General features: G+C 69.3%; 54 protein-coding genes and 1 pseudogene (1 of these 55 running past the window's edge). 13 read left to right on the top strand and 42 right to left on the bottom strand.

The genetic code is table 11. The features are described from left to right. The 5 genes in view from AB0E63_RS20610 to nthB are tightly spaced (each overlapping or abutting the next) and all read right to left on the bottom strand, a layout consistent with a single transcriptional unit that may run on beyond the window. Window positions 1–1,054: the 5' portion of an FAD-dependent oxidoreductase gene (locus AB0E63_RS20610; protein WP_360368277.1), read on the bottom strand. Its footprint begins 269 nt before the window's first position; the window shows 1,054 of its 1,323 coding nt (coding positions 1–1,054); it begins with the start codon at window positions 1,052–1,054; its stop codon lies off the left edge, out of view. After that, window positions 1,051–1,509, bottom strand: a complete 459-nt coding sequence (locus AB0E63_RS20605; protein ID WP_360368274.1) for an OsmC family protein — start codon at window positions 1,507–1,509, stop codon at window positions 1,051–1,053. Before AB0E63_RS20605 ends, AB0E63_RS20610 begins: the two co-directional genes overlap by 4 nt. After that, the gene (locus AB0E63_RS20600; protein WP_360368271.1) at window positions 1,490–1,840 is read right to left on the bottom strand and encodes a nitrile hydratase accessory protein; all 351 of its coding nucleotides are present in this window, start codon (window positions 1,838–1,840) and stop codon (window positions 1,490–1,492) included. Before AB0E63_RS20600 ends, AB0E63_RS20605 begins: the two co-directional genes overlap by 20 nt. Continuing rightward, a complete protein-coding gene (gene nthA / locus AB0E63_RS20595; RefSeq protein WP_360368268.1) occupies window positions 1,837–2,439 on the bottom strand; it encodes a nitrile hydratase subunit alpha in 603 nt (200 codons plus the stop codon). The genes AB0E63_RS20600 and nthA overlap by 4 nt, the downstream gene beginning before the upstream one ends. After that, entirely contained in the window at window positions 2,436–3,098 is a 663-nt protein-coding gene (gene nthB / locus AB0E63_RS20590) for a nitrile hydratase subunit beta (protein WP_360368265.1), read from the bottom strand. Before nthB ends, nthA begins: the two co-directional genes overlap by 4 nt. A 148-nt stretch (window positions 3,099–3,246) precedes the next feature. On the opposite strand from nthB, the gene AB0E63_RS20585 reads away from it, so the two are divergent. Further along, window positions 3,247–3,897: a helix-turn-helix domain-containing protein gene (locus AB0E63_RS20585; protein WP_360368262.1), complete on the top strand. Its 651-nt coding sequence runs from the start codon at window positions 3,247–3,249 to the stop codon at window positions 3,895–3,897. Here the strand turns inward: AB0E63_RS20585 and AB0E63_RS20580 are convergent, their stop codons facing one another. The 7 genes from AB0E63_RS20580 to AB0E63_RS20550 are packed head-to-tail and all read right to left on the bottom strand — an operon-like array spanning window position 3,898 to window position 10,932. Further along, window positions 3,898–4,968 carry a type I glyceraldehyde-3-phosphate dehydrogenase gene (locus AB0E63_RS20580; RefSeq protein ID WP_360368259.1) on the bottom strand — a complete coding sequence of 357 codons (1,071 nt, stop codon included), beginning with the start codon at window positions 4,966–4,968 and terminating at the stop codon, window positions 3,898–3,900. It lies immediately after the preceding gene. Between the two features lie 19 nt (window positions 4,969–4,987). Next, window positions 4,988–5,314, bottom strand: a complete 327-nt coding sequence (locus tag AB0E63_RS20575) for a hypothetical protein (protein ID WP_360368256.1) — start codon at window positions 5,312–5,314, stop codon at window positions 4,988–4,990. A gap of 55 nt (window positions 5,315–5,369) precedes the next feature. After that, window positions 5,370–6,896: a lyase family protein gene (locus AB0E63_RS20570; RefSeq protein WP_360368253.1), complete on the bottom strand. Its 1,527-nt coding sequence runs from the start codon at window positions 6,894–6,896 to the stop codon at window positions 5,370–5,372. Next, the gene (locus tag AB0E63_RS20565; protein ID WP_360368250.1) at window positions 6,893–7,846 is read right to left on the bottom strand and encodes a pyridoxal-phosphate dependent enzyme; all 954 of its coding nucleotides are present in this window, start codon (window positions 7,844–7,846) and stop codon (window positions 6,893–6,895) included. The genes AB0E63_RS20570 and AB0E63_RS20565 overlap by 4 nt, the downstream gene beginning before the upstream one ends. After that, window positions 7,834–9,186 (bottom strand): lyase family protein, encoded by a 1,353-nt coding sequence (locus AB0E63_RS20560; protein ID WP_360368247.1) that lies wholly within the window; start codon window positions 9,184–9,186, stop codon window positions 7,834–7,836. Before AB0E63_RS20560 ends, AB0E63_RS20565 begins: the two co-directional genes overlap by 13 nt. Then, window positions 9,171–10,100, bottom strand: a complete 930-nt coding sequence (locus AB0E63_RS20555; RefSeq protein ID WP_360368245.1) for a hypothetical protein — start codon at window positions 10,098–10,100, stop codon at window positions 9,171–9,173. The genes AB0E63_RS20560 and AB0E63_RS20555 overlap by 16 nt, the downstream gene beginning before the upstream one ends. Beyond that, on the bottom strand, window positions 10,090–10,932 hold the full coding sequence (locus AB0E63_RS20550) for a phosphosulfolactate synthase (RefSeq protein WP_360368242.1): 843 nt from the start codon (window positions 10,930–10,932) through the stop codon (window positions 10,090–10,092). Before AB0E63_RS20550 ends, AB0E63_RS20555 begins: the two co-directional genes overlap by 11 nt. Before the next feature lie 60 nt (window positions 10,933–10,992). On the opposite strand from AB0E63_RS20550, the gene AB0E63_RS20545 reads away from it, so the two are divergent. After that, complete coding sequence (locus AB0E63_RS20545) at window positions 10,993–14,172, top strand: AAA family ATPase (protein WP_360368239.1); 3,180 nt, start codon at window positions 10,993–10,995, stop codon at window positions 14,170–14,172. On the opposite strand, the gene AB0E63_RS20540 is transcribed toward AB0E63_RS20545, so the two are convergent. Both AB0E63_RS20540 and AB0E63_RS20535 read right to left on the bottom strand, forming a co-directional pair. Beyond that, window positions 14,123–14,929 carry a DUF2877 domain-containing protein gene (locus AB0E63_RS20540; protein ID WP_360368236.1) on the bottom strand — a complete coding sequence of 269 codons (807 nt, stop codon included), beginning with the start codon at window positions 14,927–14,929 and terminating at the stop codon, window positions 14,123–14,125. The two genes, AB0E63_RS20545 and AB0E63_RS20540, sit on opposite strands and share 50 nt — an antisense overlap. A 12-nt stretch (window positions 14,930–14,941) precedes the next feature. Continuing rightward, complete coding sequence (locus AB0E63_RS20535; protein WP_360368233.1) at window positions 14,942–16,360, bottom strand: DUF1116 domain-containing protein; 1,419 nt, start codon at window positions 16,358–16,360, stop codon at window positions 14,942–14,944. A 77-nt stretch (window positions 16,361–16,437) separates the two neighbouring features. Between AB0E63_RS20535 and AB0E63_RS20530 the strand changes: the two genes are divergently transcribed. Next, window positions 16,438–17,418 (top strand): AIR synthase related protein, encoded by a 981-nt coding sequence (locus tag AB0E63_RS20530; protein ID WP_360368230.1) that lies wholly within the window; start codon window positions 16,438–16,440, stop codon window positions 17,416–17,418. A gap of 1 nt (window position 17,419) precedes the next feature. Here the strand turns inward: AB0E63_RS20530 and AB0E63_RS20525 are convergent, their stop codons facing one another. The 3 genes from AB0E63_RS20525 to AB0E63_RS20515 are packed head-to-tail and all read right to left on the bottom strand — an operon-like array spanning window position 17,420 to window position 19,797. Continuing rightward, window positions 17,420–17,944 (bottom strand): MSMEG_0567/Sll0786 family nitrogen starvation N-acetyltransferase, encoded by a 525-nt coding sequence (locus tag AB0E63_RS20525; RefSeq protein WP_360368227.1) that lies wholly within the window; start codon window positions 17,942–17,944, stop codon window positions 17,420–17,422. Next, the gene (locus tag AB0E63_RS20520; RefSeq protein WP_360368224.1) at window positions 17,941–19,104 is read right to left on the bottom strand and encodes an MSMEG_0568 family radical SAM protein; all 1,164 of its coding nucleotides are present in this window, start codon (window positions 19,102–19,104) and stop codon (window positions 17,941–17,943) included. Before AB0E63_RS20520 ends, AB0E63_RS20525 begins: the two co-directional genes overlap by 4 nt. Before the next feature lie 36 nt (window positions 19,105–19,140). Next, a complete protein-coding gene (locus AB0E63_RS20515; protein WP_360368221.1) occupies window positions 19,141–19,797 on the bottom strand; it encodes a hypothetical protein in 657 nt (218 codons plus the stop codon). 117 nt (window positions 19,798–19,914) lie between these two features. Between AB0E63_RS20515 and AB0E63_RS20510 the strand changes: the two genes are divergently transcribed. Genes AB0E63_RS20510 through AB0E63_RS20490 form a run of 5 tightly spaced genes read left to right on the top strand, consistent with a single transcriptional unit; the run spans window position 19,915 to window position 24,593 of the window. Beyond that, window positions 19,915–20,925, top strand: a complete 1,011-nt coding sequence (locus AB0E63_RS20510) for a carbamate kinase (protein WP_360368218.1) — start codon at window positions 19,915–19,917, stop codon at window positions 20,923–20,925. Then, window positions 20,922–22,451 (top strand): hypothetical protein, encoded by a 1,530-nt coding sequence (locus AB0E63_RS20505; RefSeq protein ID WP_360368215.1) that lies wholly within the window; start codon window positions 20,922–20,924, stop codon window positions 22,449–22,451. The genes AB0E63_RS20510 and AB0E63_RS20505 overlap by 4 nt, the downstream gene beginning before the upstream one ends. A 3-nt stretch (window positions 22,452–22,454) precedes the next feature. Then, window positions 22,455–23,636 (top strand): MSMEG_0565 family glycosyltransferase, encoded by a 1,182-nt coding sequence (locus tag AB0E63_RS20500; protein ID WP_360368212.1) that lies wholly within the window; start codon window positions 22,455–22,457, stop codon window positions 23,634–23,636. Between the two features lie 3 nt (window positions 23,637–23,639). Further along, window positions 23,640–23,822, top strand: a complete 183-nt coding sequence (locus tag AB0E63_RS20495; protein ID WP_360368209.1) for a CbtB-domain containing protein — start codon at window positions 23,640–23,642, stop codon at window positions 23,820–23,822. Window positions 23,823–23,831: 9 nt separating this feature from the next. After that, the gene (locus AB0E63_RS20490; protein WP_360368206.1) at window positions 23,832–24,593 is read left to right on the top strand and encodes a CbtA family protein; all 762 of its coding nucleotides are present in this window, start codon (window positions 23,832–23,834) and stop codon (window positions 24,591–24,593) included. On the opposite strand, the gene AB0E63_RS20485 is transcribed toward AB0E63_RS20490, so the two are convergent. The 4 genes from AB0E63_RS20485 to AB0E63_RS20470 are packed head-to-tail and all read right to left on the bottom strand — an operon-like array spanning window position 24,569 to window position 28,819. After that, on the bottom strand, window positions 24,569–25,810 hold the full coding sequence (locus AB0E63_RS20485; protein WP_360368203.1) for a phosphoglycerate kinase: 1,242 nt from the start codon (window positions 25,808–25,810) through the stop codon (window positions 24,569–24,571). The genes AB0E63_RS20490 and AB0E63_RS20485 overlap by 25 nt on opposite strands. A gap of 4 nt (window positions 25,811–25,814) precedes the next feature. Then, window positions 25,815–26,822, bottom strand: a complete 1,008-nt coding sequence (gene gap, locus AB0E63_RS20480) for a type I glyceraldehyde-3-phosphate dehydrogenase (RefSeq protein WP_360368200.1) — start codon at window positions 26,820–26,822, stop codon at window positions 25,815–25,817. A gap of 33 nt (window positions 26,823–26,855) precedes the next feature. Further along, window positions 26,856–27,731: a phosphoribulokinase gene (locus AB0E63_RS20475; protein ID WP_360368197.1), complete on the bottom strand. Its 876-nt coding sequence runs from the start codon at window positions 27,729–27,731 to the stop codon at window positions 26,856–26,858. Window positions 27,732–27,742: 11 nt separating this feature from the next. Next, window positions 27,743–28,819 carry a class 1 fructose-bisphosphatase gene (locus tag AB0E63_RS20470; protein WP_360368195.1) on the bottom strand — a complete coding sequence of 359 codons (1,077 nt, stop codon included), beginning with the start codon at window positions 28,817–28,819 and terminating at the stop codon, window positions 27,743–27,745. 193 nt (window positions 28,820–29,012) lie between these two features. On the opposite strand from AB0E63_RS20470, the gene AB0E63_RS20465 reads away from it, so the two are divergent. Together AB0E63_RS20465 and AB0E63_RS20460 are read left to right on the top strand one after the other, a co-directional pair. Beyond that, window positions 29,013–29,900 carry a class I fructose-bisphosphate aldolase gene (locus AB0E63_RS20465; RefSeq protein WP_360368192.1) on the top strand — a complete coding sequence of 296 codons (888 nt, stop codon included), beginning with the start codon at window positions 29,013–29,015 and terminating at the stop codon, window positions 29,898–29,900. Next, window positions 29,897–30,898, top strand: a complete 1,002-nt coding sequence (locus AB0E63_RS20460; RefSeq protein WP_360368187.1) for an HAD-IIA family hydrolase — start codon at window positions 29,897–29,899, stop codon at window positions 30,896–30,898. Before AB0E63_RS20465 ends, AB0E63_RS20460 begins: the two co-directional genes overlap by 4 nt. Here AB0E63_RS20460 and AB0E63_RS20455 read toward each other — a convergent pair. The 4 genes and pseudogenes from AB0E63_RS20455 to AB0E63_RS20440 all read right to left on the bottom strand — a co-directional run bounded on the left by AB0E63_RS20455 (window position 30,887) and on the right by AB0E63_RS20440 (window position 33,668). After that, window positions 30,887–32,215, bottom strand: coding sequence for an amidase (locus tag AB0E63_RS20455; protein WP_360368184.1), 1,329 nt, complete (start codon window positions 32,213–32,215; stop codon window positions 30,887–30,889). The two genes, AB0E63_RS20460 and AB0E63_RS20455, sit on opposite strands and share 12 nt — an antisense overlap. Then, window positions 32,215–32,478, bottom strand: coding sequence for a hypothetical protein (locus AB0E63_RS20450; RefSeq protein WP_360368181.1), 264 nt, complete (start codon window positions 32,476–32,478; stop codon window positions 32,215–32,217). Before AB0E63_RS20450 ends, AB0E63_RS20455 begins: the two co-directional genes overlap by 1 nt. A 13-nt stretch (window positions 32,479–32,491) precedes the next feature. After that, window positions 32,492–32,725, bottom strand: coding sequence for a hypothetical protein (locus AB0E63_RS20445; protein ID WP_360368178.1), 234 nt, complete (start codon window positions 32,723–32,725; stop codon window positions 32,492–32,494). Between the two features lie 87 nt (window positions 32,726–32,812). After that, window positions 32,813–33,668, bottom strand: a pseudogene (locus AB0E63_RS20440) (sulfurtransferase). Window positions 33,669–33,730: 62 nt separating this feature from the next. Between AB0E63_RS20440 and AB0E63_RS20435 the strand changes: the two are divergent. Together AB0E63_RS20435 and AB0E63_RS20430 are read left to right on the top strand one after the other, a co-directional pair. Beyond that, complete coding sequence (locus AB0E63_RS20435; protein WP_360368176.1) at window positions 33,731–34,192, top strand: MarR family transcriptional regulator; 462 nt, start codon at window positions 33,731–33,733, stop codon at window positions 34,190–34,192. A gap of 14 nt (window positions 34,193–34,206) precedes the next feature. After that, a complete protein-coding gene (locus AB0E63_RS20430; RefSeq protein ID WP_360368173.1) occupies window positions 34,207–34,824 on the top strand; it encodes a hypothetical protein in 618 nt (205 codons plus the stop codon). 34 nt (window positions 34,825–34,858) lie between these two features. On the opposite strand, the gene AB0E63_RS20425 is transcribed toward AB0E63_RS20430, so the two are convergent. The 14 genes from AB0E63_RS20425 to AB0E63_RS20360 all read right to left on the bottom strand — a co-directional run bounded on the left by AB0E63_RS20425 (window position 34,859) and on the right by AB0E63_RS20360 (window position 51,562). Beyond that, window positions 34,859–37,642, bottom strand: a complete 2,784-nt coding sequence (locus tag AB0E63_RS20425; RefSeq protein ID WP_360368450.1) for a GH92 family glycosyl hydrolase — start codon at window positions 37,640–37,642, stop codon at window positions 34,859–34,861. Between the two features lie 47 nt (window positions 37,643–37,689). Next, on the bottom strand, window positions 37,690–38,340 hold the full coding sequence (locus AB0E63_RS20420; RefSeq protein ID WP_360368170.1) for an NUDIX hydrolase: 651 nt from the start codon (window positions 38,338–38,340) through the stop codon (window positions 37,690–37,692). Further along, a complete protein-coding gene (locus tag AB0E63_RS20415; RefSeq protein WP_360368167.1) occupies window positions 38,337–40,052 on the bottom strand; it encodes a CTP synthase in 1,716 nt (571 codons plus the stop codon). The genes AB0E63_RS20420 and AB0E63_RS20415 overlap by 4 nt, the downstream gene beginning before the upstream one ends. Before the next feature lie 21 nt (window positions 40,053–40,073). Then, window positions 40,074–41,099: a glycosyltransferase family 4 protein gene (locus AB0E63_RS20410; protein ID WP_360368165.1), complete on the bottom strand. Its 1,026-nt coding sequence runs from the start codon at window positions 41,097–41,099 to the stop codon at window positions 40,074–40,076. Then, the gene (locus tag AB0E63_RS20405; protein WP_360368162.1) at window positions 41,096–42,709 is read right to left on the bottom strand and encodes a lipid II flippase MurJ; all 1,614 of its coding nucleotides are present in this window, start codon (window positions 42,707–42,709) and stop codon (window positions 41,096–41,098) included. Before AB0E63_RS20405 ends, AB0E63_RS20410 begins: the two co-directional genes overlap by 4 nt. Then, entirely contained in the window at window positions 42,688–43,497 is an 810-nt protein-coding gene (locus tag AB0E63_RS20400) for a hypothetical protein (RefSeq protein WP_360368159.1), read from the bottom strand. Before AB0E63_RS20400 ends, AB0E63_RS20405 begins: the two co-directional genes overlap by 22 nt. Before the next feature lies 1 nt (window position 43,498). Beyond that, entirely contained in the window at window positions 43,499–44,446 is a 948-nt protein-coding gene (locus AB0E63_RS20395) for a copper transporter (protein ID WP_360368156.1), read from the bottom strand. Next, window positions 44,443–45,624 carry a putative cytokinetic ring protein SteA gene (gene steA, locus AB0E63_RS20390; RefSeq protein ID WP_360368153.1) on the bottom strand — a complete coding sequence of 394 codons (1,182 nt, stop codon included), beginning with the start codon at window positions 45,622–45,624 and terminating at the stop codon, window positions 44,443–44,445. Before steA ends, AB0E63_RS20395 begins: the two co-directional genes overlap by 4 nt. 125 nt (window positions 45,625–45,749) lie before the next feature. Beyond that, window positions 45,750–47,477 carry a DNA repair protein RecN gene (gene recN, locus AB0E63_RS20385; protein ID WP_360368150.1) on the bottom strand — a complete coding sequence of 576 codons (1,728 nt, stop codon included), beginning with the start codon at window positions 47,475–47,477 and terminating at the stop codon, window positions 45,750–45,752. A 3-nt stretch (window positions 47,478–47,480) separates the two neighbouring features. Further along, window positions 47,481–48,407, bottom strand: a complete 927-nt coding sequence (locus AB0E63_RS20380) for an NAD kinase (protein ID WP_360368147.1) — start codon at window positions 48,405–48,407, stop codon at window positions 47,481–47,483. A 12-nt stretch (window positions 48,408–48,419) separates the two neighbouring features. Then, the gene (locus AB0E63_RS20375) at window positions 48,420–49,235 is read right to left on the bottom strand and encodes a TlyA family RNA methyltransferase (RefSeq protein ID WP_360368144.1); all 816 of its coding nucleotides are present in this window, start codon (window positions 49,233–49,235) and stop codon (window positions 48,420–48,422) included. 6 nt (window positions 49,236–49,241) lie between these two features. Further along, entirely contained in the window at window positions 49,242–49,754 is a 513-nt protein-coding gene (locus AB0E63_RS20370) for a hypothetical protein (protein ID WP_360368141.1), read from the bottom strand. Between the two features lies 1 nt (window position 49,755). Continuing rightward, window positions 49,756–50,262 (bottom strand): polyhydroxyalkanoate synthesis protein PhaF, encoded by a 507-nt coding sequence (locus AB0E63_RS20365; protein ID WP_360368139.1) that lies wholly within the window; start codon window positions 50,260–50,262, stop codon window positions 49,756–49,758. A gap of 190 nt (window positions 50,263–50,452) precedes the next feature. After that, on the bottom strand, window positions 50,453–51,562 hold the full coding sequence (locus AB0E63_RS20360; RefSeq protein WP_360368136.1) for an HAD-IIA family hydrolase: 1,110 nt from the start codon (window positions 51,560–51,562) through the stop codon (window positions 50,453–50,455). Window positions 51,563–51,586: 24 nt separating this feature from the next. Between AB0E63_RS20360 and AB0E63_RS20355 the strand changes: the two genes are divergently transcribed. After that, entirely contained in the window at window positions 51,587–52,759 is a 1,173-nt protein-coding gene (locus AB0E63_RS20355; protein ID WP_360368133.1) for a DUF1015 domain-containing protein, read from the top strand. A 4-nt stretch (window positions 52,760–52,763) separates the two neighbouring features. Here the strand turns inward: AB0E63_RS20355 and AB0E63_RS20350 are convergent, their stop codons facing one another. The 3 genes from AB0E63_RS20350 to AB0E63_RS20340 all read right to left on the bottom strand — a co-directional run bounded on the left by AB0E63_RS20350 (window position 52,764) and on the right by AB0E63_RS20340 (window position 56,205). Further along, entirely contained in the window at window positions 52,764–53,642 is an 879-nt protein-coding gene (locus AB0E63_RS20350; RefSeq protein ID WP_360368130.1) for a CHAD domain-containing protein, read from the bottom strand. A gap of 53 nt (window positions 53,643–53,695) precedes the next feature. After that, window positions 53,696–54,772: a hypothetical protein gene (locus tag AB0E63_RS20345; protein WP_360368127.1), complete on the bottom strand. Its 1,077-nt coding sequence runs from the start codon at window positions 54,770–54,772 to the stop codon at window positions 53,696–53,698. A gap of 74 nt (window positions 54,773–54,846) precedes the next feature. After that, the gene (locus tag AB0E63_RS20340) at window positions 54,847–56,205 is read right to left on the bottom strand and encodes a hypothetical protein (protein WP_360368125.1); all 1,359 of its coding nucleotides are present in this window, start codon (window positions 56,203–56,205) and stop codon (window positions 54,847–54,849) included. Window positions 56,206–56,501: the final 296 nt, after the last annotated feature.

Genomic DNA, 56,501 nt, shown 5'->3' with positions numbered 1-56,501 from the left:
CGACCCCGGTCACGAACGGCAGGCCGAGCGCGGTGGCCAGGGTCTCGCCGAACGAGACACCGCCGATCATCCACTGCCCGGCGAGCATGCCCCACGGCACGTACACCGGGTTGTGCAGGCGGTTGCCGCCGGCCGCGTTGATGCCGGCGGTCTTGCCCTGCGCGTAGGCGTGGCTCCCCGACAGTCCCTGCAGCGGAACGTTCGAGACACCGTGCGGGATCTCGGCGCAGTCACCCGCGGCATAGACGTTCGGGTCGGACGTGCGCATGTGCGGGTCGACCGCGATGCCACCGGTGCTGCCCAGCTTGATGCCGGCGGATCCCGCCAGACCGGTGTTGGCCACCTTGTGGGTGCCGATCACGGCCAGTTGGGCCTCGACGTCGCCGAAGGTCGTGCTCACGTGGGTGAGCGTGCTGGTGCCCCGGAAGGCGGTCACGTGCTCACCGAACTTGAGCGTGACGCCCGAGTCCTCCCAGTCCTTGCGGATCGGTTCGACGATGTCGGGGTCGATCACGTCGGCCATCGGCCACGGGCCGGGATCGACCAGCGTGACCTTGATCCCGCGGTGCTGCAGGGCCGAGACCATCTCCATCGCGATCGGGCCGGACTCCACCACCACGGCCGACTCGACCGAGTCCAGGTACTTGTCCCACTCCATCGCGGCGCGGATGTTCTTGACGTGGTAGATCCCGCCGAGCTCCACGCCGGGGATATTCGGGGTGTCGTAGTTCCACCCGGTCGCGAGCACGAGCTTGTCGTAGCCCACCTCGCCCTCGCCGGCGACCTTGATGGTCCGCGACCGCGGGTCGATGCTCTCGACGGTGGTCTCGTAGTGCACGTCGATGCCCTGGGCAACGTACTGTTCCTTGGTCGCGAGGAACAGCTTCTCGAACGACTCGATCTCCTTGCCGTGCACGAAGGGGATCCCGCACGGGCTGTACGCCACGTCCTCGTACTCGGTGTACACGACGGTCTGCACCGATGGGTCCTGGCCCTTGGCGGCGCCGGCCACCCCCAACCCGGCGGCACCGCCGCCGATCACAACGATCTTCACGAGAACTCACTTCCGTCAGTAGGGACAGCGGTGGAACACACCGCCTGGGTGGTCAGCCGGAGGCCGGAGCGCAGGGTGTTGGTCACGTAGCAGACCCGTTCGGCCGCCTCGACCAGGCGCTCGAGCTCGGCCTCGGGTGCACCGATCCGGGCCTCGACGTGGACGGCGCCGAACTGCAACCCGTCGTACTCGCCGGTGACGCGGACGGACAGCTCGGTGAGGTCGATCGAGCGCTTCCGGGCCGCGTGGCTGATCGCCAGCGTGTAGCAGGAGGCGACGGAGGCGAGGAACAGGTCGGTCGGCTGCGGCCCGAGGTCGGTTCCGCCGACTTCCTCGGGCTCGTCGACCTCGATCGTGAAGGACCCGGCCGCGACGGAGCAGTGGTAGCCGCCGTGCCAGACACCTTCGACGGTGCGGCCGGCTACCACCTGACCGTCAGTGCGTGTGGTCGCCATGGTCCTCGTCGCGATGGTCATGACCGGCAGGGCGGTGGCAAAGCACGTCTGCGCGAACATCGATGTCGTCCACCGACACCACACCGCGCTCGGTCAGCAGCGCTTCGAGCGCGCCGAGCCACCGGTCGTAGTAGCTGTACTCCCCCGGTTCGTCCGCCCGCCGGGACACCTCGGCGATCAGGCCGGCCTGGAAGTCCTTCCAGGAGAACAGCCCCTGGTCGGCCAGGGCGGCGGCAATACCGAAGGCCCGGCTCTCCCACGGTTGCGCGAAGACGAGCTCGCCGTTCGAGCGAGGAATCCCGACGACGGTGTTCTCGAGCGTTTCCGTCATGCCGCCACCTCGACCCTGGCGACGCCGACCATGGCGTCGCGCGTCACCAGAGCGGCGAGCTCCTCCTCGGAGAGGCCTTCAGTGTTCTCCGGGCGCCGTGGGAGTACGAAGTACCGGTTCTCGGCGCTGGAGTCCCACACCCTGATGCCGACGTCGTCGGGAAGGTCCAGACCCATCTCCGCGAGCAGCGCCCGCGGATCCCGGACCGCCCGGGACCGGTAGGCCGGATCCTTGTACCAGTTCGGCGGCAGTCCGAGGACCGGCCACGGGTAGCAGGAGCAGAGCGTGCAGACGACGAGGTTGTGCACCTCGTCGGTGTTCTCCACGACCACGATGTGCTCGCCCTGGGGACCGCCGAAGCCCAGTTCCTTGATGGCGCCGGTGCCGTCCTGGAGAAGCCGCTCGCGGTACTCCGGGTCGACCCAGGCCTTGGCCACCACCTTGGCGCCGTTCAGCGGACCGACGTCGTTGACGTAGCGATTGATGAAGCCGTCGAGCACCTCGGTCTTCACCAGACCGCGCTCGGTGAGCAGTTCCTCGAGCGCCTCGGCGCGCAGCGCGGCCGGTGGCCGGTCGACGGAACGGGGATCGGAACTCACTGGCTCTCCTCCAGGTAACTCTCGAAGAGATCGATGAACAGGGTCGAGCGCTCGCAGTCCGGCCCCCACAGCTCGGTCGCCTCGAAGCGCACGGTGTAGACGTGCTGGGCGTCCTCGCCGGTGAAGTGCGCCGTGCTGTCCGGCAGCACCGCGGCGGGCCGTCGGGCCTCGACGACGCCGGTGCGGCCACGCACGTACGCCGGCATCCGGGTGTGGCCGGACTTGTACAACTCACGGACCCGGACCCGCTGACCGGCTTCGAAGGCCGGCTTGTCGTCGATCTGCCGCAGCGACCCAGGGCCACCGCGTTCGTACGACGGTTTGTGCACCTCGACGTCGGCCGGCTCGGTCACGTCCTCGCCGGCCAGCCGGCGCGCACGGGCCTCGACGGCACCCGGAGCGAGCACCCCGCTGTCGACCAGCAGCAGCTCGGCGGCGGCCAGCCAGCGCCCGTAGTACCCATCGGCGAGATAGTCGACCGGGTGCAGGCGCTCGAGCGCGTGCCGGAAGGCGTCCAGGTTGGTCCCGGACGCTCCCATCGAGGCAAGACCGAGCGCGAAGGTCCGGGCGTGCCAGTCCTCTTCGAAGACCGGCTCGTCGGGATCGATCGCGACCGTACCCCAGCCATGGGTGCCACCCATGTCGTGAATGCCGTCCACCAGCAACTCCTCGGGTCCGGGGGAATGACGGGAAATCTCTTATCCGATAAACTCGTACACTATGGGCGACACGAGCATCCGTCAACCATCGGATATACTGCGTCTACTAAACGCCGATGCGACTCGGCGGCGAACGAAGGAGCCCCGGGTGACACCTGCATCCCCACGATCCGCACGGATCCGCGACGACGCGCCGGCGCCGCACGGCCGAACGCTGTCGGAGTCCGACGTCTCCGCGGTCGTCTCCGGCATCGGCCCGCGGCTGCGCGTCCTGCGCGGCCGCCTCGGGCTCTCGCTGCAGCAGCTCGCCGAGCGGTCCGACGTCTCGCCGGCGGCGATCCACAAGGTGGAGCAGGGCACGATGGTCCCGACCATCACCACGCTGCTCAAGCTCGCGGCGGCCTTCCAGGTCCCGGTCGCGCACTTCATCGACGAGACCGACGCCCCGGCCACGCCGGTGAGCTTCACGCCGCGCAACCAGCGGCGGGTCCGTACGTCACCTGGCGGCGACGTTGTTACCGGCTCGATCTCCGCGGAGTCGGGGCCGTTCGAGCTGACCGCCAGCGTCACCGAGATCGGCGCGGGCGCGGAGTCGACCGACGAGGACCGGCGCCCGGCCGGCGAGGCGTTGGTCCACGTCCAGTCCGGGCAGCTGGAGCTGACGGTGGCCGAGCAGACCTACCGTCTCGGCGCGGGCGACTCCCTGCACTTCCGCACGGAGGAGAAGCACTCGTGGCGTAACACCTCGGCGCGAGTCACGAAGGTCATCTGGGTGTCCCTCCCGGAACGCCGCGGCTGACTACCGCACCAGGATGGATCTGGGCGTGCCGCTGTCGGTGGCGGTGCGTCTGACGTTGGTGCGCAGCGTGACCATCTCGACCAGGTCGAGCAAGCGGTTCGCGTAGCCCCACTCGTTGTCGTACCAGCCGAAGACGCGGACGGTGTTGCCGTGCGACTCGATGTCCTGCAGCGACACCACGCAGGACCGCGGGTCGCCGATCACGTCACTCGAGACCATCGGCATGTCGCTCACGCCGACGATGCCGGACCAGCGCTCGGACAATGAGGCCTGGATGAACGCATCCCGCACCTCCTCGGTCGTGGCGCGGCCGCGGAGCATGCCGACAACGTTGCTGAGCGAGCCGTCCGGCACGGGGACGCGTACCGCGACGCTGTGCACGCGGTCCTTCAATTGCGGCAGGACCCGGGCGAGCGCGGTGTCGGCACCCGTTCCGGTCGGGATGATGTTCTGACCCGCGGCCCGGGACCGGCGCAGGTCGTGGTGCGGCAGGTCGAGCAGTTGCTGGTCGTTGGTGTAGGCGTGGACCGTGTCGACCCAGCCACCTTCGACACCGAAGGCCTCGTCGAGGATCGCGAAGATCGGCGCGACGCAGTTGGTCGTGCACGAAGCGTTCGAGATGATCCGGTGCGCGTTCGGGTCCAGGCTCGACTCGTTGACACCGAGACAGATTGTCGCCTCCGCCGAGTCGGTCGGGGTGGAGATGATCACCCGTTTCGCGCCGGCCCGCAGATGCCCGCCGGCTCGGTCCCTGCTGGTGAAGTGCCCGCTGCACTCGGCGACCACATCGACGCCGAGCGACGACCAGGGCAGGTTCCCCGCATGGTTCGCGCGCAGCACCTTGATCCGGCGGTCGCCCACGATCAGCTCGTCGTCGTCGCCGACTGCCACCGGTACGCCGAGTCGGCCATGCACCGTGTCGTGCTGGAGCAGGTAGGCCAGCGTTGCCGCCGGGGTCAGGTCATGGACGGCGACGACGTCGACGAACGAGTCGCGGGCGATGACCGCCCGCAGCAGCGCACGTCCGATCCGGCCGAGGCCGTTGATCGCGATCCGGGGTACCTCGGTCATCGGGGGCTCCTCGCGCCGCTCACACCGACACCAGCATGCGAACGGGTTTCTCGACGGCGGTGGACTGCGCTCGTGGCACCAGGGAGGCCAATGCCACGAGCGCATCGAACACGCGGTTCGCATCGACCCACGCGTGCTCCGCGGCGAAATCGATCCATTCGCTCGGGGGGATCACCGGTTCGGTCTCGCCGTACTCGAGCTCGCCCCAGGTGGCGGCCATCTCGATGAGCTCCACGAGGGAGGTCATGGGCTGCGTCTCCAAGGCGAGGAGCCGACGATGGTGCGCCGGCGCGCTCTGCTCGAAGCGGCATCCACAGCAGTCAGCTTCAGCGTTGAACGTGTCCATGAACGGATACTGCCGGGCGCTGTTGCACAGGTGTTGCACGGCGTTGCAACGCCGGTCATGCACCCCGTCCAGCGGCGACCTGCTCGGCCTCTGCCAGCAGTCGCGCCTCGGTCGCGGCGTACCTCTCCAGCTCGTGGTTCGCCCGGTAGCCGAGATCCACGGCCTTCGCGAGGTACTCCTCGGTCATCGCGTCGACGGCCTCCGGGGCGGCGCCACCGAGGGCGCTGCGGGTGGCGACGATGGCGCGCGGATCGAGGACGGTCCGGATCTCCTCGGCGTCGAGCTCGAGGGCGCGCCCGACCACCGACGTGGCCGCGCGATCGAGGTCCGGCGAGGTGATGTCGACGCCACGCACCCCGCGCCGGCTGGCGTCGCGAACCACCTCGCCAACCACGAGGTACGCCGCCCGGTAGTCCAGGCCGCAGCGCAGCATGACGAACTCGGCCAGATCCGTGGCCTGGGTGTACCCCTCCTCCAGCCGCTGCCACATCCGTTCCTCGTTGACGCTCAGCGTGTCCACCACGCCCTCCATCAGCGCGGTGATCCGGGTCGCGAACTCGACCGCCTTCGGGATCTCGCCGTACGCGAAGATCAGGTTGTCGCTGCGGGCCGACGGGCTCTTCACGACGGCCAGGAAGCCCGTCAGGCGCCCGATCAGCACGCCGCCACCGCCACGGACGATCGACAACGCGTACGGGTTGCGCTTCTGCGGCATCAGCACCGACGCCCGCGTGTACGGTCCGGCGAGATCGACGTAGTCGAACTCCTGGCTCGACCAGATCTCCAGGTCCTCGGCGAGCTTGGACTGGTTGGACAGCAGGCTGACGCTCGTACTGAGGACGTCCACGAACGTGTCGGTCTGCCACATCGCGTCGCGGGTATGTGTGATGACGTCGCCGAACCCGAGCAGGTCCGCGATCACCCGGCGGTCGTCCAGCAACCGGCTGCCGTTGACACACCCCGCGCCGCCGGGGCTGGTGTTGACCTGGGCCAGGGCGTCCAGCAGGCGTTCGCAGTCCCGGATCGCCGGTGGCACGAACCCGAGCAGGTAGTGGCCGAACGTCGAGGGCTGCGCCTGCTGGAGATACGTCTGGTCCGGCATGTAGACCTCGCGGTAGCGAGCCGCCGTACGACAGGTGGTGGCGGCGAACTCGGACGCGGCCGCCGCGAGCCGAGCGGTCAGTCCGCGCAGCAGGATCCGGAGCGCGACCCGGGCCGCCTCCCGCCGGGGCCGGCCGGCGTGCAGCCAGCCGGCGTCGTCACCGATCGTGGCGACGAAATGCCGCTCGCGTGAGTTGTACGGCTCGCCGTACGCGGCGTCGTACGGGAAGTCCTCGGGCTTGGTGCGATGCGTCTCCAGCAGTACGCCGAGCAGCGCCGCAGCGGCGTGTTCCGGGATGATGCGGCGGTGGCGGAGGTCGAGGACGTGCGCGATGTCAGCCATGTTCAGCCCGTGGTGCAGCAGCGGTGCGTCGGCGATCTCCCAGGCGAACCCGGCGTCGACGAGTTGCTGCGCGGGGCCGTCCTTGGAAGGGCCTTCGACCCGGCGTCCAGAATTCAGACCTGGGTTCACCGCTGTCATGGCTTTGCCTCCGTGGTCAGTTCGTCGGCGGCGGCGAGTGCCCCACCGGTGCTCCAGTACAGGACGGGTCCAGGCAGCTCGTCGCGATGACCGTTCAGCCACAACAGCGCCTTCGCGTTGTAGACCGGGTCCGCGACGAAACCGCTGTGCTCCAGGAGTGCGCCCGCCAACGCGTCCGCCTCCGGCCAGCCCCCGCCGTACCCGGGTCCCCGTCCGTCGACCACCCGCCACCTGGGCAACGTTCCCGTGATGCCGAGCAGCCGGGCGCACTCCGTCGCACGCGTCGCGACCTGCGTTTCGATCTCCTCGACCGGCCGGGACACCGATACACCCACGACATCGATGCCGGAACCAGTCGCAGCGAGGCCGGCGAGCAGTCCGGCGATGCTGCCGCCGGAGCCGACCGGGATCACCACGGTGGCTTCGGTGACCTGCGAGACCAGCTCCACGCCGGCGACCGCGAACCCGCACGCGCCGACAGGTGTGGCGCCACCACGGGGTACGACGTACGGCCGCCGCCCGTCGGCCCGCATCGCACTCGCCAACTCCGCCGCGCGTTCGTCCATGCTGCTGCGATCCGCGGAGCCCGTGAACTCGACGCAGGCGCCGGCTCGCTTCGACAAGGCAAGCGCCGCCGCGCCACCACGCTCGTTGCCGTAGCAGACCTGTACGACAGCGATTCCCTGCCCAGCGGCGGCGACAGCCAGCAGGGCGGCGAAGTTGGAGGTGGGACCGCCCGCGACCACGATGGTGTCGGCCCGCACCGCGAGCGCGTCCCCGAGGACGTACTCGAGCGTCCGCACTTTGTTGCCACCCCAGGAGAACCCGGTCAAGTCGTCGCGTTTCACCAGGACGTCGCGCAGTCCCGGCGTACCCGCGAGATCGGCGACCGGATGCACCGGGGTCGGGAAGATCCCGAGCGGTACTCGGGGAAGGTTCACGAGCGCCATGTCGCACGCTCCCCCGCGCGGCGGCGGACGGCGCGTGCCACCACCTCGTCCGCCATCTCGGCCGCGGCGCCGGTGTCGAAGCGGTCGAGCTCGGCCAGCTCCGCGGGCTCGATCTGCCCTTCGAGCACTGCGGTGAGGGAACGGCCGGAGCCGATCGCGGAACGGTAGGCGTCCTGCAAGGTGGCCTGTGCGGTGTGCTTGCCGAGCCGCGCGGACATCACACTCAGCAGCCGCTCCGAGGATGCGGTCCCGGTCGCCTCCAGGTTTGCGAGCATCCGCGCGGGATCGACCTCGAGCTCGCGGACCAGGGACCGTGTCATGCCGGCCGCGGCGAGCGTGTAGTGCGCAAGCTCAGGCAACACGACCCACTCGGTCTTCCACGACCGTCCGTCGCGCTCGTGCTCGCCGATCAACGTCTCGCCTAGCACACCCGCCGAGGAGCGGACCATGCGGGCCAGCGTGACGACCTGCTCGGACACCTCCGGGTTTCGCTTGTGCGGCATCGAGATGCTGCCCACAGTGGTCGACGGCGTCGGCTCACGGACCTCGGCCAGCTCGGCGCGCGCGAGTACGTAGACCTCGTTCGCGATCCGGGCCATCGCACTGACCGCCGACGCCATCACCTGAGCGAACTCCGCAAGCCGGTCGCGAGTGGTCAGCCAGGAGACGGCCGGTTCGGCCAGACCGAGCCGATCGCAGTACGCCGCCCGCAGCGGCAACGCCTGCGCACCGAAGAACCCGAGTACGCCGACCGCCCCGCCCAACTCCCCCACCAGCCAGCGACCGCGTCCCTGGCGAAGGCGTTCCAGACTGCGACCGATCTCGTCGGCCCACGTCGCGGCCTTGAACCCGAAGGTGATCGGTGCCCCCGGCTGACCGTGGGTGCGACCAAGCATCGGCGTCTCGCGGTGCCGCCCGGCGAGCGCCAGCAGGTCGGCCTCGATCGCCCACAGGTCCCGCCAGACGAGACCGCCGACCTCGGCGAGCTCCAGCACCTGCGCGGTGTCCGAGATGTCCTGCACGGTCGTGCCGTAGTACACATGCTCGGCCGCCTCCGCGGGCAGCAACTGTTGCAGCACCTGGATCAGGCCGAGCGTCGAGTGCGAAGTGGTCCGCGTGCCTTCCGCGACGGCGGCGAGATCCAGCTCGACGCCGCGCAGTCGGGCGATGGCAGCCGCCGAGGAGGCCGGGATGATGCCGACGTCCGCCTGGGCCTCAGCGAGGGCGATGATCACGTCGAGCCACCGCGCGACCCGGGCGGACTCGGCGAAGAGCGCTCGACTCTCCGCCGTACTCCACTGGTGCCCGAAGATCGCGGAGTCAATCAGATGTGCGTCCATACGACCTCCGACCGATCGACGATCGTCTCGAGCGCGGCGCGGACCTCGGCCAGCGAGGCGCCCCATGGCACGACCGTTCCGGTTCGTTCGCTCTCGATGCCCTCCTGAAGCAGGCAGCACCGGGTCAGGGTCGACTGTCCGTCGGAGGTCAGCCACTGCCGGGGGCAGATGTCGACCCGTTCGGGTGTGCTGCCGTAGAACCAGTGATGGATCTGGTTGGAGCGTTCGCATCCGAGCAGCGTCCAGTCCCGCACGGGCGGTCGCTCGTCCAGGAACGACACCGTGCTGCCCGGGAAGTCCATCCCCGAACCCCGGCAGGGAATCAGCACGTCTCGCGGAGGTACGTCGTACGCCTCGGCAAGGAGCCGCCGACTGTCGAAGAGATCCGGTACGACGACCACCGGTGGTAGATCCTCGGCCGTGGCCAGCACCCGGCGCACCTGGTCGAGCAACTTGGCCGGCCCCGGCGGAACCACGTCGATCAACCTGACCCGGATCGGTGCGGGGTTGAGGATGAAGCTCACGTGGGAGTACGAGCCTTCGACCACGACACACTTCACGCCGGGGAAGGCCTCCGCGGCGGCAGCCAGCTGGGACGGGACCCCGGTGTCCACGCTCTCGTCGACCACGACCGCACAGTCGTCGGGTCCGGCCAGCACCCGGGCCGCGACGGTCAGCGTGAACAGGTCGTCCGTCGCCTTGCGATCCACCTCGACCAGAGCGACGCGGTCGTCGTACCGGGCCACGACGAACCGAGTCCGGAAGTACACCTCGCGGTCGGTGAAATGCTCGACCAGCCAGTCGGGATCGAGGCTTGGAACGGCGGCCACGGCGACCTGGCGGTAGCGCGACGGGATGACGTTCGGCGCAGCCGGGTCCGTCGGGCGGGTCGCGGCCCGTTCCTCAGTGCGCACGGGTCGAGGTCTCCAGCGCGACGCCGAGTCCGATCGTGTCGGAGCGGAGTCCGCGGCGCAGCGTCTCCAGGCCCAGCACGTCGTCGAGCGCGATGTTGCCGAGGTTCACCTCGGGGCCGAGCCGCCGGATCAGGTCCGCCTGCTGCGCGCGCTGCGGAGCCTCGTAGATGAGCAGGCCGGCGGCCGCAGACGAGGCGAGGGCGTCGAGCAGGTCCTCGCGGAGGTGGCCGCCCATGTCGTAGAGACCCACGGTGCCGCTCTCGCGACCCTCCGCCACCAGCCAGCCCGCGCCCGCGTCCAGATCCGCCTCGAGCTCGGCCGTCCACTGGGTCGCCGACACGATGTCCCCGGGGTTCTTGCTGCCGACCTCGGCGAAGACCTCGAACCCGAGCGACCGGGCCTGCCGGATGATCCGGTGCTTCTCGGCCAGGAGCATGTCGGTGCTCCCGCGGGACACCTCGACGGACTCGAAACCGGCCCAGGTGGCGAAGTCGAAGAACTCGTCCACCCGGTCCTGCAGCCAGGCGATCTCCAGCAGGGTGCCGCCGGTGCACGGCCTGACGTCGTGGTCGCGCAGCGCCCGGACCTTCTCGGCGAGCGCGGGCTCGATGTACGCCGTACCCCAGCCGAACTTCCAGACGTCGATCCAGCCGGAATACACCTTGAGCAAGGACTCGACGCGGTCCAGGGAATACCCTTTGTCCAACACATGGGTGAGCCCGGCCGACCGGGGCTTGGGCGGTCGCTCGGGCAGGACCAGGAAGCTCGGACCCGCACCAGCCATGACGCCCGCCTCTCCGACCGACTCGCCCGGGAGGATCACATCCTCCACTATCAGTGATGTATTTATATCATAGGAAATGCCGGCGGACCTGTGAGAGGAGCGTCACCGATGTCCAGCTCGACGGCGCCCTCGACCGTCTTCGTGCTCGGCCCGTTGGAGGTCACCGACGCCGACGGGCGCACGCTCGGCCCCGTCCCCGCGGGCCGGGCCGGGATTCTGCTGCGCCGGCTGGTGGCCGCGGGCGGTGCAGTGGTGGATATCGACGCCCTGGTGGACGCCCTTTGGGATGACGACGCTCCGCTCACCGCCGACCGGGTGATCGCGTCGCTGGTCAGCAGAGTGCGCCGCGCGATCGGACCGGATGTCATCACCGGACACTCGTCCACCGGCTACCGCTTCAACTGCGGCCGGGCCTGGACCAGTGACCTGGCCCTGCTGGAGGAGCTGACCAAGTCGGCCCACGCGCGCGCTGCGCTGAGCCCGGCCGTGACAGTCACCGCGGCGCGACGTGCCTTCGGACTGCTCACCCGCGGTCACCCCGAGCTTCCGCCGGCGGTCGCCCAACGAAGCTGGGCCGAGGACCAGCAGCGACACGTCGACGCACTGACCCGGCGACTGAACCGTGCCAGCTGGGAAGCCCAGGCCCAGCTCGGCATGTGGAGCGAGATCGCGAACCAGGCCGAGTCGGTGCTGTCCCACTCCCACCACGACGAGCAGGCCGGTCGCGCGCTGATGAATGCCCAGTGGCAGCTCGGCGATCGCGCTTCGGCACTGCGTACGTACGACGAACTCCGCCTCGAACTGCGCAAGGAACTGGAGGTCGAGCCCAGCCCGGAGACCGACGCCCTGTTCAGCGCGATCGTGAGTGGCGCCGACCCTGGACCGGTGCGCGCCCCGCGCCCGGGCGCTGTTGCCGGCTCCTCGACGTTGATCGGTCGGCAGGACGAGTACGCCGAGATGGTCGACCGCTGGCATGCCGCGGCCGCCGGTCAGGCCGGGGCGATCCTGGTCACCGGCAGTCCCGGCTCCGGATGCTCCTCGCTGGCCCAGGAGCTGGACGACTACGCGGATCGCAGCGGCGCCCGCGCGATCCGGGTCGACTGCTTCGAGGGCGAGCGGTCGTCGCCGCTCCAGCCACTTGTGACGGTGCTCAGCCGGATTCTGCTCTCAACCCCTCCCGACGTCCTGCCTGCCCTGGTCGGTTCGTGGACGGACACCGCGGTGGAGCTGGTGCCGGATCTGCGTGACGTCGTGGGAGTGACGGAGTACCAGCGGGCGAGTCCGGAGATCGAGCATCGACGGATCCTCAACACGCTGCGCCACGTGCTCGCGACAACGGCCGAAGACCAGCCGCTGCTGCTGTTCTTCGACGACCTGCACCTCGCCGGCGCGGCCACGGTGGAAGCGCTGCAATGGCTCCTGCACACCATCGACGAGGTGCCGCTCCTGGTCGTGGCGACCGTTCCGTCCGACCGGCTGGACTCCGAGCTGCGGGCCCTGGCGGACAACGGTCTGCTGGTCGAGCTCGGCCCGCTGACCGAGGCCGACGTGGCCCTGCTGGCCAAGCAGGCGGGCAACGCGCCGAAGGCCGCCTTCGTCTGGGAGCTGACGCAGGGCCAGCCGATGTTCGTCGTCGAGGTGCTCGCCGCCCTCGGCCGCGGCGAGGACGAGTCGGACATCCCCGGCACCCTGCGGTCGATGGTTCTCGACCGGGTACGGCGCAGCTGCCGCGACGTCGAGGAACTCCTGCAGTCGGCCTCGGTGATCGGCACCGCCTTCGACGTCGAGACCCTCGAACAGCTCGTCGGCCGCCCGGCCGTCGACCTGATGCCCACGCTACAGAAGGCGCTGGCGGCCGGACTGCTTGCCTCCCGCAACGAGTTGTTCGTCTCCTCGCCGCCGATCCTGGGCCAGGCGCTGTATGACAACCTGCCCGGACCGGTCCGCGTACTGCGGCACCGTCAGCTGGCGGAGATCTTCTTGGCCAGGCCCGAGCTGCGGGCCCATCATCAGCAACGCGCCGGACTGACCGTCGCCGCGGCGAGGTCCTGGTACGAGGCGGCCACCTTGGCGCGCCGATCCTTCGCGAACGCCGACGCCGTCCGCCTGTTCACCTCGGCACTGGACACTGCGCGCACCGCGGATGATCCAGAGCTCGAAGGGCTTGCGTTGATCGGCCGCGGCGCGTCGTACGAAGAGCTTGGCGAGTACGACGCGGCGACCGAGGACCATCAGGAAGCCGAGGCGCTGGCCCTGGCCCGAGGCGATCGCTCCCTCCGGGCCACCGCGGTCGAGCGGCTCGGCTGGACGGCGTACTACCGGCGCGATGTCGAGGAAGCCGTGGCACGCGCAGACGAAGCCTCCCGGATGCCTGGCGCGCGTCCGAGCGCCTGGAACCTCCTCGGCCGGACCAAGCACTGGGCCGGCGACTTCGACGCCGCGTATCGCGCGTACGAGCGTGCCCTCGACGAGAACGGGGACGAGGTCGGTGCCGTGAAGGCATCGGTGTCGAGTTGCCTCGGTGCCCTGCTCGCGCACGCCGACCGGTACGGCGAGGCCATCGAGGTGCTCGACGACGCAGTCTCGATCTCGAACAGCATCGGCGCGTTCCATCCGTTGCTCCGGGCATTGTTCTTCGCCGGGCTGGCGCGGGGCAATGCCGGCGATCTGTCGGGCGCCCTGACCGTGCTGCAGACCAAGGCCGCGATCCTCGAGCGGTACGACGTCTCGTTCTACCGGGCCCGGACGAACACGACCCTGGCCTGGGTGTGGCGTGAGCTGGGTGAGCGCAATCGGGCCCACGACCTGTCCGAGCTGGCGCTGAGCCAGTCCCGTGAGGTGGAGGCCGGCAGCCTGCAGATCGAGCAGGAGCTGCATGCCTTGTGTTCCCTCGCGGACAGCGAGCGTCTGGACGGTCAGCTCGATCGCGCCGCCGAGCGGCTGGAGACGGCCAGTCGGCTGATCGAGCACTGGCTGCCTTTCCGGTGGCGAGCGGACCTCCGCGTCCGCGAGGTGCGCTGCCGGATCGGTCTCGACGATCCGGAGGCGCTGCTGGAGGCGGCGAAGGCCGCCCGCTCTCTCAAGTACCAGGCACTGGCTTTCCACTTGCTGGGACGTGGCGAGGAGGCCGCAGCGCTTGCCCGGGAGACCGGCTCCCTGCTGTTGCTCGGCGAGGTCGGCGCACCGGACGAGGCACGTGACGCACTGCGTCGCCTGGAGGCAACGCTCCCCCGCCAGCTCAGGGCGTGCTTCGCGCAGGCGGGCCGGCTGCCGCGCGCGCAGTCGTGACCGAGCCGGTGGCGGTGAGCCCGATGCCCCAGAGCAGCGCGACGCCCGACGACCCACCGATCGACGACACGGTCGCAACAGCCTGATCGAAGCCAGGTTGATCGTGTGCCGCCGCGCGAGCCACCAGGTCGTGCACGGGCGCGAGGCTCTGACCACGAGCCGCCCAGGCCAGGAATGAGCGGCTCAGATTCGTCGTCGCCGCTGTCCGCGCGACGCGCAACAGCTGGTCCGGATCGGAACCACGCCAGGCGTGGACCAGCAGGACACCCGCGAGCACGTCGTCGCCGGTCGGTGTCAGACCGCCGCCCCTGCCTTCGAGCAGTTCCCTGGCGGTCGTGAGATCGTCGGCGGCCACGGCTCGCAGGACCGGTTCCCACGAGTTGCGCAGGTCGTCGGGGACGGCCAACCGATCTCGCATGGCCTGCAGCGCGGGACTCGCGTGCCGCAACTCCGCGAGGCCGGGCATCGGTGGCGCGAAGGCTGGTGCGCCGGCCAGGTCGATCTGCCATTCCGTCGACCGCAATCGGCCACCGTCGCGCCACACCGCGAGGCCTTCCGGCACGTGCGACGGAGCCGGCTCGACGATCAGGTGGATCGGGCCGGGTGCTACGGCCGACCCGGCGACGGCGTACATGTCGCCGTGGACCTGCACGTAGCAGCCGTGCCGGAACGTCCCGACGACGGTCCCGTAGGCACCGTCGGGATGAGCAGCCGCGACGCCCTGCCCGGCGACGATCGGCGCGAGGTGCGCTGTCACGCTGTCACGCGGTCAGGCGAGACGCCGGTCGAGATCGAGCAAGGCTTCGGTGAAGCACTCGATCGGGGCCCAGGCCACACCCGCACCGACCTGGCCGGTGCCGGCGGTCGCGTGGATGATGCCGGTGTTCACCGCGGGTGTGACGCCGAGCTCCACCACCTTGCGGACGTCGACGCCGACCGGCGTACCCACGTTGTCCAGGATCGGCAGCCGGAACCGCGGGCTCTCCCCCGCGCAGATCCGCTGCATGCTGCGGGTGGCAGCGATCGCGTCGGACATCCGGCCACCGAGGAAGCCGGCCACCGCGGGCGAGTTGGCCGCGGCCGGACCGCCCAGTCCGACGAGCTCGAGCACCGCGCTGTCACCGATGTCCGGTGCGCTGGTCTCCGGCCCGAAACCCGGGTAGTACAAGGCATCCTGGATCGGCGGCGAGGGCGCGAGGAACCAGTCGTCGCCGCCCCCGGCCAGCCGGACGCCGTACGTCGTACCGTTGCGCGCCATCGTGGTCACGATGCTCGACTCGCGCACCTCGCCGGCCCACTCCACCAGCGACTTCGCCGCGGCCATGGCCACGTTGAGGAACATCAGGTGGTTGCCGCTCAGGAAGGTCGCCACCTCGGCCGCGTTCGGGTGCGTGGCGCGGACCAGGTAGGGCAGCAGGTCGCGCAGGAAGAGGTTCGTCGTCGCCTGGACCCGCATGTGCACGTCGTCGCCCATCGGAACGCCTTGCGCGGCCAGTGCGAACACGTCGAAGGGTCCGTGGCTCGCCAGGGCTTCGGCCAGCACTGGTCCCAGCTTGTCCCGGACGAAGCGGATCCGGGCGATCGCGTCGTCACTGTCGACGCCGAACCACTGCACCGCGCCGGATCCCTGGTTGATGCTCGAGTACGCCGTGGTGCCGCCGAGCTCGTTCTGGACGACGTACACCGGTGCCGACGGGCCGATCGACGTCGCCATCGGAACGACGGTCCGATGTTCGTTGGCCGGCTTGAGGCGCACCTCGCCCGATTCGACCAACCGGCCCGCTGCGGCGACGTCAGGAGCCCAGTCCTCCGCGACCACGGCCGCCCGCACCGAGCGCTGGAGTGGGTCCGGCATCTCTGCCCAGGCGATCGCCGGGCCGCAGTGCAGGATGTCGCGTTCACCCATGCCCTCGATGACGGCACCCGCGCGGTCGATGCCGACCAGCAAAGGCACGCCCTCGTTGAGCCGGCGGATCACCTCCGCGTTGGCCTGATCGATCCTTGCGGCCTGCGGTCCGAGGACGCGGGCCAGCGCAGCCACGGTACGAGCGTCACCGCCGCCCGGGATCCGCCAGTCCACACCGATGACCGGCCGGCCCTGGTCGCGCAACGCGCTTTCGAACAGGGGGAGCCCGATGTTGACCACGTCAACGGCGGCCGGCAGGTCGACGACGGGAGCTTCACTCATCACGGGGACCTTTCGCGGGGGACAGCCGGAGCGGATATCTCTCGACCGATATGAGCATCTACTATACGATACGAAGCATGACCGGTCCATCCCGCACCAGCATCCAGTCGGCCCTCTCCGTGGACGAGGTGGTGGCGGTCGTCCGCCGGCACGCGGGGGTGTCCGGGAAGGGCGCGATCGCCCAGGTGGCCGGCTTCGTCGACGCCAGCGATCCCCTGCACGGCCCCGGTGACGACGGCGCCGTCGTGGAGCTGGACGGTGCGCGGGCCGTGGTGTGTGGCGAGGCGATCGCGCCTTCGTTCGTACAGAACGATCCGTACGGCGCGGGCATCGCCAGTGTGCTTGCCAACGTCAACGATGTCGCCGCGATGGGCGGTGTCCCGCGCGCGATCGTGAACACCGTGGTCGGCCGCGACGCCGACCTGACCGAGGTTCTCCGCGGGATGGCCGACGCCGCGAAGATGTACGATGTGCCGATCGTCGGCGGCCACCTGACCCGGGCCGACGCGGACACCTCGCTGTCGGCGTTCGCGCTCGGACAGGTTCGTACGCCGTTGTCGATGGCGCACGTCCGGCCCGGTCAGGCAGTCATGTTCGTCGCTTGCCTGAATGGCTCGATGCGCCCGGACTTCCCGTTCTTCACGTCGATCTCGGAGCAGTCGGCGACCTTGGCTCGCGATGTCCGGCTGCTCGCCGAGGTCGCCGACGACGGGTTGGCCTTCGCCGCCAAGGACGTGTCGATGGCCGGCGCGCTCGGTTCGCTGGCCATGCTGCTGGAGTTCACCCGCCATGGTGCGCGGATCGACCTCGGTCTGATGCCGACCCCGGTGGACACGGACCCACTGCGGTGGCTGGTGGCGTTTCCGACGTACGCGTTCTGGTTGACCACCCCGGCCGATCGCACGGCGGATTGTGCGGCGGTGTTCGAGCGGCACGGCCTGGCCTGCGCGGAAGTCGGCCAAGTGACCTCAGACAGCAGGCTGGTCATCGGTCACGGCGCTGACGAAGCGGTCCTGATGGATCTGGCGACCGAGACGATCACCGGCCTCTGGAGCTGAGTCAGCCGGCCCGCAGGTCCTGCACTTCCACGAGCGGTTCGAGCAGGAGCTCGGCCGGTCGGCCGGGCCAGGTCTTGGCCGGCGCCTGGGTCAGGTCGAACACCATCGGCTGATGGTCCAGGCCGCAGTACGGCGCGACCGCGCCCGCACGCGTCCAGCCGAGACGCTCGAAGAAGCGCACGTTGGGCAACTGGATCTGCGCCAGCATCTGCGCGCCACCCAGTGAGCCGGCCGTCGCGACCGCGAAGCGGACGAGCTCGGCGCCGACCATCGACGATCGATGCGAGGGCAGGACGGCGAGACGGTCGCCCTGCCAGAGCTCTCCGTCGAGCGGATACAACCGCACCGTGCCCGCCGCGCAGGACCCCTGCGCGGCCAGCACATGGATCGTGTTCGCGTCCCGGTCGTGCGGATCGAGATCGGTGAACTCCATGATCCGCTGCTCGAGCACGAAGACCCGCTGCCGGATCGCGTAGTGCTTGGCGAGATCACGTTCGAGCGCTTGCCAAACACCGATCTCGGTCATGATGCACTTCGCACCGGGAGGCTGGGCATACCCAGCTGAATGGTCCGTTCCAGCGAGCCCAGCGCCGAACAGGCCTGACAACGTGCGCAGCCCGCCGACACCTTATCGGCGGTCAGTCCCCGCTTCACCAGCTCAGGCGCCACCTGCCGCGCGATGCTCTCGGTGTAGGCCCGGCTCGGCGGGACGGAATCGCCCATCAGGCTCCCGGGCACCGGGCGGAGCGGAACGATGAACGGGTAGACGCCGATGTCGATCGCCCGCTTGCAGCCTTCGATAGTGAGCTGTGGATCCTCACCCATGCCGAGGATGACGTACGTCGACACCTGCCCCTCGCCGAACCGCTCGACGGCGTACTCCCAGGTCTCGAAGTAGCGCTCGATCCCGGTCCGGGCCTTCGGCGGCGCGACGTGGGCGAGCACCTGGGGATCGAACGACTCGACGTGGATGCCGAGGGAGTCGATGCCCAGGCTGTGCACCTTGTCGATGACGGCCAGATCGGTGGGCGGCTCGAACTGAACCTCCACCGGCAGCCCGGAGGCCTCCTTCATCGCGTGACCGCACTTGCTCACGTAGTACGCGCCGCGGTCCTTCCCCCAGGTCGAACCGGTGGTGAGGGTGATGTCCACGGCTCCATCGAGGTCGCGCGCGGCGACCGCCACCTCGGCGAGCTGCTCGGGCCGCTTCACCTTGACCGTGTTGCCCGACGCGAGGGAGACACCGATGCCACAGAACTTGCACTGGTCGTCGGTGCCCCAGTACGCACAGGTCTGCAGCACGGTGCTCGCCAGCGAGTCCAGGTGCATCAGGGCCAGCTTCCAGTACGGCGTACCGTCAGCGGTCTCCAGGTCGTAGAAGCGCGGCCGCCCGGCCGGCGTCGCGGACGCCAGGCGCACCCCGTCCCGGTAGATCCCGTGGCCGGAGTCCTCCGACTCCAGGGAGTACGGCGTACTCGCGACGTACGCGGCGTCGACCGGAACGGTGACGGGTGTCCCCTCGACCCAGATCATGCCCGCGTCCGACGGACCGGCACCGCCCGGCCGGCGCTCCAGCGGACCCTTGACCGCGAGGCCCTTCTCCTGGAGCTCGAGAATCAGGTCACTCAGCCGACTACCGTCGTCGACCGTGGCGATGGGGGTGCGGGTCTGTGCGGTCTGGGTCATTGCGCCACCTTATCTCCTGACGGATAAATCCGTCTATCATCCGATACGGTCCGTCGCCGCGAGCTCCTCCACGACCTCCCGCAGGGCGGCCTGCCCACTGCGGAACGACGCACTGTCGGAGTACGCGAGGTCGGCGACCCCCGGGTCGTCGTCCACCAGGTCGCCGGTGCGCAGGTCGAGCCGGACAACGGTCAGCGTGTGGACCGCGGCACCCGTGGTGAGATCCGGCTGAACCGCCGCGACGATCGCGAGACCGGACTCGAGGTGCATCCGGGTGGAGCCGTAGGGATCCGCGAATCCGGCCAGCGGATCACCGGTCTCATGCAGGACCACCCAGTCGGCCCCCTCCGCCCTGGCCGCGGCGATCAGCTCGGACCGGGCCCGCCGGGTTTCCTCGGCCTGCAAAGCGACCTGGCGGAGCGCGAAGGCGGCTCCCGCGACCTGATCCACGGGCAGTGAGCCGAGCGTCAGACCCGTGCGCTCCGCCGCGGCGGCGACGATCCCGCCGGCCTCCGGCCAGCGATCGACCAGGGCATCGGTCGACTTGATGTCCAGCAGGTCGTCGGCGACCGCGCGAACCAGCCTGATGGCGCGTTGATAGCGCTCCACGTCGCCGCCACCGATGGAGTACAGCGACTGCTCCGACGCCCGCCAGGACGATCGGAGGGCACGGGCGGTCATCTCGTCGGTCATGGCGCAGCTCCCTGGTCGGTCCACTCGATATCTACTATACGACACGTCCATCTGCTATGTTGTGGCATCCGATCAGGCGGACGCACGACTGACGTGCACGGACGAGTTGGAGCCGGAATGAGCGATATCGCCGTCATTGCCCTCGGCGGAAACGCCCTCACCCGCGAGGACCAGCGGGGCACCCTCGAGGAGCAGTACTCGAACGCTCTGGCGATGGCCAAGTCGGTCCGGTCGCTGTTGCGCAAGGGCTGGCAGATCATCATCGTGCACGGGAACGGCCCGCAGGTCGGGAACCTCGCGATCCAGCACGAAGAGGGCGCCCGGCTGGTGCCGGCGCTGCCGCTGTACTCTCTCGGGGCGATGACCCAGGGTGCGCTGGGCAGCCTGATCTGCCTGGCGCTGCACGAGGTCTGCGGCCGCGAGATCTCCGGTGTGGTGTCCGTCGTGACCCACATCCTGGTCGACCGCGACGACCCCGCCTTCACCAACCCCACCAAGCCGATCGGGCCGTTCTTCAGCCAGGACGAGGCGCAGCGGTTCGCCACCACTCGCGGCTGGACGATGATCCCGGACGCGGGTCGCGGCTTCCGCCGGGTCGTCCCCTCCCCCAGCCCGCAGTCGATCCTCGAGGCGAACGCCGTCGCGACGCTCACGCAGTCGGGTCACATCGTCGTCGCCGCGGGCGGCGGCGGGATCCCGGTGATCGAGGAGAACGGCGCCTACCGCGGTGTGGACGCCGTCATCGACAAGGACTTCGCCGCGGAACGGATCGCGGCCGCGGCGCACGCGACCGCCCTCGTCATGGTCACCGGCGTCCCGTCGGTCAAGCTCGACTTCGGTACGCCGCAGGAGCGGTCCGTCCACGAGCTGACCGTGACCGAGGCCCGCCGGCATCTGGCCGACGGCCAGTTCCCGCCCGGCAGCATGGGCCCGAAGATGAGCGCCGCGATCAAGTTCGTCGAGGGCTCGTCGCCGGCCGAACAGCCGCGGTTCGCGGCCATCACCACGCCTGAACTCGTCTACGCGACCCTCGACGAACCCCACGGGGTCGTGGAGGGAGCGCGTGGCACTCGGATCCTGACCGAGGACGTCCCCACCCCTGCCACCACCAAGGAGCTGGTCGGATGAGCACCCGCGTCGCCGTACGCAAGAACTCCTACAAGGACAGCGTCCGCCTCCTCGAGGCCACCCGCGCGATCCTGGGATCGCCCGGAGTGTCCTGGGGCTGGGCCCTGATGGCCACCCCCGCCAACCTCGAGACGCTCGCGGAACAGGGCATCGCCGGCGACGTGGACGACGCGGCCGCGAACGACCTCGTCCTGGCCGTGCAGGCCGAGGACGACGACGCGGCGGCGGCAGCACTCGAGACCGCCGAGGCGGCGCTCTTCGCGGCCAACGTGCAGGAGGACGACGGCGCCGTACCGAACGCCACCGATCTGGCTGAGGCCCTGGCCGAACGGCCGGACGCGAACGTCGCCATCATCTCGGTGCCGGGCTCGTACGCCGCCTTGGAGACGCACAAGGCACTGACCGCGGGCCTGAACGTCCTGCTGTTCAGCGACAACGTCCCGCTCGCGGACGAGATCGAGCTCAAGGAACGGGCCCGGGACCTCGGCCGCCTGGTGATGGGCCCGGGCGCCGGTACGGCGATGATCGCCGGAGCCGGCCTCGGATTCGCCAACCGGGTCAACGCCGGACCGGTCGGCATCGTCGCCGCCGCCGGAACCGGTGCGCAAGAAGTGATGAGCCTCCTGGACCGCTGGGGAGTCGGGGTCTCGCACGTCATCGGCGTGGGCGGCCGCGACCTGTCCCCCGAGGTCGGTGGCCTGATGGCCGAGTCGGCGCTCCGCGCGCTGGACGCGGACGAGCGGACCGAGGCGATCCTGCTGGTGTCGAAGCCGCCGTCGCGCGAGGTGGCCGAACGGCTGCTGAAGGTGCCGTCCAAGCCCACGGTCGCCGCGCTCATGGGTCTGCGCGACAGCCTCGCCACCGCGGACCACGTGACGGTGGTCAACACCCTCGAACGCGGCGCCGCCGAGACGCTCGCGAAGGTCGGCGGCTCGGCCCCGGACGTGGTGCAGGGACTGGCGGAAGACGTGGCCGGCCTGATCACCGGGTTGTCACCGACGCGACGCAAGGTCGTCGGTCTCTACAGCGGCGGAACGCTCTGCTACGAGGCGCTCACGATCGCCACCGATCACCTCGGACCGATCCACTCGAACGTCCCACTGGACAAGTCGCTCACGGTCGACTCGGCCAAGCCCGATTCGCATCTGTTCCTCGACCTCGGCGAGGAGGAGTACACCGTGGGCCGGCCGCATCCGATGATCGATCCGCAGGCCCGCATCGAGTTCCTCGAGCGGCAGGTCGACGACGATCGTGTCGCCGCGGTGCTCCTCGACGTCGTGATCGGCGACGGCGCTCACACCGATCCGGCCGGCATGCTCGCACCCGCGATCGAGAAGGTGACGGGCTCCGGCGCGATCGTCGTGGCGTACGTACTCGGCACCGAGCTCGACCCGCAGGGCTTCGCGGCCCAGCAGGAGACCCTGCGCCGCGCGGGCTGCATCGTCACCGAAACGGCGGCCCGGGCCGCCCTGGCTGCCTCGGCGATCGCACTGCGGGATCCCGCTCTGGTCGCGGCGGAGCTGTAGGCGATGGCCGTGGAGGATCGCCTGCGTCTCGCGCTCACGACGTACTCGGTCAAGCCACGCGGTGGCGTCGTCCACACCCTCGAGCTTGCTGAGGCACTGCAGGCTGCTGGGGTCGACGTCACCGTGGTGGCGTTGTCCGACCAAGGCAAGGGCTTCTTCCGCGAGGTCGACGTACCCGTGCGGCTGGTCGACGCACCGCCGCCCGCGCCGACGCTCGAGGAGCGCGTGTTCCAGTCGATCGACACGCTGACCGGCTACCTCACCGAGATCGGCGACGGGTTCGACATCGTGCACAGCCAGGACTGCATCTCGGCCCGGGCCGCCGCCCGGGTCCGGGACGCGGGTACGCCGTTCCGCCTGATCCGCACGGTTCACCACGTCGACGACTTCACCACGCAAGCCCTGATGGACTGCCAGCGCAACGCGATCCTGGAGCCGGACGACGTCCTCGTGGTCAGCCGGCTCTGGCAGGAGAAACTGCTGCAGGACTACGGGGTCCACGCCGGCATCGTGACCAACGGCGTCCGCACCGACCGGTTCGGCGCCGGGGTTACTGAGCTGCGCCGCAAGGAGTTGCGCGAGCAGATCAACGCCGGTGACCGTTTCGTCTTCCTGACCGTGGGCGGCATCGAGCCGCGCAAGGGCACCGCCTATCTCGTCGAGGCACTGGCCCGATTGAAGGCGACGCACCCGAACCCGCCGCTGCTCGCGATCATCGGCGGTCATTCCTTCCAGGACTACCGGGCGTACCGCGAGAACGTGCTCAGCTCACTCGAGTCGAGCGGGCTCCGGCTCGGTACGGACGTCGTACTGCTCGGCACCGTCTCGGATGAGGAGCTGCCGGAGTGGTTCGGTGCCGCCGACGGCTTCGCGTTCCCGTCGATGAAGGAAGGCTGGGGCCTCGTGGTCCTCGAGGCGATGGCGGCCGGACTGCCGGTTGTCACCTCCGACATCGACGTCTTCCACGAGTTCCTGACCGACGAGCAGGACGCGCTGATGACCGGCGCGGGTGACGCCGCGTCCCTTGCGCAGGGCCTCGCGCGCCTGGTCGACGACAAGACCACCCGCGAGCGGCTCGCCCAGCGCGGGCCCGCGGTCGCCGCGAGGTACCCGTGGTCGGCCACTGCCGAGCAACACCTCGAGGTCTACCGACGAGCACTGTCATCAAAAGCTAAGGAGAGCTGACCAATGTCGAGCAAAGTGGCCGCCGCCGAACGCATCCCGGTCTGGGCCTACCTCATCGCCGTACTGTCGTTGATCGCTCTGTACCTCATGCTCCAGGACAACGGCGCGGTGCTGTCGACCCTGGCGCCGTACGTCCACGAGTTCACCCACGACGGCCGCCACATTCTCGGCGTGCCCTGCCACTAGGACGATGAGATGAACCTCTGGCCGTCAACACTCCGTGCCGCACTCGCCGGCGGACTCGCCGCCGGCGCCGTCGCCGCGACCTTCAGCGTCGTGGTCGTCGAACCGACCATCCGGCTCGCGCTGGCGGTCGAGGACAGCCGCACCGCCATGGAGCACACGCATGGCGAGTCAGGTCACGACGCCGAACTCGTCTCGCGTGGCATGCAGCAGGTCGGCGGTGCCGTGGCGGTCATCGTCGCGGCGCTCCTGCTCTCTCTGCTCTACGCCGTCGCCCTGACCCGCTTCCGGCGTTCGTCGAACCTGAGCGAGCTGGCGAGCGCCCTGGTCGTGGCCGGCGGGGGCTTCGCGATCTTCGCCCTCGCACCCGGCCTCAAGTATCCGGCCAACCCGCCCGCGGTCGGCGATCCGGACACGGTCACCCAGCGCACGCTGCTCTACGCGTGCGCAATCGCCATCGCGGCCTTGACCGTCACAGCGGTTGTCGTTGTCGTCCGTACGGCCAGGCGACGCGGATGGTCGTCCACCCGCGTCACCTGGAGCGTCGTCGGTGTGCTGGCCGCCGGCTGCGTCATCCTGTTCGCCGGCCTCCCGGCCAGTCCCGACGCGATTCCCGCCGATGTCGGTGCCGGCCTGGTCTGGGAGTTCCGGGTCAAGTCATTCGGCACGCTGGCCCTCCTGTGGACGACCTTGGGCCTGGTGACCGGCACCCTGCTGGCCCGCGCGAACCACACCGCCTACAACCGCACTCACCGGGTCTTGAGCAGCCGCTGACCGAACGTCTCCTCCCCGGCATCGAGTACGTCGATGCCGGGGAGAGTCTTGCCCTCCAGGTACTCCAGCGAGGCGCCTCCCCCGGTCGAGATGTGCCCGAAGGCCGTCTCGTCGAAGCCCAGCAGCCGTACGGCGGCCGCCGAGTCGCCACCACCGACCACTGACAACCCGTCGAGCTCAGTCAGCGCCTGGGCGACAGCTCGGGTCCCGGAGGCGAACGCCTCGAACTCGAAGACACCCATCGGGCCGTTCCAGAAGACCGTCCGGGCATCGCTGAGCACGGCGGCGAACCGCTGCGCCGACTCGGGACCGATGTCCAGCCCCATCCGGTCGGCCGGGATCTGGTCAGCACGCACGACCTCGGCCACAGCGTCCGCGGCGAATCGGTCCGTGATCACCACGTCCGTCGGCAGCAAGAACTCGACACCCTGGTCCGCCGCGCGGTTGAGGTAGCCGCGGCAGGTGGGGAGCTGGTCCTTCTCGAGCAGGCTGTTGCCGACCTCGTACCCCTGGGCGGCCAGAAAGGTGTAGGCCATGCCGCCACCGATGACCAGCTTGTCGGCCTTACCCAGCAGGTTGTCGATCACGCCGAGCTTGTCCGAGACCTTCGCTCCGCCCAGCACGACGACGTACGGGCGTTCCGGTGCCTGCGTGAGCCGTTCGAGTACGCCGATCTCGGTGGCGACGAGTTGCCCCATGGCGGCAGGCAACCGCTGCGCAACGTCGTACACCGACGCCTGCTTGCGATGAACCACGCCGAAGCCGTCACTGACGAAAGCCTCGGCCAACGTGGCCAAGCGGTCGGCTACCTCGCCGCGCACAGCAGCGTCCTTGCTGGTCTCACCGGCGTTGAAGCGGACGTTCTCCAACAGCGCGACTCGACCATCTTGGAGCGAGTCGACCGTTGCCTGCGCGCTCTCGCCGAGACTGTCGGTCGCGAACGCCACCTCCGCGCCGAGCAGCTCACCGAGCCGCTCGGCCACCGGCGCCAAGGAGTAGTCAAGGTCGGGCGATCCGTCCGGGCGGCCCAGATGCGCGGTCACCACGACTCGGGTGCCTTGGTCGGCGAGCTGCCGAATCGTCGGTACGCCGGCCCGGATGCGGCCGTCGTCGATGATCGTGCCGCCGTCCACCGGGACGTTCAGGTCGGACCGGACCAGAACACGGCGGCCGCGAAGTCCGCCCAGCTCGCGGCTGAGGTCGTCGATGGTTGCCATCGGCTCAGAGGCTCGCGCCGACGTGGGACACGAGGTCGGCCAGGCGGTTCGAGTAGCCCCACTCATTGTCGTACCAGCCGACGACCTTGACCTGGTTGCCGATCACCTTCGTGAGCGGACCGTCGAAGATGCAGGACGCCGGGTCGGTGACGATGTCGGTGGAGACGATCGGATCGGTCGAGTAGCGCAGGTAGCCCTTCAGGTCTCCCTCGGCCGCCGCCTGCACGATCTCGTTGACCTCTTCGACGGAAGTCTCACGCGCCGCTTCGAAGGTCAGATCCGTCGCCGAGCCGGTCGGAACGGGGACCCGGAGCGCGTAGCCGTCCAGCTTGCCCTTCAGCTCGGGCAGCACCAGCCCGATCGCCTTCGCGGCCCCGGTCGAGGTCGGTACGACGTTGATCGCGGCGGCCCGGGCCCGGCGGAGATCCTTGTGGATATTGTCCTGCAGGTTCTGGTCCGCGGTGTAGGCGTGGATCGTGGTCATCAGGCCTCTGACGATGCCTAGCCCCTCGTGCAACGCCTTGGCCATCGGCGCGAGGCAGTTGGTGGTGCAGGAGGCGTTCGAGATCACGGTGTGCGCCGCAGCGTCGTACTCGTCGTGGTTCACGCCCATGACGATCGTGATGTCGTTGTTGGAGGCCGGCGCGGAGATGATCACCTTCCGGGCACCGCCGCTGTCGACATGGGCGCGGGCCAGGTTCGCGTCGGTGAAGAAGCCGGTCGACTCGACCACCAGGTCGACCCCGAGGTCCTTCCACGGGAGTTTGCCGGGATCACGCTCGGCCAGCGCGACGATCGAGGCGTCGCCGACGACGATCGCGTCGCCGTCCGCGCGGACGTCCGCGTCCAGCCGGCCGAGGATCGAGTCGTACTTCAGTAGGTGCGCCAGCGTGGACCGGTCAGTCAGGTCGTTGACGGCGACGACCTCGATGTCGGCCCCGGAGGCGCGGACAGCACGGAAGAAGTTGCGGCCGATCCGGCCGAAGCCGTTGATACCGACACGAACAGTCATGAAAACGGAACCTCCTGAGGGGAACGGTGGATGTCAGCGGGTCTTGTCGCGGCGCTCGAGCAGCCGCCACAGCATCGGTGTGAAGATCAGCTGCATGGCCAGATCCATCTTTCCGCCGGGGCAGACGATGGTGTTCGGGCGCGACATGAACGAGTCGTGCAGCATCGACAGCAGGTAAGGGAAGTCGATCCCGCGCGGATCCTTGAACCGGATCACCAGCATCGACTCGTCCGGTGCCGGGATCGTCCGCGCGATGAACGGGTTGGACGTGTCGACCACGGGCACGCGCTGGAAGTTGACGTCCGTACGAGAGAACTGCGGGCACATGTAGTTCACGTAGTCGTGCATCCGGCGAAGGATCGTCTCCGTCACCGCCTCGGTGGAGTAGCCGCGCTTGGCCTTGTCCCGGTGCAGCTTCTGCGTCCACTCCAGGTTGATCACCGGCACGACGCCGATCAGCAGGTCGGCGTGCTGGGCGACGTCGACCTTCTCGGTGACGACCGCACCGTGCAGACCCTCGTAGAACAACAGGTCCGTGTCGCCCGGGAGATCTGCCCAGGGCGTGAACGTTCCGGGCTCCTGCGCGTACGGCGCCGCCTCCTGGTCGTCGTGGAGATACTTGCGGACGCGGCCACCGCCGGCTTCGCCGTACTCACGGAACAACGCCTCGAGCTCCTCGAACAGGTTGGCGTCGGGGCCGAAGTGGCTGAAGGTGTGATCCCCCTCGGCGAGCGCCCGGGTCATCTCGTCCTTCATTCCCATCCGGTCGTAGCGGTGGAAGCTGTCGCCCTCGACGAAGGCGGCGTTCACCTGCTCGCGCCGGAAGATCTGCTCGAACGTGCGCATCACCGAGGTAGTGCCGGCCCCGGACGAACCGGTGATCGCGACGACGGGGTGCTTGGCTGACATCGATCCACTCCTCAGGCGCTCGCGCGGTACAGGCCGCGGAATCCGTACAGCGGGTTGCTCTGGTCCTCGGGGTCGCCGGCGGACTCGGCGTGGTACCGCTCGATCCGCTCGACCTCTTCGCGGGAGCCGAAGACGAACCCGATCCGCTGGTGCAACTGCGACGGCTTGACCTCGAGCACACGCTCCCGTCCGGTCGTCGCGCGACCGCCGGCCTGCTCGATCAGGAACGCGATCGGGTTGGCCTCGTAGAGCAGCCGGAGCCGGCCTTCCTGCGCGGGATCCTTGGAGTCACGCGGGTACAGGAACACACCACCACGGGTCAGGATCCGGTGCGTCTCGGCCACCAGGGACGCGACCCAGCGCATGTTGAAGTCCTTCTCCCGCGGACCCGTCGTACCGGCCAGGCACTCCTCGACGTAGCGCTGTACGGCCGGCTCCCAGAACCGGCGGTTCGAGGTGTTGACCGCGAACTCGGCCGTTGCCTCCGGCACCTTGATGTCCTGCCTGGTCAGGAAGAACTCGCCCAGGTCGGGGTCCAGCGTGAACGCGTGCACTCCGGTGCCGACCGTGAGTACGAGCAGCGTCGACGGGCCGTAGATCGCGTAGCCGCCGGCAACCTGTTCCGTTCCGGGCTGGAGGAAGTCGCCGACCTGGACGTCGGGACCGGTGACCGGGGCGCGCAGGATCGAGAAGATGCTCCCGACCGACACGTTGACGTCGATGTTGGACGAACCGTCGAGCGGGTCGAACACGAGCAGGCAGTTGCCCCGCGGATGGCGGGCCGGGATCTGGTACGGCGCCTCCAGTTCCTCCGACGCCATGCCCGCCAGCACCCCACCCCACTCGGTGGTCCGAAGAAAGATCTCGTTGGCCAGTACGTCGAGCTTCTGCTGCTGCTCGCCCTGCACGTTCGTGGCCCCGGCGGCACCGAGTACGCCGGACAGCGCGCCGGACGCGATCCGCTTCGAGATCGCCTTGCAGGCCAGCGCGACGTCGGCGATCAACGCGTCGGTCTCCTCGCTCGAACCAGGGCGGCGACGACGGTCCTCGGTCAGGAACTGGGACAGCGTCAGGCGTTCGGTGAGCATGGGCACTCCTCGCGGCAGGGGTGTTGGCTGCTCCGAGCACACCAGCGCGGGCGCCGGGAGGCATCCACCCGAGGGGTGACCGCGGGGGTGGTAGCCGTCCGCCGGAATCACCCGTCCACTCAGCCCCAAGGGTGAATCCGCCGCCAGGTGGTGGACCTTAGCTTCGACGAAACATTCCTTGCAGGAGGCCGACATGCGCACGATGGACGAGACCGCCGCCGCGATCCTGGCGCCACCCAAAGGACTGCTGGTCGTCGACGAGTACGCCGAGGCGCTCGTCGGCACCGACCGTGCCCACCGGTTCACCGAGTCCGTGCTGCGCACGGAAGGCCTGAGCGACTACGTCTCCGCTGTGCTCCTCACGCCCGAAGCGTTCGCTGCGCTGCGTCCCAACGGGCTGCGACCGTTGATCGGCGTCCGCATGACGACGCAGGAGATCCCGCTGGGACACCTCGCCGGGCGCGGCGCGTCGTTCGTCGAGTGGCGCGAGAACCTTTCCCCGCTTGACGTTCCGCTGGGCTCTGTTCACATCAGTGCGGAGACTCTCGCCCGCGGTGCCGCGGCAGCACAGGCCGCTGGGATCCTCCCCATCCTGACGATCGCCATGCCGGAGCTCGGCGCCTCCAGCATCACCATCACCCAGGCCGTCACGACCAACGCATTGCTCGCCCTGCGCACCGAGCTCGACCGGGCCGGCGTCGATCCCCGCCATCTGCTGGTGCGGATCAACATGGTCGTGCCCGGCCTTACGAACCCGGTGCCCGCGGACTCCCAGCAGGTCGCTCGCCTGACCACGGCTCTGCTGGACAAGGGCATTCCGGCTCAGACTCCCGGCGTACTGCTGCTCTCCGGTGGGCAACCTCTGGATCAAGCCTGCTCACATCTGGAGGCCATCGCTTCGGACCCGGGCCATTCGTGGCGGGTAACCTACGGCTTCTCACGTCCGCTGGTCGCCTCGGCCGCCGAGGCCTGGGTACGCACGGAGGACGCCGCCGAGAGTGGACGCATCCTGCTGCAGAACTGCCGGCGTGCCAGCGGATCCGTGGCCGCGGCGCTGGCCGCCGGCGGGGCGCGTTCGTGACGGTTCTTGCAAGCTACCGCGGGGTGATCTGTGACCTCGACGGTGTGGTCTATCGCGGCCCTCACGCGGTGCCGGGCGCGGTCCCGAGTCTGAACTCGATGATTGCCGACCAAGTGCCAGTGGTGTTCGCGACCAACAACGCATCCCGGCCGCCTGCTGCGGCGGCGACACATCTGCGCGAGCTGGGCCTCAGTGACGAGGGCTGGTCCGTCGTCACGAGTGCACAAGCGGCCGCGGCGTACCTGACCGACCGGCTCGGGCCGGGCGCACGAGTCCTGGCGGTGGGTGGATCGGGGGTGACCGAGGCCCTCGGCGAGGTCGGCCTGAAGCCCGTGCGCGTCGATGAGCTAGCCGATGGACAGCCCGTCGAAGCGGTGGTCCAAGGAGCGGGGCTGGAGGTGACCTGGCGCGACCTGGCCGAGGTCGGCTACCTCGCCCAGGCGGGTGCGCTGTGGGTGGCGACGAACCTGGACGCGACGATACCGACCGCACGCGGTCTGGCGCCGGGCAACGGCGCGTTCGTCGGGGCGGTCCGGGCCACGACGCCGGTTTCCCCTTATGTGACAGGCAAACCGGGTACGGCGCTGTTCGACCTCGCCTGCTCCCGGCTCGGCTGCGACCCCTCCGACACGATCATGGTCGGCGATCGCCTCGACACGGATATCGTCGGCGCCCGCTCGGCCGGCGTCGACTCCATGTTCGTCCTGGGCGGCGCGAGCAGCCTGCGGGACCTGGCGTTCGCCGAGGACGACGCGCGCCCGACGTACTTCGCGTTCGACCTGTCAGGGTTGCTCCAACCTGGCCTTCGCCGACGCCCCGAACCCGACGACGCCGTCACGATCTCGCCGGAGGGCGTGGTGTCGGTACGCCGTACCGTCACTCGGCACCGGCTCCTCCAGGCGGTCGTGTCGACCGCCTGGCACGCCCGCGACCACGACCAACCACTCGCCGCCGACGCTGATTCGTGGGCGGAGGTCGAACGTCACCTAGGTCTCTAAGGCACGCTCGACCAGGCGTCCCAGGTTCAGCAGCGCCGCGTCCCGCAAGCCCAGCAACTCGAGGCCGACCGGCAACCCTTCGTCAGTCCTGCCCGCGGGTAAGCTCAGCGCCGGCAGATCCGCCTGGGAAGCGATCAACGTGTTGACGGGCAACCGCCTGCTCGGCAGCTTTTCGCGATCCCGGTCGAGCCGCGGAGCCGGCACACTCACCGTCGGATACACGAGCGCGTCGAGGCCCCGATCGGTCATCGCGCCCACGACCGCGTCACGCAGTCGGTGCCGTGCGGCGTACAGCTGCGCACGACCACCGGCCGACGATCGACTCGCGAGCAACTCGGCAAGATCCAGCGCATCGGGAAAGACGCCGTCGTCATACAGCTCGATGAAGGATCGGCCACCTCTCGAGCGCAGGAAGCCATCGACATCGTCCCGCGCCACCACCAGGTACGGCGAACTGTCGCGAAGCAGCCCTGGAAGTCCTGGCAACTCGAGCTCATCCACCCGAACACCGAGCCTGCCGAAGGCTTTGTCCACCACGGCGGAGACCTGCTCCGAGCCGTCCCACTCCCCCGGGCCGTCTGGCAGTGCGAGGAGCCCGAGCCGGTAGGTCTGCTGCTCATTTGCCCGCAGCAACCGACCTGCCAGCACGTCCAGCAGAAGTGCTGCGTCGTCGACGCAGGTGGTCAGCGGACCCGGAGTGTCCTGCACTGCCACCAGCGTTGCCAACCCCTGCGTCGGCAGGAGGCCGGTCGTCGGACGCATCCCGACCACGCCGTTGAAGGACGCCGGCACCCGGACAGACCCTCCGGTGTCGGACCCGAGCGCCACCGGGACGAGCCCAGCCGCAATGGCGACCGCCGAACCGCTGCTCGAACCTCCGGCCTCATGCGCCGCCGACCGGCTGTTGACCGTCCTTCCCATGGACGAGTCCGACAACCAGGACATCGCGAAGTCCGGGGTCGCGGTCTTGCCGAGGATGATGGCTCCGGCCGCGCGCAACCGCCGTACGGCCTCTGCGTCTGCCTCGGGAAAGTAGTCGCGGAACGCCCGACAGCCGAAGCTCGTCGGGATCCCGCGCGTCTCGAACACGTCCTTCACCAGGATCGGGATCCCATGCAACGGGCCGAGGAGCTCACCGGTTCGCTGGAAGTGGTGATCGGCTGCGGCGGCATCAACTCTGGCGTGCGCGTTGAGTGCCAGTACAGCCCCCAACTGAGAGCCATCAATCCGGGCGAGACACTCGTCGACCACTGCGACCGAGGTCCGATCGCCCGTCAGCATGCTGTCCCGGAGCGCGGCCAGGCTCGGCCACGTCATCAGCAGGTGCAGTACGAGCAGGACCCGGAAGCGTCGGTGTAGTAACCGCAGTCATGGGAGGGCGGACGGGCCGGTCCGACCCATCGCCGCAGAATTGTCTCCAGCTTGCACCGCAGGCAGGACGTCTGGGTGACGAGCGTGCCGGAGTCGGGCGTCTCCCAGTACGCCACCGTCTCGGAGTCGTGCTCGCCCTGCCGGCCGTCACACTTCGCCGACGCGCAGGCGAGCACCACCCGATCCACCGCGGAACTTTCGACCAGCATGGGACTCACCTCCTCAGATCGGGACACCCCAGGGACGGGACTCGAACTCGAGGCGATCGGCATCGGCCCGCAGGAGGCGGGCCGCCGTCCGGTGCGCCTCGACCGACGGCGGGGACGGCGCCCAGTACGGCGTCCGCGCGGCCAGGCTCGCCGCCGCCTCCTCCTCGCGCCGCGCGAGTGCGTAGAGCTGCTGGCACAAGGCGGTCACGACGTCGGGGGTCCAGCGTCCTTCGGTGATGATGCTCATCTGATCTCCCGGAATGAGGGGTCGTGCTCAGATGATCCGTGGCCCCGTTGCACGGGCGTTGCAGCTGGCTGCAACGCCCGTCCGGGATCAGACCTCGACCGGTACTCCGATGAGTGAGCCGTACTCGACCCAGGAACCGTCGTAGTTCTTGACCGACGGCTGGTCCAGGAGCTCGTGCAGGACGAACCAGCTGTGCGCGCTGCGCTCGCCGATCCGGCAGTAGACGACGATGTCCGGGGCGGACTCACTGCCCGATCCCAGTGAGAGTCCGGCGCCGGCGTACAGCGCGCGCAGCCGTTCGTCGGTGAGGAAGGTGCCGTCGTCAGCCACGGCCTGCGACCACGGCACGTTCACCGCTCCGGGAACGTGGCCCGGGACCTGCGGCTGCTCCTGGGGAAAGTGCGCCGGGGCAAGGATCTCGCCGGTGAACTCCGCAGGCGAGCGGACATCGAGGATGCTGTCCCGTCCGATGGCGGCCACGACGTCGTCCCGGTAGGCGCGCAGGCTCCCGTCCGCGGGCTGGGCCTGGTACGACGCCGGGCGTGGAGAGCGCTCGCGCACGGTCGGCGCATCGGTCAGCACCCGCCCGTCGAGCTCCCAGCGCTTCGTCCCACCGTCGAGCAGGCGCACGTCACGATGACCGTAGAGGGAAGTACCAATAGGCGTACGCCGCGAACCAGTTGTTGTCCCCGCCGTACAAGATCACCGTGTCGTCCGGCGTGACCTGGTGCTTGGTCAGCAACTGCTCGAACGCGTCCTGGCCGATCAGGTCACGGCGGATCGGGTCCTGCAGATCGGTCCGCCAGTCGAGGGCGAGCGCGCCCGGGATGTGCCGATCGGCGTGCGCCTGGCTGTTCTCGTCCACCTCGAAGACCACCACGGCGGGGTCGTCCAGCTGCTTCTCGAGCCAGTCGCCGTCGACCAGCACGTGCTCTCGCGCCATCGTTCCTCCTCATTAGTTAGTGTACTAACTATTAGCCTACGCATGATTGGTACACTCACTGTGTGGCCGCAGCGAAAATGAGACAGACCGACGACAACCCGCTGGCGCTCGAACACCAGGTCTGCTTCGCCCTGGCGATCGCCTCGCGCACCGTCATCGCGCTGTACCGGCCGGTCCTCGAGCCGATGGGGCTGACCCACCCGCAGTACCTGGTCATGCTGGCGCTCTGGGAGTTCGAGCCGGTCTCGGTCAAGGACCTGTCCGGCATGCTCCAGCTCGAGCCGGCGACCCTGTCCCCCTTGCTCAAACGACTCGAGACCGCAGGCCTGCTCCGCCGCGACCGCGACGCCAGGGACGAGCGCTCCCTCGCGGTCGCGCTCACCGACAAAGGACGGGCGCTCCGCAAGGAGGCCCTGAAGGTGCCGCCGGCCATCGTTGACCGCCTCGGCATGGACATCGACGAGCTGATGCAGCTGCACGAGCGACTGACCCGGGTGATAGCCGCCGCCAAGGACCCCGCCTGACCCAGAATGTGGGCATGACCGAGCTTCCGTCCGAGTACCACCGCAGGCTTCCGTACGGCGAACGCATGTCAGCCGAGCCCTTACTGGGCACGCCGTTCTTCCCGTTCGAGGGAGACGTCGAGGTGGTTCGCCTCGCGGATCCTGTCCTGCCGGAGCCGCCGCGAGCGGGTGAGGACGGTGGCCGGCAATGCGTGAAGTGCGCGGATCCGGAGGGGTTCGTGATCTGGCGGGACGAGCAGTGGCACCTCAAGGCCGGGTTCGAGGCCAGTGGCCTGCCGTTCGTGGCGGTGCTCGAGCCGCGGGAGCATTACCGGCTGGACAACCTGCCGGCCGAGCTGACTGCGACGCTCGGGCCGATGATCCAGCGGGTGGCGAACGCGATCCGGCGCATCGACAGTGTGGGGCGAACGCACTTCAACCGATGGGGTGACGGGAGCGAGCACTTTCATCTGTGGTTCCTGGCGCGCCCGCTCGGGATGATGCAGATGCGCGGCGCGATGATCGCGGCCTGGGACGACATGTTGCCGAAGGTGCCGGACGCCGAGTTCGCCGCGAACGCCCAGCTGGTCGCCGCCGCCCTCGCTGAGGACGGCGGCGAGCCGATCGGAGCCGGGCTACCAGACGCCGAGTGACCGGGGCCGCACGGGCGGCTCATCCGGAGTCCCCTCAGCCGGTGGCCAGCGTGAAGATCCGCAGGTCGCGGTTCTTCGGAAGCGTGATGCTGACCGGAGTCTTGGTCAAAGCCAGCGGTGCGGTGGCGAAGATGTGCGTGGTGACGTTGTCCCGTCCCCCACCGGACTCGTTGCGGTACGGCGTGGTCGCGACGATCACGTTGCCGTAGTGAACCGTGTCGCCGCCACCGCCGAGTGTCCAGTCGCTGAAGGACAAGTCGATCTGCTCGGTGCTGCCGTCGGAGTAGTTCAGCGTCGCGCTCGTCTGCTGGTTACCGTTGACCGCACTGCCGACGAACGACAACTTCGTCGTACCGGCTGGGAGATTCAGGTTGAGCAACTGACCGTCCGCAGGCACGTTGTCGGGGTCACCATCGGCGACATCGGGCCACGTGAGGCTCAGGCCCTGCACGGTGCTCACACCACCCGGCGTGAGTCCGGCGGCTGCCAGTGCCTGGCGTGAATAGCTGACGCCACCGCCGTCGTAATCCGCCTCGGTGTGGTCACCGGCGTCGTCAGACATCGCCACGCCCTCGCGGAGCACGAAGAACGAGTTCGGCTGGCCCACGACCACGGTGAAGCCCACCTGCGGCAACGCCGTCCCGTCTGCCGCCTTCAACGACACGGTGACCGGGTAGCGGCCGTCCGGCGTACCGGCGGGTGCTGCGATCGTCACCGGTGCGCTGCCGACCTGGTCGACGTGGAAGGTTCCGCTTGCTGGTGTCACCGTGAGACCTGCCGGCGCATTGAGTGTGTAGGTGACGTCCTGCGCGGTGCCACTGAGCCGGTGCGCTTGGATGGCGACCGGTGCGCTGGTCGTACCGGGAGCGACAACCATCCGGCTCGTGTCGGTCGAGGTCTGGAACGGGATCTCACCGGTGCGCCACGACGGCGGTGCGTCCTCGGCCGCTGTGCCCCACGCTGTGTTGGGCTGAGTGCTCAAGACAAAGTCCAGCGTCCCGCCGTGCTGCACGAAGGACTCCGGCAGCCACGGCTTGGTCGTCGTACGCCCGTTCACCCTCAGGGACTGCACGTACGGCGCGTCCGCACCGGGAGCGTTGATGCGGATGGTCCGGCCGCCGTCGCGGTGGATCACGGCGCGCGGGAACAGCGGCGCCGCGACCTGCAGCTCCGCACGGCTCGGCACGTCCGGGTAGAGCCCGAGCGCGGTCCACACGTACCAGGACGACATCGCGCCCAGGTCGTCGTTGCCCGGGATACCGCCGGTGCTGGTGTTCCACAGCTGGTTCATTGCCTGCCGCAACGTCTCCTGCGTCGCATACGGCCGGCCGGTGTAGTTGTAGATCCACGGTGTGTTGATCGACGGCTCGTTGTCCATCTCGGCGTGCAGGTCACCCGCACCGGTCAGCGCCCAGGTGCCGTCCGGGTTCTTGAAGAACGCGTCCAGCCGCTGGTTGGCCGTGTCCACGCCACCCATCGCGTCGACCAGGCCGGCGCGGTTGTGCGGGATCATCCAGGTGTATTGCGCACTGCTGCCCTCGGCGAACCCGTCGTACGTGGACGGTGTGAAGCCGGGCCACGCGCCGTTGTCGTCGCGGTTCTGGATGTAGCCGCCGTTCTCCGGGTTGAAGACGTTCTGCCAGTACTGCGACCTGGTCAGGAAGCGCTGGTACGTCGTCTTGTCGCCGGTGCGCTGCGCCAGTTGGGCCAGTGCGAAGTCGGCGGTCACGTCCTCGAGTGTTTCGACCGCACCGCCCCAGGCGTTGGACTTGGTGGGGACGTAGTGCAGTGCGAGGTACTTGTCGAGTGATGGCCGCTGTCCGATCGACATGACTGGCTTGCCGGCCGAGCTGAGGTCCTTGGCGGTCGGTACGGTCGCCGCCTTCACCAGGGAACGCAGTGCGGTCCGCTCGTCGAAGTTGGTTCCGCCGAACGCATAGATGCCGGCTACCGCAGGCGCTGACGGGTCACCGGTCATCACCGCCGTACTGCCGGCGGCGTGCGTCCAGCGGTCCCAGATGCCTCCGTTCTGTGAGGCCTGGTTGAGCAACGACTGTGCGATGTCACCGGCTCTCGAAGGCTCCAGCAGTGTGAGTAGTTGCAGCTGCGACCGGTAGACGTCCCAGCCGGAGAAGGTCGCGTACTGCGCTTGCTGTCCGTGGCTCAGATAGTGCGGCTTCTGGTCGAATCCCCAGTACTGACCATTGACGTCACTGAACACGTTCGGATGCAGCAGTGCGTGGTAGAGCGCGGTGTAGAAGGTGGTGCGTTGGTCGGTGGTGCCGCCGGTGACGTCGATCCGGCTCAGCTGCTGTCGCCAAGCCTGCTTGGCTTTCGCGGCCGTCACAGCGACCGAGGTACCGCGCGGGTTCTCCGCGCGCAGGTTGGCCAGGGCGTTGGCCGTGCTCACGTAGGCGATGCCGATCCGCATCGTCACCTTGTCGCTGTCGAAGCCGACGTACCCGCCGGAGCCCTTGTTCGCGGGCATCCAGCCGTCAGTCCCGTACGTCGTACCGCCGCGGGCACTCGAGCTGCCCTGAGTGACTGTCGTGTCGGTCCAGGTGCCCTGCTTCTTGAAGGGCTGGTCGAACTCGGCGACGAAGTGCAGCGTGTAGTAGCTGCGCTGTCCGACGCTGGCGAGATAGCCGCAGAAGTTGCCGCTGGTGACCGATCCGCTGACCGTGCGCTTGGCAGGGTCGATGCTGAGCTCGGCGTCACTCGAGCCGACCTCGGAGTTCGACGTACGGAAGAGCAGGCTCTTGGCCTTGTCGGCCGGGAAGGTGAAGGCGGCGGACCCGGTGCGGGTGGTCGCAGCCAGCCCCGGCTACCGAGCGCACGTCAAGGACTACCGAAGGTTCCGGAACCTCAACGGTCTTTGGCCGGCCACGGCGAGTCGGCCGGGCGCAGGGTGTCGAAGCCGGGGCCGTTGAGGGCGGTCCAGGCGGCCAGGGAGCCCATCACGAGGGTCGGGTTCTGGAGGTGGCCGGCCAGGACGGCGCCGACCACGTCGATCAGCGGAGCCCAGACGGTTTCCATGTCGGCCTCCTCATGGAGGCGGTCGTAGGACTCGTCGGCGGGTGACAGGTCGCGGGCCAGGAAGATGCGGATCGCCTCAGTGGTCATGCCCGGCGAGGTGAAGGCGTCGACCAGGATTCGCCAATCGGCGGCCTTCGTCCCGGTCTCCTCCCACAGCTCCCGCTCACCACCGAGGCGGTATTGCTCCCCTTGTACGTCGAGCAGCCCGGCCGGCGGCTCGAACAGCCGGTAACCAACCGGGTGCCGGTACTGGCGCACCAGCAGCATCCGGTTGTTCTCGTCCAGCGCGACCACTCCGACCGCGCCCGGATGTACGACGACATCCCGCACGAACGAATCGCCACCCGCCGGCTCGACCGTGTCACGCCGTACCGAGATCACTCGACCGGTCTCGTGCACGACCTCTGACGTGGAGACCGGCCAAGCCTCGCGGACGTCGGCCAGTCCGGCGCCGAACCGCAGTTCGGGGTGCTCCTTCATCGAGCTTTGACCGCGGTCTTGCCGGTGGCAGCCTTCTTGTCCGACGGCTCCTCGACCGGCAGCCGGGACTCGCGCTGACGGACCAGGGCCGCCGCGATCAGGCCGGAGAACAACGGGTGCGGCTTCGTCGGCCGGGACCGCAGCTCCGGGTGCGCCTGGGTGGCGACGAAGTACGGGTGCAGCGAACGGTCCAGCTCGATGAACTCGACCAGCTCGTTGTCCGGCGACAGTCCGCTGAACACCAGGCCGGCCGTCTCCAGCTTGTCCCGGTAGGCGTTGTTCACCTCGTAGCGGTGCCGGTGCCGCTCCTGCACCGACGGAGCGCCGTACAGGCCGCGGACGATCGAGCCGTCGGCCAGGTTCGCCGGGTAGAGACCGAGGCGCATCGTGCCGCCGAGGTCTCCGGAGCCGGAGACGATGTCCTTCTGCTCCTCCATGGTCGCGATCACCGGCTGCTCGGCGTCCGGGTCGAACTCGCTCGAGTTCGCCTCCACCAGGCCGGCCAGGTCGCGGGCCACCTCGATCACCATGCACTGCAGGCCGAGGCACAGCCCGAGGATCGGGATGCCCTGCTCGCGGGCGAACCGGATCGCGCCGATCTTGCCCTCGATGCCGCGGACGCCGAACCCTCCCGGGATGCAGATCGCGTCGACGTCGCCGAGCAGCCGCGCGGCCGCCTCCGGCGTGGCGCACTCGTCGGACGCGATCCAGCGCAGGTTCACCCGCGCGTCGTTGTCGAACCCGCCGGCCCGCAGCGCCTCCGCGACCGACAGGTACGCATCCGGGAGGTCGATGTACTTGCCGACGAGCGCGACCGTGACGTCGTCCTTCGGGTGGTGCACGACCCGGAGCAGCTCGTCCCAGCGGGTCCAGTCGACATCGCGGAACGGCAGGTTCAGGCGGCGGACGACGTACGCGTCCAGACCCTCGGCGTGCAGCACCTTGGGGATGTCGTAGATCGACGGCGCGTCGGGAGCCGCGACGACGGCCTCCTGGTCGACGTCGCACATCAGCGAGATCTTCCGCTTCACGCCGTCCGGGATCGGCCGATCGGAGCGGCAGACGACCGCGTCCGGGGCGATACCGATCGAGCGCAGCGCGGCGACCGAGTGCTGGGTCGGCTTGGTCTTCAACTCACCGCTCGGGGCGAGGTACGGGACCAGCGAGATGTGCAGGAAGAAGACGTTGTCCCGGCCGACGTCGTGCCGGACCTGGCGGGCCGCCTCCAGGAACGGCAGCGACTCGATGTCGCCGACCGTGCCGCCGATCTCGTGCAGTACGACGTCGACGTCGGAGCCGGCCATCGCCAGCATCCGTTCCTTGATCTCGTTGGTGATGTGCGGGATCACCTGCACGGTGTCGCCGAGGTACTCACCACGGCGCTCCTTGGCGATCACGCTGGAGTACACCTGGCCGGTCGTGACGTTGGCGACCTGGGACAGGTCGCGGTCGAGGAAACGCTCGTAATGGCCGATGTCCAGGTCGGTCTCGGCGCCGTCGTTGGTGACGAACACCTCGCCGTGCTGGAACGGGTTCATGGTGCCGGGATCCACATTCAGATACGGATCCAGCTTCTGCATGGTGACCCGGATGCCCCGTGCCGTCAGCAGACTGCCGAGGCTTGACGCTGTCAGCCCCTTGCCGAGGCTGGATGCCACACCACCGGTGACGAAAACGTGCTTGGTCTGCTGGAGATTCGAAGCCCTGTCCACGGGCCTTCAGCCTACCTCTTGTCAACCCCTGGTCGCGACGAGACCCGCGTAGATGTCCAGCAGATTCTTCGCCACGGCGTCCTCGTCCGGCCATCTGGCGGCCAACTCCCGGCCCCTCGTCCGCATAGCGTTCGCCGTCCCGGGCTCCGCCAGGACCGCCCGGACTCCGTCAGCCAGACCGTCCGCATCACCGGGAAACGCGAGTACAGCGCTGTCTTCGACCAATTCCGGTACGCCGCCGACCGCGGTCGCCACCACCGGTACGCCGACCTGCATCGCCTCCTGGATCACCAGAGCCCGGGCCTCCCAGTGCGATGTGAGCAAGAACACATCGGAAGCACCCAAGAGGTCGGCTACGTCGGACCGGTGTCCGAGCAGCCGCACCGGTAGCCGCTCGGCGTCGATCCGCGCCTGCAGGTTGTCCCGCAGCGGCCCGTCGCCGACGACCACGAACACCGCGTCCGGCGTGGACTCGTGCACGCGCGCCGCGACGGACAGCAGCGTCGGATAGTCCTTCTGCGGCGCCAGGCGGCCGACTGTGAGCACCAGTGGCTGGTCGGCGAGGCCCAGGGCCCTACGCACCTCCGCCGCCGACGTACGGGCCTCTGGGACCGCGGGCGCCGCTACCGGGGCCAACTGAGCGTTGCGCGCGCCCAGGCTCTTCGCCAGGTCCACCAGGTCGCTAGACGCACCTAGAGTCAGGTCCGCTCCCTTGGCGACGAGCCGCTGCCCTAACCGCATCACGAGCCCACGTGGTCCGGGGGCGATCACCGCGTTGTGCCAGCTCACTACGAGCGGCCGGAGATGCGACCGATCCCGGAGCGCTGCCATGCCGGCGCGATAGCCGTGCGCATGGATCACATCCGACCCACGCAGCGCCGGGGCCTGCGCGACGACGGTGGCCGCGCCGAAGTCGAAGTGCTCAGCGGTGCCGGGCGGCGCGCACACGACCACTTCGTGCCCGGCGTCGACGAAGCGGGGTACGAGCGAGGCGACGTGCTGCCCGATCCCGCCCCGCGACTCCGCGAGCAGCAGCCCGATCCTCATTTCAGCTCCCGACGTAGCAGTGCGCGGGCATCCGCGCGGTCCAGGGCAAACACGACAACGGCGTACGTGATGACCACAGCCAAGCCGGACAGCAGCGAGAACACGACCGCCGCCCACACTCCGGCGTCTTCGGCGGGCAGGGCGACTGCCCAGCCCGCAGCACCTGCCAGCACGGCACCCACCAGCGAGGCCAGCGCAGCCCGCGGGAGCCCGGCAAGCACAGCGGACCCTGCCTGTCGTGCCAGCACCGCCAACAGAACTACCGCTCCAGCCACCATGCCAACCGACATCGCCGCCGCCAGCGCCGGAACCGCATCCCACTGGCTTGTCAGCACGACACCGGATACCGCAACCAGCACCCAGGCGGCAGACGTCACCACAGCCACTTCGCGACCAGCGTGCCGTGCGTAGAGCACCCGGCCCACGTGCATCAGCACCGCGAAGCCGATCGCAGCAGGAGCGAACGCGATCAATCCGTTGCCCAGTGACGACGCCTGGGTTTCCTGCACCGCGCCATCGTCGTACGCGAAGATGCGCGCTACCGGGACCGCTGTGCCGACCAGCAGCGCGGCTCCCGCGCCACCTGCCAGCATGACTGCGCGCGTGGATGCGGCTGCGTAGACGTCGAACCGCTCCCCCGAGTCATAGGCCGCGGCGAGTCGCGGGAACACCGCCGTGGTGATCGGAACCGCGAGTACGGCGTACGGCAGCAGATAGACCGCGTTGGCCCAGGTGTAGACCGCGATGCTGCCGGCCACACCTCTGTGGTTGGCCAGGTACGTCGTGACCACGAACGTGAGCTGTTGCGCGACGAGAACCGCCAGACCGGCCAGTGCGAGCCTTCGGAGCACCGGACCGACGCCCGGGTCCAGCCGTAGCGTCGGCTTGATCGGCAACCGCAGGAACAGCATCGGCACCAGCACAGTCAGCGCCAGCGCGGCGACTCCGGCGGTGGTCCCCCAAGCCAGCAGATCGGTGGCACCACGGGCGGCGGTGTCCGCATCCGGTGCGGCTGCCGCGAACAGGAAGTACGTCGCAACGACGACCAGGCTCGAGATCAGCGGAGCCCAGGCACCGGCCCCGAAACGCTTGTGGGATTGAAGAACCGCCGTCGCGATCACGGCGAGGGCATAGCCGAACACCTGCGGCACGAAGATCATCAGCATCCGGGTCGCCGTCGCCGCCGAACCACCGCAGTCCGCGCCCGGGTCCAGCATCGCGTCGGTGTAGCTGGACGCCAGCAGCCAAGACAGCAAGGCGAACGGCGCCAGCAGCAGGAAGGACCAGGACAACAGCGCGCCGATGATGCGCCCTTGCGCCGCCCGATCGCCCCGCGCCACCGGCCCGGCCAGCACCGGAATCACCGCGCCGGCCAGCGCCCCGCCGGCCACAACCTCGAAGAGGATGTTGGGCAACTGATTCGCCGTGGTGTAAGCCTCGGCGAGACAGCCGGCCCCGACGGTCTTCGAGAAGACGAGCCACCGCCCGAAGCCGACCACACGCGCGAGCACAGTCACCCCGGCAACGAGCAGAGCCGCTTGCGCTACCCGCGCTCCGGCGCTCGGCCGCCCGGCCGAGCCGTCCGCGCTCACCTGGGTCGTCGGCCCCACTGGTCGATCTTGTCCAGGACCGGCGTCTCGGCGATGACCTTGGTGAAGCTGACCTTTTCGCTGGCCAGGTTCAGCGCGACGACCGCGCCGAGGACCAGCGTCTTCAACGGACGCGGGAGAGCGGCGGCGAGCGCCGTACCGGTGATGGCGCCGAGGCCGTTCGCACCGCAGTCGCCCAGCATCGAACGCTCACCCAGGTCCGACGGCGCGGAAGCCGCGGCCGCACCGACGACCGCGCCGGCCGGGCCGCTCACGACGGCGAGCGGCGCGTTCACCGCGGTGACCGCCTTCAGCGCACGGCCCGGGCGCAGGTCGAGCAGGTTGGTCAGGTTCGCGGTGCCGGAGATCAAGGCGCCGTCGGCAACGATTCCGGCGACCGCCTTCACGCCGCGCGACTTGCGCGGCAACAGCGCCGCGGCAGCCAGACCGGCCGCGCCGACGCCGAGGATCTTCACCGCACCGCTGGTCACCTCACCGCGCTTCAACGCCGTGAGGTGTCCGCGGAAACCCTTGGCCTGCGTGGTCCCGCGCAGATCGTCGTACGCGCCGACCGCACCCGACACCGAGCCCGCGAGCAGCGCGGCCGCCTTCACCTTGCCGTCGGATTTCGACGCCGCGACGCCGGCCAGTGCGCCGAGCACGGCGACCGGCCCTTCCAGCAGCGTGACTGGCTCGCCGCGGTGGTTGGTCCGCTCGAACGGCTGCCGATTCTCCTTCGGCAGCTTCTCCGCGGCGCGTTCGAGCGCGGCGGAGGCGGCTGCCGCGACGGCAGCGCTGAGAATTCCCACGTCAGTTGTCCTTCGTCTGTACGGCCGAGGGCGCGACGCCGTTCTTCGCGTCGATGGCGCCGTACTGCCCCGCCTTGCCGCCGGCCTGCTCGACCAGCGCGAAGACGATCGTCGCCCGTCCGGCGGGGAGATCGGCCACGTCCACCGAAGAAACGATCTTGGTGGCCTCGGAGTCACTCCGCAAGGCCTTGATCAATCCGCCGTTCTGCGCGCTCTCCGGCGTACCGGCGACGACGACCCCACCGCTGCCCTGGTCCAGCCCCTCGATGAAGTCGACCGCGTCGTTGTACGTCGAGTTGTCCGGCGCCGGTGTCGGCGGCTTGGCGGCCACCACGACGATCAGGCTGCCCCGGTCCTTGATCTGCGAGGGCTTCGGCGACAGCAGCTTCGCACCGGTCAGCCCGCCGAGGATCTTGGTCGAGTCGGTGTCCGCGGCCTTGCCTTCCTCCTTGGCCGCGACGCCGCGGGCCAGGATCAGGCCGGCCCGCTGGTACGCCGTGCTGTCGGTGGGGAACTGGATGTCCGGCGTGACCAGCTGGGTGACGAGGGACTCGACCAGCTGGCGCTGACCGGCGTCGAAGAGCTTCGCGTCCAGCGCCACCTTGGTGGTCACCTGACCGCCGGCCTTCTCCAGCTCGTCCTGGATCGAGTTCGTCAGGTCGTTGTCGGCGTTCGGCATCGTCACGACCACGATCTTCTTGCCGATCAGCTTGCCGTCGGTCAGGCCGGCGGTGACCTTCGCGACGTAGTCGTCGCGGTACTTGTCCAGCACCTTCAGGTCGCTCAGCTGCTGCCGCGTGTCGGCGAGTTGCTGGCGGTCCCGCTCGGCCTGACTCGCGACGATCTCGCTGCCGGTGCCCTTCAGCGGGCCGGCGCCCAGCACCACACCGGCGCCCAGGGCGAAGAAGATCGCCACGATCGAGACGATGTGGTAGCGAAAGTCGATCACGTGAACAGCTCCCGGATCCAGTAGACGAAGTCGCTCCAGCGCGCCCGCAGGATCGACCAGAGCACGTCGTCGGCGCCGATCGCGACCAACGCCATGCCGAGTGCGAAGAGACCGGCCACGGCCAGCGCGACCACCTGGAGGGTCGAGACCCGGCTGCGGTACAGCCGGCCGACACCCTTGGCATCCACCAGCTTGGCACCGACGCGCAAGCGGGTGATGAAGGTGCTGGCCATCCCGGAGCGTCCCTTGTCGAGGAACTCCACCAGCGAGTTGTGCGTGCCGACCGCGACGATCAGCGAGGCGCCCTTGGAATCGGCCAGCAGCATCGCGACGTCCTCGCTGGTGCCGGTGGCCGGAAACTCGATCGAATCGACGCCGAGCCGTTCCAGCCGCTCCGAGCCGGGCGCGCGGCCGTCGCGGTAGGCGTGCACGACCACCTCGGCACCGCTCTTCAGCGTGTCGTCCTTCACCGAGTCCATGTCGCCGACGATCAGGTCGGGGACGTACCCGTTCTCGACCAGGGCATCGGCGCCGCCGTCGACCCCGATCAGCACCGGCCGGTACTCGCGGATGTACGACCGCAGGGCGACCAGGTCCTCGCGGTAGTCGTACCCGCGGACCACGATCAGGACGTGCTTGCCTTCCATCGGCGTGTGGATCTCGGGGACGCCGACGCCGTCCAGTAGCAGGTCGCGTTCGCGCCGCAGGTACTCGAGGGTGTTGGCGGTGAAAGCCTCGAGCTGGGTGGACAGCCCGGACCGGGCGTCGTCCATCAGCTCCGCGACGGTCTGGCTGTCCTGGGACAGGCCCTTCGCGACAACTTCCTCGCCGCGGTACAGCGAGCCCTCGTTCAGCCGGACGCGCTCGCCCTCGTGCAGGATCGAGAACACCTCACGGCCGACCCCGTCGACCAGTGGAATCCCGGCCTCGACAAGGATCTCCGGACCGAGGTTCGGGTAGCGGCCGCTGATCGAGTCGGCGACGTTCACCACCGCGGCGACCTTGCAGTCGACCAGCGCCTCGGCGCTGACCCGGTCCAGGTCGACATGGTCGATGACCGCGATCTCGCCCGGCTTCAGCCGTTTCGTGAGATTCTTGGTACGTCGATCGAGCCGGACCACTCCGGCGATCCCGGGCAGTTCAGTAGGGCGTGCTCTCCGCAGGCTGGGCAGTTTCATCGCGCTCTCATCCTGCCATGTCAAGAGCCCCTTCCCGGTTCATTTCCCCGGGCTGCGCCTGTTCACGCACCGAAATATCAGTAACTGTGCGTCAAATCATCCTTTCGAACGACGTAGAACCGGGTTCAGCGCTTCTTTCGCTTGGGTTTGTCATGACGTTCGGCGGCCAGTGCGAGCAGTTCCTCGGCGTGCGCTTGCGCTGCGTCGGAGTTCTCCAGGCCGGCCATCATCCGGGACAGTTCCTTCAGCCGGGCCTCGTCGTCGAGTGCGACCAGACCACTCGTGGTGACCGAGCCGTCGTCGCTCTTCAGCACCACCGCGTGACGGTCCGCGAACGCGGCCACCTGCGGCAGGTGCGTCACCACGATCACCTGCGCCTTCTCCGCCAGTCGCGCGAGCCGCTTGCCCACCTCGACCGCGGCCCGGCCGCCGATCCCGGCGTCGATCTCGTCGAACACGAGCGTCGGCACCGGATGCGTGTCGGACAGGATCACTTCGAGCGCCAGCATCACCCGGGAGAGTTCACCGCCGGACGCGGCCTTCTGCAGCGGGCGGGCCGGGCTCCCCGGGTTCGCCGCGAAGCAGAACTCGACCTCGTCGATCCCGAATGGTCCGGCTGTCGTCTCGTGCACCTCGACCGACAGCTTCGCGTGCGGCATCGCCAGACCGGTCAGCTCCTCGGACGCCGCAACACCGAGCCGTTCGGCCGCTTCGATCCGGGCGTCTCGCATCTTCTGGCCGAGATCGGCGAGCTTCGCGTCCAGTTCGGTCAACTCGGCGGTCAGATGCTCGACGCGCTCGTCGCTTCCGTCCAGCTCGGCGAGTCGCTCGGCCGACCGCTTGGTCCAGTCGATGACCTCGTCCACAGTGCCCTGCTCGGCGCCGTACTTCCGAACCAAGTTGGTCAGCAGTGCCCGCCGCTCGCTCACCACGGCGAGCCGGGCCGGGTCGGTGTCGATGTCGGCGGCGTACGACGAGAGCTCGCCGGCCAGATCGGCCGCGAGATAGCCGAGCTCGCCCGCGCGGTCGGCCAGTTCGGCCAGCTTCGGGTCGTGCTCGCGCTCCGCATCCAGCACCTGCTTGGTCAGAGCGAGCAGCCCGAGTACGTCGTTCGGCCGGGTGGAGTCCCGGTCTTCCTCGGAGGCCAGTGCGTCGGCTGCCGTGGTGGCCGCAGTCCGCAGGCCATCGGCGTATGCGAGACGCTCCTCCTCGGCGGCGAGCTCGGTGTCCTCACCCGGCAGCGGCTCGGCCTTGGCGACCTCGTCCAGGCCGAAGCGCAGCAGATCCGCCTCGGCGAGGCGATCGCGTTGCCGCGTGGTGAGCTCGGTCAGCTCGGCCTCGACCTCACGGTGCCGCTTGTAGGCGGCGGCGTACTCCTGGAGTGGCACGAGCACGGGCTTGCCGGCGAACGTGTCCAGGGTTTCGCGTTGCCGCGCGGGCTGCAGGAGGCGCCACTGATCGGCCTGGCCGTGGATCGCGACCAGGTCGCCCACCACCTCGCCGAGGACGGACACCGGGACGGACGCGCCACCGAGGAACGCGCGCGAGCGGCCCTCGGCGGAGAGTTCGCGGGCGATCAGCAACTCGTCGTCGTCCAGTTCGCCGCCGCGATCCTCGGCCTGCTGGACGATCGACCTCGGTACGGCACTGGCCCGGCCCTCGACCCGCGCCCGGCGGGTGCCGTGCCGCACCAGGCCGCTGTCGGCACGGCCGCCGAGCAGCATGTTCACCCCGGTCACGACCATCGTCTTGCCGGCACCGGTCTCCCCCGTCACAGCGGTGAATCCCGGGTCGAGGTCCAACGTCGCGTCCTCGATCACGCCCAACCCGGTGATACGGATTTCCGAGAGCATGGTCTAGTTTCCGTTTCCGTTGCGTTTGCGCTCGGCGGCCCCGCGCCAGCCGAGCACCGGGAGATCGAACTTCGCCACCAGCCGGTCGGTGAAGGGTGCCTCGTGCGCCCGGGCCAGCCGGACCGGGGTCGTGCCGCGCCGCACCTGGATCTCGGCGCCGGGCGGCACCTCGACCATCCGCCGGCCGTCACACCACAGCACACCGCGGCCGTGCCAGTTCCGGACCAGCTCGATCGACAGCTGCGATGTCGGCGCCACCACGATCGGCCGGGAGAAGAGGGCGTGCGCACTGAGCGGCACCATCAGGATCGCCTCGACCTCCGGCCAGACGATCGGACCACCGGCAGAGAAGGAGTACGCCGTACTCCCGGTGGGGGTCGCCACCACGACGCCGTCGCAGCCCCAGCGGGACAACGGCCGGTCGTCGACCTCCACCAGCACCTCGAGCATCTTCTCGCGGGCCGCCTTCTCGACGCTCGCCTCGTTCAGCGCCCAGGTGTCGAAGATCAGCTCGTCGTCGAGCCGCACCTCGACGGCCAGCGTCATCCGCTCCTCGACCTTGTAGCTGCGATCGACCACCACCTGGACGATCCGCTCCAGGTCGTCCACCTCGGCCTCGGCCAGGAACCCGACGTGACCGAGGTTGACCCCGAGCACCGGCGTACCGTGCGGGCGGGCCAGCTCGGCGCCGCGCAGGATCGAGCCGTCGCCGCCGAGCACCATGATCAGCTCGACGTCCAGGGCGGCCTTCTCGTGGTCGTCGACAATCTCGACCGGGTCGAGCTTGAGTGCCTCGGCCTCGCCGCCGAGCAGCCTGACCAGCAGCCCGGCATCGGTCAGCAGCCGGTGCGCGTCCCGCGCCACCTCGACCGCCTGCTCCCGGCCGGTGTGCGTCACCAGCAGCACGCGCCGCGGCTCGTGCTCAGCCACGCTGCCTCCTACTCACTGTGGACCCTGCTCAATGGCGGTCTGAAGCATCGTCTCATCGAGAGCAGACGCATTCCGGCGTATCCACAGGAAGTATTCGACATTTCCTGACGGACCAGGCAACGGACTGGCCGCGACACCTTCGATTCCCCAGCCGAGCTCCTGTGCCTTGGCCGCTACTCCGCGTACGGCGTCGGCCCGCAACTCCGGGTCCCGGACGACCCCACCCTTGCCGAGCCGCTCCTTGCCGACCTCGAACTGGGGTTTCACCATCAGGACCAGCTCACCCTCGGGTTTCACCACGCTGATCAGCGCCGGCAGGACCAGGGTGAGCGAGATGAAGCTCAGGTCGCTGACGACGAGATCAACCGGTTCACCGCCGATGTCGTCCAGGGTGAGAGTGCGGACGTTGGTCCGGTCCATCACGGTGACGCGCTCATCGGTCTGCAACGCCCACACCAGCTGGCCGTATCCGACATCGACGGCGATCACGTGGGCTGCCTCGTTGCGGAGCAGTACGTCGGTGAATCCGCCGGTGGACGCGCCCGCGTCGAGGGTTGTGCGGCCCTTGACCTGGACGCCGGGGAACGCCTCGAGCGCACCGATCAGCTTGTGCGCGCCGCGGCTCGCATAGCCGGGGTCGTCGGCCTCGGACGTGTCGACGACGATCGGTGCATCCGCGCCGACACCGGTCGCGGGCTTGGTGGCCACCGTTCCGGACACCTTCACCTTGCCGGCCGCGATCAGCTCGCTCGCGTGCTCACGGGACCGCGCGAGATGACGCCGTACCAGCTCGGCATCGAGCCGCGATCGCTTGACTCCCTTGGCCACTGCAGCCTAAGCGCGATCGCCGTGCTCGGCGTCCGCCTCCACCAAGGCACTCTGCAACCGCTCATGCAGGTCCGCATACACCTCGGCATGCTCACTGACGGGCCGCTCCCGCAACTCCCCCAGCCGCCCCATCGTCTCCTCCACCAAAGGATGCCCCTGCTCCTCATCCTGTGGCGCGGGGTCCTCCGGCTCGTCCTGTGGCGCGGGGTCTTCGGCGCTCTCCGCGATGAACGAGTGCTCATGCTCCTGGCCCGGCGCCCGGGCGAACTCCGGCCCGAACTCGACCTCCGCCGGATCCACATGCGCATGCTCGTCGCCGGCCGACTCGTCCAGCGACGCCTCGAAGGCCGCTTCGGTGTCCGCCTCGGCCGACTGTTCGGCGTACGAGGTGTCCTGCGGGCCGGGTTCGGTGTCGTAGTCGGGCTGGTTGGGAGACTCTTCGGACGGGTACGGCTCGAAACCCGGCTCGACGTCGGGGTCGACGTCCGGGGGGAACTGCTCGCCAGGGTGCTCGGTCACGTCACGCCTTCTTCGCCGTCTTCTTGGCCGCGGTCTTCTTCGCGGCCGCCTTCTTCGCGGGAGCCTTCTTGGCGGCCTTCTTCGCCGCCGCCTTCTTGGCAGCCTTCTTCGGCACCGGCGCCGACCAGTCGTCGTCGTCCTCCAGCGCGTCACCGACGGACGCGGCAGCCGCGGGTGCGGCACCGGCGCGGGCCTCGGCGAGCTCGCCCTCCAGCGTCTGCACCCGCCGGGTCAGCGCCGCGACCTCCTCGGAGCGGACGAACCCGAGCCGCGCGACCGCGCCCTCGACCTCGTTCGTCACGATCGCCTGCAGCAGGTGACGGTTGCTCTTGCTGGTGGCAACGATCTCGTCGGTCAGCTCATTCACCCTGGTGGTCAGGCCGGTCGTCAGCGTGTCCGCGCCGGTCTGCTGCAGCAGCGCCTTCGCGGCCGCCTGGGCCTTCTGCCGGGTGACCTCGGTCAGTCCGCTCGCCAGTTGTACGTAGCCGCGCAGTGCGTCCAACACCATGACTGCCTCCTCGCTCGTTCCAGCAACGGTATCCCCTAACCCCGCAACCCCACCCACCCCCGCCCGCAACCCCACGCACCCTGGCCCGCGACCCGCGCGAACCCTCCATCTCAGTGGGCATCCCCCGAGCTGGAGGGTTGCCCCCTCAGATTCTCAGTGGGCAACCCTCCAACTGAGAGGGCAAGCCTGGCTACTTGTCGAGGCCGACCCGGTGGAGGGCGGCGTCGAGGGCGATGGTGCCGGGGGCCGGGGCGGGCTTGGGGAGCGGGCGGCGGGTGCGGCCGGCGGTCCTGGCCGGCTTGGCGGCTGGTTTCGCCGACGCGTCGACGGCGGCCCAGACCGCGGACAGGATCGCCCGCAGGCCGTCGTACGGCTCGCCCTCGCCCTTCACCGACACGGCGTTGTCCACGACCTCGGCGGTCCAGCCGACGCACGTGTGCCGCGCGCCCTCGACCGTCACACCGGGATGCTTCTGCGCCAACGCGCTCAGGTCCGCGGCGATGTACGTCGGCCGCTGGTTCTTCGGCGCCCGTGCCAGATCGTGCGCGTCGTTCACCCCGGTCGCCACCCACAGACTCGCGATCCCGACCGCATGCGCGCCGGCGATGTCGGAGTCCAGCCGGTCCCCGATCATCAACGGGTGTTGGGCTTTGAGCCGCTCGATGCTCGTCTCCAGCAACGGCGGCTCGGGCTTGCCGGCCACGACCGGATCGACGTCGACGGCAGCCCGGATCGCCTGCACCAGCGTCCCGTTCCCCGGCGCCTTCCCGGCCGCGGTGGGAATCGTCAGATCGAGGTTGGTCGCGAACCACTTCGCGCCCTCGTGGATCGCGTGCGCGCCATCCGCGAGCATCACCCAGTTCACGTCGGGATGAAACCCTTGGACGACGGCCACCGGATGCGCATCGCTGCTTCGTACGGCGGTCAGCCCGTACTCCTCGAGCGCCGTGTACAGCCCCTCACCACCGACCACCAGCACCGGCGCCCCCGTGGGGAACTCGCTCGCGATCAGCTTCGCCGCCGCCTGCGCCGACGTCACCACGTCCTCGGCGATCACATCCAGCCCGAACGACGCGAGGTGCTCGGCAACAATCCGTGCCGGCCGGCTCGCGTTGTTGGTGATGTACCCGATCCGCATGCCTTCCTTGGCAGCTTTCCGCAGGTTCTCCGGCGCATCCGGTACCGGATCCGGCCCGACGTACACGACACCGTCGAGATCCAGCAGCGCGACGTCGTACCGGCCGGCGAGGGGTTCATCACACGCCGAGAGCGGAGCAGGCGCTTTCCGTTCCGCGCTCATGCTTCCCGCCGTACGATTCCGGCCATGCCATCAAGCGGGCCGGACTCGAGGGGGAGCATCCTGCGGCTCGACCCGCTGCGCGCGTGGCGCTTCGTGGCCGGCAAGGTGAGCGCGCTCGGCGCCGTCACGTCACCGCCGTACGACGTGCTGGAACCCGCCATCGTCCGGCGGCTGACTGACTCTGATCTCCATAACATGGTGAGGCTCATCCTTCCACGCGATCCGGACCTCGGCCCCGGCCGGTACGACGAACCCGCGCGACGGCTGGCCGGGTGGCAACGCGACGGTGTGGTGGTGCAGGACCCGAGGCCCGCGCTGTACGTGTATGAGCAGCAGTTGGGCAACGCCGTACTGTGCGGACTGGTCGGCTCACTCGGCCTGGACCCGGCCCGGCGTGTGGTGCTGCCGCATGAGGACGTGATGCCGCACTGGGTGGACGATCGCCTCGAGCTCATGGAGGCCACGGACGCCGACCTGGAGCCTATCCTGCTCGCGTACGGCGATGGTGGCGCGGCCAGCGATGCAGTAGATGACGCACGTTCCCGTGAACCGTGGGTCGTGGCTGACACGTACAACGGCGCGCACCACCGCATCTGGCGGATCGACGACCCCCCGACGCTGGCGATGATCGCTGCCGAGCTGGCCAGGCATGAGGCCCTGATTGCGGACGGCCACCACCGCTATGCGGCGTACCTCGAACGTCAGCGGCGTGAGCCGGGCCGTCAGAGCGCAGAGGTCGGTCTGGCCATGCTGGTCGACTATGACCGGCATCCACTCACGCTGGATCCGATCCACCGCGTCATACCGGGGCTGGACCTAGCCATAGTGCAGTCGCGTACGCCGGAGGGCTGGCAAGTGCTGCCTGGTCGAGTGGAAGGCGTACCGGACCGGATAGCGGTGACAGATGGGGCTAGCTGGGTGACGTTGCGCTCTACGTACGGTCAGGAGGCGCCGACCGTGTCACTGCTCCACGACGTACTACTGCCGGCGTGGGGCGTGGTTGAGGGAGACATCAGCTTCCACCACACGCTTCAGGACGCTCTGGCGCTGGCCGGGCCTCAGCAAGCGGCTGTGGAGCTCGTGGCGCCCCGGATAGACCAGGTACTACGGTCGGCCGCGCAAGGCGACGTACTGCCTCAGAAGGCGACGTCGTTCGGTCCTAAGCCGCGGGTGGGGCTGCTGTTCCGGACGCTCTGAGCTGTCAGGGCCGGTGGTAGAGGCTGAGGAACTCCTCGCGGAGAGGCTTGCGGGCCGCCCGGTGTCGCTCTGTGAGGCGCCCGAGGGTGAAGGAGAGCTCTGGATCGTCCTGCGCGGCGGCGTCCGCGGCCATGGCAGTCAGAGCGTCTGCCGCGGCGCAGTGGTCCTGGTGCTGGCCGAGCAACTCTTGGTACTTGGCTGCTTGGGTTGCGGTGGCTTTGGCTTCGTCACCGAGGACGGATGCGCTGGTGTCGGCGGCGTACCGGACGCGCTTCGCCAGCAGCCGCACCTCGTGCCAGTCGTCGTCGGCGGTCCAGGGCTTCAGCATGCCGGCTGCTTGGGTGAACTTGAGGTTGGCGGTGTCCAAAAGCTCGGGCAGGACCTCGCCGCAGGGTTGACTGGCGTTGGGCTTGAGGTCTGGCGCTGCGGCAACGGCTTCAAGGGTGTTCAGCAGGTCCGAGGTGGTCTCCCCCAAGACCACGTCGCCCGATCGAGCCGCAGCCCGGTCGAGTCCGACGGTCAGCGTCGTGAGGATCGTGTCGACGTGCTCCTCGTCGTCCTCGCTGTTCGCTGTCTCGCGAACCAGCGCGGCGATCACTTCCAGGTCCCGGGCCTCACCACAGGCCTGCGCCAGCGCGGCCAGGTCACTGCGCAGCTCGTCGGCCCAGTCGCCCGCGAGCAGCTTCCGGAACAGCTTCAGATCACTCCGCAACCGCCGACACGAAACCCGCACCTGGTGGATGGCGTCGTCCTCGGCCTTCTCCACCATCAGGACCGCGCCCTGCAGCCGGGCAGAACCCTTCGCGAGGGCGCCGCCCACCAGCGCGCCGACCGGAGCCTCCGCCGACAACGGCCCAGCCCAAGGACCTACGTTCTCACCCATCGCCCCATTCTCCCTGCTCCGGGTGAACGCGACGATGACTCGAGCGAGCCGACCTACTCCTTGCCCTTGTCAGCCCCGCCGTCAGCGGCGTCCTCGTCATCAACTACCTCGACGATCACGTCCGCGTCCTCGTCGTCCTCGTCCGCATCAACCTCGTCTGCGGCCTCGTCGATGTCGTCGGCAGCCTCATCGGCCTCGTCAGCGACCTCGTCGGTTTCGTCGAGGACCACATCGGCATCGGCGTCCTCGTCGTCAGCTACGTCGACGTCCGCGTCCTCGTCGTCCTCGTCCGTCTCGTCGACGATCTCGTCGTCAGCTTCGTCGACGTCCGCGTCCTCGTCGTCCTCGTCCGTCTCGTCGACGATCTCGTCGTCAGCTTCGTCGATCTCGTCCGCGGCCTCGTCAGCCTCGTCGGCGATCTCGTCAGCCTCGTCGATGGCCTCATCGTCGTCGGTCACCGGCTCGAAGTACTCGTCGTCGACGACTGTGTCGTCTTCCTCGTCGAGGTCGGTGAACTCGAGGCCTTCGAGAGCGGCGGCGCGTTCGGCAGCTCCGGTCACACCGTCGGCGTCGGAGCCGGCCGCCCGGTGGAACCAGACCAGCGCGTCCTCCGTACGTCCGGCCGCCTCGAGTGCGTCGGCGTACGCATAGCGCAGGCGCGGCAACCACTCGGCCCGCGTCCGCTTCGTCAGCGCCGGCACCTCGAGCGTCTGGATCGCCGCCGCGGTCTGCCCCAGGTCGCGCCGCGCGCCGGCCGCCACGATCAGCAGCTCGATCTGCGTGGCCTCCGACAGCTCGTTGACGTGCTTGTCCCGCGTCAGCGCCAGCGCCTTCTCCGGCCGCCCGAGCGCCCGCTCGCAGTCGGCCATCATCGCGAGCACCTCATGGTTCCCGCTCATCCGCCGGACCGCCCGGAACTCCGTCAGCGCCTCGTCGTAGTGCTCAGCCAGGTACGCCGTGATCGCCACAGCCTCCCGAATGCCGCCAAGTCGCGCAGCCAACCGCCGAGCCGTACGGGCGTGCTGGTACGCGCGCTCCGGGTCGTCATCGAGGAACCGCCCCGAGGCGACCAGGTGCTGCGCGACCAGGTCAGCGAGGGTCCGCGGCAACGACCGCAGCTCGGCCTTCACCGATCGATCGAGCTCAGCCCCGGTGATGCCCTCCGGAATCGCCGGGTCATCCCGCCGCGGCCCAGCCTTCTCCTCTACCCGATCGTCCCGCCGTGGCCCGCCACGCCGGTCGTCCCGACCGCCACGCTCATCACGCCCCGACCGCTCGTCACGCCGGTACCCGCCGCGGTCGCCACCGCGCTCGTCCCGCCGGAACGCTCCACGCTCCCCGCGCGCCGGCCCACTCCCGCGAGCCGAACCACCCCGGACCCCATCCCGAGCCGGCCGTTCATCCCGACCCCGGTCATCCCGCTGGTACCCAGTACGCTCGTCCCGCCCCGGCCGTTCATCCCGCCGGTATCCACCGCGGTCGCCACCACCGGAACGCTCATCGCGCCGGTATCCACCGCGGTCATCGCCACCGGAGCGCTCGTCACGGCGGTATCCACCGCGGTCACCGCCACCGGAACGGTCATCCCGCCGGTAACCGCCGCGATCACCACCACCGGAACGGTCGTCACGGCGGTATCCACCGCGGTCATCGCCACCGGAGCGCTCGTCACGGCGGTATCCACCGCGGTCATCGCCACCGGAGCGCTCGTCACGGCGGTATCCACCGCGGTCACCGCCACCGGAACGGTCATCCCGCCTGTAGCCACCGCGGTCGCCACCACCGGAACGGTCATCCCGCCGGTAACCGCCACGGTCGTCGCCACCCGAACGGTCGTCAGGGCGATATCCGCCTCGGTCGTCGCCACCGGGGCGCTCGTCACGGCGGTAGCCGCCACGGTCGCCACCACTGGAGCGATCATCGCGGCGGTAGCCGCCACGGTCGTCGCCTCCGGACCGGTCGTCGCGACGGAAGCCGCTCTCGTCCCGCCGCGGACCGCCGCGACCCGCGCTCTTGCGGTCATCGCGTCCGTCAGTACGCCGCGGACCACCGGAGCGGTCGTCGCGACCGGCACCACGACCGCGGTCACCCCGCTCGTCGCGGTCTCCACGACCGGACAACTGCCCGCGGAACGGATCCCGCTCAGCCTTGTCGTTACCCCGCGACCCGACGTACCCACGCCTGTTGTCGTCGCGATCTCCGGACCGCTCATCAGGCGAACCGCTCCGCGGTCCACCCGTCCGCGGCCCGTCACCACGGCTGGAAGGCCCCCGGTAACCACCGGACGACTGCCCGCCGCCAGATCCACCCCGGCCGCCGGCACCACCAGAGCGTCCAGCACCACCAGGTCCAGATCGCCCGGCGCCACCAGAACGCCCAGTGCCCCCGGAGCCGCCAGAACCGCCGGACCGGCCGGCGCCCGCACCGGAGCGCCCGCCACCAGAGTTCGGTCGTCCGTCACCAGAGCTCGAGCGTCCGGAGCTGAAGCCCGAACGACCGCCTGCGGAGTCAGACCGGCCGCCGCCAGAGCGACCGGAACCTCCGGCGCCACCGGACGACCCACGACGGTCCCCGGAGCCGGAGTGAGAATTGCGAGGTGGCGTAGCCACGGTGACTCCTAACGATGCTGTGCAGACGATGCTGTGGTGCGGTAACCGCCCAAACCTACCGCCACCCAAGCCGTGCAGCCTCATCGAGGCCTACGGACGTGACGGTGCCGGCGGGCGGTGCACCACGTGATGGTGCGGGCCGAAAAGGTCCGGACAAATGTTAAGGGCCACCCCTTGTGGGGTGGCCCTTAACAGTGTGAATGTCCGGCGGCGTCCTACTCTCCCACGACCTCCCGGTCGCAGTACCATC

It is taken from the genome of Kribbella sp. NPDC026596 (assembly GCF_040638415.1).
Taxonomy (GTDB): Bacteria; Actinomycetota; Actinomycetes; order Propionibacteriales; family Kribbellaceae; genus Kribbella.
Note: the sequence above shows the minus strand (reverse complement) of the source record. Positions and strands in the feature narration are given on the sequence as shown.

Bases quoted from the DNA above. Each gene is read 5' to 3' on its own strand.
- AB0E63_RS20600 (WP_360368271.1), bottom strand. From the start codon at position 1,840: ATGACGGAAACGCTCGAGAACACCGTCGTCGGGATTCCTCGCTCGAAC.
- AB0E63_RS20570 (WP_360368253.1), bottom strand. From the start codon at position 6,896: ATGACAGCGGTGAACCCAGGTCTGAATTCTGGACGCCGGGTCGAAGGC.
- AB0E63_RS20605 (WP_360368274.1), bottom strand. From the start codon at position 1,509: ATGGCGACCACACGCACTGACGGTCAGGTGGTAGCCGGCCGCACCGTC.
- AB0E63_RS20515 (WP_360368221.1), bottom strand. From the start codon at position 19,797: ATGACCGACGAGATGACCGCCCGTGCCCTCCGATCGTCCTGGCGGGCG.
- AB0E63_RS20355 (WP_360368133.1), top strand. From the start codon at position 51,587: ATGCCATCAAGCGGGCCGGACTCGAGGGGGAGCATCCTGCGGCTCGAC.
- AB0E63_RS20475 (WP_360368197.1), bottom strand. From the start codon at position 27,731: ATGTCAGCCAAGCACCCCGTCGTCGCGATCACCGGTTCGTCCGGGGCC.
- AB0E63_RS20365 (WP_360368139.1), bottom strand. From the start codon at position 50,262: ATGGTGTTGGACGCACTGCGCGGCTACGTACAACTGGCGAGCGGACTG.
- AB0E63_RS20500 (WP_360368212.1), top strand. From the start codon at position 22,455: ATGGCCGTGGAGGATCGCCTGCGTCTCGCGCTCACGACGTACTCGGTC.
- AB0E63_RS20455 (WP_360368184.1), bottom strand. From the start codon at position 32,215: ATGACGTGGCCGAGCCTGGCCGCGCTCCGGGACAGCATGCTGACGGGC.
- AB0E63_RS20360 (WP_360368136.1), bottom strand. From the start codon at position 51,562: ATGAGCGCGGAACGGAAAGCGCCTGCTCCGCTCTCGGCGTGTGATGAA.
- AB0E63_RS20530 (WP_360368230.1), top strand. From the start codon at position 16,438: ATGACCGGTCCATCCCGCACCAGCATCCAGTCGGCCCTCTCCGTGGAC.
- AB0E63_RS20565 (WP_360368250.1), bottom strand. From the start codon at position 7,846: ATGGCGCTCGTGAACCTTCCCCGAGTACCGCTCGGGATCTTCCCGACC.
- AB0E63_RS20410 (WP_360368165.1), bottom strand. From the start codon at position 41,099: ATGAGGATCGGGCTGCTGCTCGCGGAGTCGCGGGGCGGGATCGGGCAG.
- AB0E63_RS20485 (WP_360368203.1), bottom strand. From the start codon at position 25,810: ATGGCAACCATCGACGACCTCAGCCGCGAGCTGGGCGGACTTCGCGGC.
- AB0E63_RS20430 (WP_360368173.1), top strand. From the start codon at position 34,207: ATGACCGAGCTTCCGTCCGAGTACCACCGCAGGCTTCCGTACGGCGAA.
- AB0E63_RS20470 (WP_360368195.1), bottom strand. From the start codon at position 28,819: ATGCTCACCGAACGCCTGACGCTGTCCCAGTTCCTGACCGAGGACCGT.
- AB0E63_RS20545 (WP_360368239.1), top strand. From the start codon at position 10,993: ATGTCCAGCTCGACGGCGCCCTCGACCGTCTTCGTGCTCGGCCCGTTG.
- AB0E63_RS20520 (WP_360368224.1), bottom strand. From the start codon at position 19,104: ATGACCCAGACCGCACAGACCCGCACCCCCATCGCCACGGTCGACGAC.
- AB0E63_RS20450 (WP_360368181.1), bottom strand. From the start codon at position 32,478: ATGCTGGTCGAAAGTTCCGCGGTGGATCGGGTGGTGCTCGCCTGCGCG.
- AB0E63_RS20495 (WP_360368209.1), top strand. From the start codon at position 23,640: ATGTCGAGCAAAGTGGCCGCCGCCGAACGCATCCCGGTCTGGGCCTAC.
- AB0E63_RS20490 (WP_360368206.1), top strand. From the start codon at position 23,832: ATGAACCTCTGGCCGTCAACACTCCGTGCCGCACTCGCCGGCGGACTC.
- steA (WP_360368153.1), bottom strand. From the start codon at position 45,624: ATGAAACTGCCCAGCCTGCGGAGAGCACGCCCTACTGAACTGCCCGGG.
- AB0E63_RS20535 (WP_360368233.1), bottom strand. From the start codon at position 16,360: ATGAGTGAAGCTCCCGTCGTCGACCTGCCGGCCGCCGTTGACGTGGTC.
- AB0E63_RS20350 (WP_360368130.1), bottom strand. From the start codon at position 53,642: ATGGGTGAGAACGTAGGTCCTTGGGCTGGGCCGTTGTCGGCGGAGGCT.
- AB0E63_RS20575 (WP_360368256.1), bottom strand. From the start codon at position 5,314: ATGGACACGTTCAACGCTGAAGCTGACTGCTGTGGATGCCGCTTCGAG.
- AB0E63_RS20445 (WP_360368178.1), bottom strand. From the start codon at position 32,725: ATGAGCATCATCACCGAAGGACGCTGGACCCCCGACGTCGTGACCGCC.
- recN (WP_360368150.1), bottom strand. From the start codon at position 47,477: ATGCTCTCGGAAATCCGTATCACCGGGTTGGGCGTGATCGAGGACGCG.
- AB0E63_RS20525 (WP_360368227.1), bottom strand. From the start codon at position 17,944: ATGACCGAGATCGGTGTTTGGCAAGCGCTCGAACGTGATCTCGCCAAG.
- AB0E63_RS20510 (WP_360368218.1), top strand. From the start codon at position 19,915: ATGAGCGATATCGCCGTCATTGCCCTCGGCGGAAACGCCCTCACCCGC.
- AB0E63_RS20420 (WP_360368170.1), bottom strand. From the start codon at position 38,340: ATGAAGGAGCACCCCGAACTGCGGTTCGGCGCCGGACTGGCCGACGTC.
- AB0E63_RS20505 (WP_360368215.1), top strand. From the start codon at position 20,922: ATGAGCACCCGCGTCGCCGTACGCAAGAACTCCTACAAGGACAGCGTC.
- AB0E63_RS20580 (WP_360368259.1), bottom strand. From the start codon at position 4,968: ATGACCGAGGTACCCCGGATCGCGATCAACGGCCTCGGCCGGATCGGA.
- AB0E63_RS20465 (WP_360368192.1), top strand. From the start codon at position 29,013: ATGCGCACGATGGACGAGACCGCCGCCGCGATCCTGGCGCCACCCAAA.
- AB0E63_RS20560 (WP_360368247.1), bottom strand. From the start codon at position 9,186: ATGGACGCACATCTGATTGACTCCGCGATCTTCGGGCACCAGTGGAGT.
- gap (WP_360368200.1), bottom strand. From the start codon at position 26,822: ATGACTGTTCGTGTCGGTATCAACGGCTTCGGCCGGATCGGCCGCAAC.